The following is a 56,158-nucleotide window of genomic DNA, read 5'->3' as shown; positions in this document are numbered from 1 at the left end:
CAGTGCCCGGTCCACGATATCCGCCACCTGCGCGGTGGTGCGGGTCAGCCGGTCCAAAAGCGTCTCCAGCCCGCTTTCGCCGGTTTCACGCAGCAGGAAGGCGCGCGCGCCCTCGCCGATCGCCGCCATGTCCAGCGGGCGGTCGGTCAGCAGCCGCCCCCCCGCCTGCAACCGCCACAGCAGCCGGTAGGCCGCGGCCAGAACCTCGCCATCGGCCTTGCTGACCAGCCCGGCCCGGGGGCCGATGCGCAACTGCGCCTCGACCCGGCGGGCGGGTTCGCCACTGCGCAGGGCGAAGCTTTGCGCCAGCAGCTCGATATCCTGCAACCGCCCCGGGCCGATCTTGGCCTCCCAGTCGCCATCGGGGGCCTTGGCGGCAAAGATGCGCGCGCGCATCTCGGCCAGATCGGCCATCACCTGCGCGCCCGTGCCCTTGGCGCGCAACACCTCCAGGCGGGCGGCCTCGACATCGGCGGCCAGATCGGGCGGCCCGGCCACCACCCGCGCCCGCGTCAGCGCCAGATGTTCCCAGGTCCAGGCCTCATCCATCTGATAGCTGCGGAAGGATTGCAGCGCCGTCGCCACCGGCCCCTGCCGCCCCGAGGGGCGCAGCCGCATGTCGACCTCATAAAGCCGCCCCTCGGGCATCTGCGCGGTCAGCGCGGTGATCAGCGCCTGCGTCAGGCGCGCGTAATAGGGCCGCGTGGCCAGCGGTTTCGGCCCGTCCGAGGCTTCGGCCCCCTGCGGGTCATAGATCACGATCAGATCCAGATCCGAGGCCGCGTTCAGCCGCTCCGCCCCCAGCGAGCCCATCCCCACCACGACCGCGCCGCGCCCGGGCGGTGGCCCGTGGCGGGCGGCGAATTCGGCCTGCACCACGGGCCAGAGCGTGCCCACCACCGCACCGGCCAGATCGGCATATTGCCGGGCGGCCTCGGCCGCATCGGTCAGCCCGCGCAGGTGATGCACGCCGATGCGGAACTTCCACTCCTTCGTCCAACGCCTTGCAGTATCGAGCTTTTTTTCATAGTCCGCCGCCGCGGACAGGGCATCCCCCAGGCTGTCGGCCAGCCCCGGCACACCCGGCCAGGGGGCAAAGAACGTCCCCCCCAGAACCGCATCCAGCACCCCGGCATTGCGCGACAGATAGGCCGCAAGCCCCGGGGCCGTAGCGCAAATGTCAACAATCAGGTCGATCAGCTGGGGATTAGCCTCGAACAGCGAAAACAGCTGCACCCCCGCGGGCAGCCCTGCCAGAAAGCCGTCGAACTGGCGCAGCGCCTCCTCGGGGTTCGAGGCGCGCTGCATCCGGCGCAGGATCTCGGGCTCGACCCGGCGGAAGATACCCTGCGCGCGGGCCGATTTCAGCGCGGGATAGGCGCGCCAGCCGTCCACGATGGCGCGCGCGGCGGGCGACAGATCGGGGATATCGGCGACCTCGCCGGGGGCAAAGAAGGCGCCGGTCAGCGTCTCGACCCGTTCCAGCCGCGCCGTCAGCGCCGCGGCCCAGGCGTCGGTATCGCCCGCCCCCATCATCCGCGCGATCCGGTCCAGCCCCTCGGGCGTGGTGGGCAACAGATGGGTCTGGGCATCGTTGACCATCTGCACGCGATGTTCCACCTCGCGGTGAAAGCGGTAGTGATCGGCCAGTTCCGCCGCCTCATCCGTCCCGACCCAGCCCTTGGCGGCCAGCGCCGCCAGCCCGCCCAGCGTGGTGCGGTCGCGCAGATCGGGGTCGCGCCCGCCGGCGATCAGCTGGCGGGTCTGGGTAAAGAACTCGATCTCGCGGATGCCGCCCACCCCCAGCTTCATGTTGTGACCGGGCAGCGTGATCGGCCCGTGCAGGCCCTTGTGATCGCGGATGCGCAGCCGCATGTCATGGGCATCTTGGATCGCGGCGAAATCCAGATGGCGGCGCCAGACAAAGGGCGTCAGCGTCTGCAAGAACCGCTCACCAGCGGCAATATCGCCCGCGCAGGCGCGCGCCTTGATATAGGCGGCGCGTTCCCAGGTGCGGCCCTCGGCCTCATAATACAGCTCCGCTGCCCCCATCGAGATGCAGACCGGCGTGACACTGGCATCGGGCCGCAGCCGCAGGTCGGTGCGAAAGACATAGCCCTCGGCCGTCAGATCCGACAGCATCGCCGCCATCTTGCGGGTCGCGCGGATAAAGGCGGCGCGGGCCTCCATCTGGTCGGCGGGGTCAAAGCGGGTCTCGTCGAACAGACAGATCAGGTCGATATCCGAGGAATAGTTCAGCTCGCCCGCGCCCATCTTGCCCATCGCCAGCGCCACCATCCCGCCCGCGCGGGCGGCATCGTCCGGCGAAGCGCCGGGCAGCTTGCCGCGGCGGATTTCATCGCCCACCAACCGGCGCAGGGCCAGATCCACCGCCACATCGGCCAGCCGCGTCAGCGCGCCGGTCACCTGTTCCAGCGGCCAGACCCCGCCCAGATCGGCCAGCGCCGCCAAAAGCGCCACGCGCCGCTTGGCCACCCGCAGCGCCGCCCCCAGCGCATCGGGCGCCACATCGGGCGCGGCCAGCGCATCAAGCCCGGCAAAGGCCGCCTCCAGCGCCGCTTCGGGCGTGCCTGACAGGGCCTGCGCGATCCAGTCGCTCTCGCGGCGTATCAGGCCCGCCAGATAGGGGCTGCAGCCCGCCGTCCCCGCCACCAGCGCGCGCAATTCAGGCGCAAGATCGGCAAACAGCGCGGCACAATCGGCGCCGCGGTCGGGTTCATGGGCAATGGGGCAGCGGGTCAGGCGGGATGCAAAGCTCATGGCTGCACACTATCCCGCGCGGGCGCCGCGTCAACGGGCTTCGGGGCCGCGTCCTGCCCCTTCGGCTTTGCCCAAATATCCCCGCCGGAGGCTTCCCCGCCTGCCAAGGGCGACGCGGTCGCGCGAACGTGACCGGGCCGGGGCTCGTCACGCCGGGATCCGCGCACCACCTCAGGAAAGGCTTGGCGCGGGCACGACTTGTTGCTAGCCTCCGAAGGAAACCTGAACCCAATCCGACCAGATGCGCCATTCCCTTCCGCTTGCCCCGCAGTTCTATGTGACCGCGCCGCAGCCCTGTCCCTATCTGGACGGGCGGTCCGAACGTAAACTGTTCACCGCGCTGCAGGGCGAGGGCGCGGACCGGCTGAACAATGCGCTGTCACGCCAAGGCTTCCGGCGGTCGCAGAACGTGCTTTACCGGCCTTCTTGCGCGGATTGCACGGCCTGTCTGTCGGCGCGCATCCGGGTGGCGGATTTCACCCCCAGCCGCACCCAGCGCCGGGTGCTGAAACGCAATGCCGCCCTGCGCCGCACCGCGACCAGCCCCTGGGCGACCGAGGAACAGTTCGACCTGTTCCGCCGCTATCTTGACCACCGCCACGCCGATGGCGGCATGGCCGACATGGACATCTTTGAATTTGCCGCGATGATCGAGGAAACCCCGGTCAAGTCGCGCGTCATCGAATACCGCGACAGCGCGGCACCGCGCGCCGAAGGCAGCCGCGGGGCGCGGCCCCTGACCGCTGTCTGCCTGACCGATGTGCTCGATGACGGGGTCAGCATGGTCTACAGCTTTTACGACCCCGAACGGATCGACGCCTCATTGGGGACCTACCTGATCCTCGACCATGTCGAAATCGCGCGTCGCGCGGGGCTGCCTTACGTCTATCTGGGCTATTGGGTGCCGGGCAGCCGCAAGATGGGCTACAAGGCGAATTTCGCGGCGCTGGAAATCTTCAAGGGCGGCGCCTGGCAGCCGATCGGCGACCCTGCCGATCATTCGGGCGAAACCCATCCGCTGTCGGTCGATCCGATCGCCGAACAGGTCGCGCGCATCAGCCTGCCGGACATGCGCGACCGCTAGGCCGCGCGGACCATGCGCCACGGCGCGGGCGCGGCACCGGAAGGCGCAAGGTCGCCGCCACTTATCAAACTGAAAAGACAGGTGGCCCCGGCCCCGAAATCGGTTGACCTGCGGGGCAAGGCCCGGGCATACAACCCTGCATCCGGCGATCTGACCAAGGCGCGTGGCCCGGCCCGCACCGCATAGGGCCGCCCGGGATCACCGCAGGACGATATGAGGGGGGCCCATGATGGCTTTGCTTGGACTGCTGTTGCGGTTCATAAACGGTTTGAACGCAGGCGTCGGCAAGGTTTTTTCCTGGCTGGCGCTGGGGATCGTGGCGGTCTGTTTCTGGGTGGTTGTGGAACGCTATCTGTTCTCGACCACGCGGCTGTGGATGCAGGATCTGTATGTCTGGCTGAACGGGGCGATGTTCACCGCCGTGGCAGGCTTTGCCCTGCTGCGCGATGATCATGTGCGCGTCGACATCTTCTACCGGCCCGCCCGCATCCGCACCCGCGCGCTGGCCGATCTGGTCGGCACGGTGTTTTTCCTGCTGCCCTTCATCTGGGTGGTGCTGGTCTATTCCCTGCCCTTCGTGCAGCGATCCTGGCGGTTCATGGAAAATTCGGCCAATGTCGGCGGGATGCCGGGGCTTTACGTCCTGAAGACCTTCATCATCGCCTTCGCGGTCCTGGTCGGCCTTCAGGGCATCGCCATGCTGGCCCGGTCGATCCTGGTTCTGGCCGGGCGCGAGGATCTGGTGCCTGCCAACTATCGCTACAGCGCAAAGGAGTGATCCCTTGGACCCCGTACTTCTGGGCGAGGTTCTCGCCGGGCTGATGTTCTTTGGCGTGATCGGCATGCTGATGCTGGGCTTTCCGGTCGCCTTCACGCTGGCGGGCACATCGCTGATCTTTGGCACACTGGGCTTTTGGCTGGGCGTGTTCGACCTGTCGAATTTCGGCGCGCTGGCCAATCGTTACATCGGGTTCATGACCAATGAGGTGCTGGTGGCGGTGCCACTGTTCATCTTCATGGGGGTGATGCTGGAACGATCGCGCATTGCCGAACAGCTGCTGCTGACGATGGGCAAGCTGTTCGGGCGGATGCGCGGCGGGCTTGGCATTTCGGTCATCCTGGTGGGGGCACTGCTGGCGGCATCGACCGGGGTGGTGGGCGCGACCGTGGTGACGATGGGGCTGATCTCGCTGCCGGCGATGATGCGGGCGGGCTATGACCCCAAGCTGGCCTCGGGCGTGATCTGCGCCTCGGGGACGCTGGGGCAGATCATCCCGCCGTCCACCGTGCTGATCTTCATGGGCGACATGCTGGCGGGCATCAATGCGCAGGTGCAGATGGCCAAGGGCAATTTCGCCCCCTCGCCGGTGTCGGTGGGCGATCTGTTCGCGGGCGCCTTCCTGCCGGGGCTGCTGCTGGTCATGGTCTATATCGGCTTTGTGATCTTCAAGGCGGTGACGGACCCCGCATCCTGCCCCGCGACGCCGGTTCCGGCGGAGGAACGGCGCGATCTGGCGCGTGAGGTGGTGGTGGCGCTGGCCCCGCCGCTGGCGCTGATCATCGCGGTGCTGGGCTCGATCCTGGGCGGCATCGCCACCCCGACCGAGGCCGCATCGGTCGGCGCGGTGGGCGCCACGCTGCTGGCCGCGCTGCGCTGGCGGCTGTCCTTCGGCGTGCTTCGCGAGGTGGTCACCGCCACCGCCACGATCACCTCGATGGTCTTTGTCATCCTGTTCGGCGCCTCGGTCTTCTCGATCGTGTTCCGGCAGATGGGCGGGGACAATCTGGTGCATGAATTCCTGTCCGATCTGCCCGGCGGCATGACCGGGGCGATGATCGTGGTGATGGCGATCATGTTCGTGCTGGGCTTCATCCTGGACACGTTCGAGATCATCTTCATCATCATCCCGATCACCGCGCCGATCCTGCTGGACATGGGGATGGACCCGATCTGGCTGGGCGTGATGGTGGGGATGAACCTGCAGACCTCTTTCCTGACGCCGCCCTTCGGATTTGCGCTGTTCTACCTGCGCGGCGTGGCGCCGGGCACGGTCAGCACGGGCCAGATCTATCGCGGGGCGGTGCCTTTCGTGTTCCTGCAGATCGCGGCGATGGCCGCGCTGTTCCTGTTCCCCGAGGTGGTGACCTGGCTGCCCGCGGCGCTGCGCTGACCCCGGCGGGACATCGAAAACCCCATGAAAAAGGCCCGGCATCGCGCCGGGCCTTTGCCGTTTCGGGGCCTTTGTCGTTTCGGGCCTTTGCCGTTTCGGGCGGATCGGCCCGGGCGCGCCCGGGCCGGCCGGCGATCAGCTCAGCTGGAAGTGCTTGGCGCGCGCTTCCAGGAAGGACATGTCGGTGCCCTCGGTGCGGGTGCGCATCGTGTTCAGCGCCGACAGGAAGCTTTCGAAGGTCTTCTTGGTCAGGTCATCGCCGCTTTCGCGCAGGTCGGTCAGCACCTCGACCGAGGCCTTGGCGCCCGCTTCCAGAATATCGGCGGGGAAGGCGGAATGGGTGATCACGCCATGATCGTTGACCAGCGTGGCCAGCGCGCGCGGGTCGTTGGCATACATGTCCGACGCCACCTGATCGTATTCCGCCTGGCAGACATCGCGCACGATGGCCTGCAGGTTGGCGGGCAGCGCCTGATACTTGGCCTTGTCCACCACCAGTTCGGTCGCCAGGCCCGGCTCGATGAAGGACGAGGTGTAGTAGTGCTTGCGCACCTGATGGAAGCCAAGCGCCAGGTCATTGTAGGGGCCGACGAATTCGGCGGCATCCAGCGTGTTGTTCTGCAGCGCCTGGAAGATCTCGCCCGCGGCCATGTTGGTCACCGAGGCGCCGATCTTGCCCCAGACCTGCCCGCCCAGACCCGGCGTGCGGAAGCGCATGCCCTGGATGTCCTCAAGGCCCTTCAGCTCATTGGCGAACCAGCCGCCCGCCTGGGTGCCGGTGTCGCCCGACAGGAAGCCCTGCAGGCCGAACTGGTCATAGATCTCATCCCAGATTTCCTGCCCGCCCATGTAGCGCACCCAGGACGTCAGCTCGCGCGAGGTCATGCCAAAGGGCACGCCGGTAAAGAACGACAGCGCGGTGGACTTGTTCTGCCAGTAATAGGCGGCGCCGTGGCTCATCTCGGCGGAACCGTCGATGACCGCGTCCAGCGCCTGCAGCGGCGGCACCATTTCACCGGCGGCAAAGACCTGCACCGTCAGCTGGCCGTCGGATGCGGCGGTGATGCGGTCGCCCAGACGCTGGGCACCGACGCCAAGGCCCGGGAAGTTCTTCGGCCAGGTGGTGACCATGCGCCAGGTGATGCGGCCCTGCGCGATGGCGGGCGCGGCCAGGGCGGATGCGGCAGCAGCGGTTCCGCCAATGGCGGATGCCCGCAGGAATGAGCGACGATCCATGATTTCCTCCAGATTTGTTCTTGTGCGGCCGTTCTGGCGCAAAGTGGCGAGAGTTAAGCACATCACCTGCCAGCTGCAAAGCCCGAAGAACTTGGAAACGCATGACTTTTTGGACAGGCAAGGGCCCGGGGCACCGCACAGCGGCGCCCGACAGGGGGATGCGCAGAACATATCCGATTTTTGCGATTATTTCCCGGTTCAGGCATCGCCCCGCAACAAATGAAAAGAAAAATTCGCCTCTGCGTCATTTTGTTCGCGGTTTTGCCGTTGACGCCCCCGCCCGGGAAACATAATGTCCGGCCCAACGCAACGGAAAGGACAGTCGCAATGGATGCGATCCTTGTAGTCGGTGGGGCTTGGCGCATGGGCCGATGACGGCAGACCATGATGGTTCCCATGCGCCCCCGCCCGAAACGGGGGCTTTTTGTTGCGAAACGGGCTGATGGAGTATGATGATGTCACGGCAGATGACCGGCGCGAAAATGGTGGTGCAAGCCCTGAGGGATCAGGGCGTCGATACGATCTTCGGCTATCCCGGGGGCGCGGTGCTTCCGATCTATGACGAGATCTTTCAGCAAAATGAGATCCGCCATATCCTGGTGCGCCACGAACAGGCCGCCGTGCACATGGCCGAAGGCTATGCCCGGTCCACCGGCAAGCCGGGCTGTGTGCTGGTAACCTCTGGCCCCGGTGCGACCAATGCGGTGACGGGTCTGGTCGATGCGCTGATGGATTCGATCCCGCTGGTGGTGTTCTCGGGGCAGGTGCCGACCTTCATGATCGGCACCGATGGCTTCCAGGAGGCCGACACCGTCGGCATCACCCGCCCCTGCACGAAACACAACTGGCTGGTGAAGGATACCGACAAGCTGTCGGAAACCATCCATCAGGCCTTCCATGTCGCCACCTCGGGGCGGCCCGGGCCGGTCTTGATCGACATCCCCAAGGATGTGCAATTCGCCACCGGCACCTATACCGGCATGAAACAGGCGCGGGTCGATCACTATCAGCCCCGGAAGAAGGGCGATATCGAGGCGATCACCCGCCTGGTCGAGATGATCGAAACCGCCGAACGCCCGATCTTCTACACCGGCGGCGGCGTGATCAATTCGGGCCCCGCGGCCAGCCAGCTTTTGCGCGAACTGGTCGATGCGACGGGCTTTCCGATCACCTCGACGCTGATGGGCCTGGGCGCCTATCCGGCCAGTGGCAAATCCTGGCTGGGGATGCTGGGGATGCACGGCCTTTATGAGGCGAACCTGGCGATGCATGGCTGCGACCTGATGATCAACCTGGGCGCGCGCTTTGACGACCGCATCACCGGGCGGATCACCGATTTCAGCCCGAAGTCGAAAAAGGTTCATGTCGATATCGACGTCTCCTCGATCAACAAGGTGATCCCCGTCGATCTGCCGATCCTGGGGGATGTGGGCCATGTGCTGGAAGACGTGCTGAAGGTCTGGAAGGCGCGCGGGCGCAAGGTCAACAAGACCGGCCTGGAAAAATGGTGGAAGAAGATCGAGGAGTGGAAGGCCAAGAAATGCCTGACCTACAAACCCTCGACCAAGACGATCAAGCCGCAATACGCGCTGGAACGCCTTGAGGCGCTGACCAAAGGCCGCGACCGTTACGTCACCACCGAGGTCGGCCAGCACCAGATGTGGGCCGCCCAGTTCCTGGGCTTTGAGGCGCCGAACCGCTGGATGACATCCGGCGGCCTGGGCACGATGGGCTATGGCTTCCCGGCCTCGATCGGGGTGCAGATCGCGCACCCGGACGCGCTGGTGATCAACGTCGCGGGCGAGGCCAGCTGGCTGATGAACATGCAGGAAATGGGCACCGCGACCCAGTTCCGCGCGCCGGTCAAGCAGTTCATCCTGAACAACGAACGCCTGGGCATGGTGCGCCAGTGGCAGCAACTGCTGCACGGTGAACGCTACAGCCATTCCTGGTCGGAAAGCCTGCCCGATTTCGTGAAACTGGCCGAAAGCTTTGGCTGGAAGGGCATCCGCTGTGACGATCCGGCCAAGCTGGACGATGCGATCATGGAAATGCTGGAATACGACGGCCCGGTGCTGTTCGACTGTCTGGTGGAAAAGCACGAAAACTGCTTCCCGATGATCCCGTCCGGCAAGCCGCATAACGAAATGCTGCTGGGCGATGCCTCGACCGAGGGCGCGATTCAGGCGGGCGGCGCGGTGCTTGTGTGACAGGTGACCGGGGGCTTCGGTCCCCGGACCCTTAATGACTTTTGCATAAGGAGAGAGGCGATGGCCGCTCTGAACATCAAGAAAGGCTCGACCAGCCATTCTGCCTATGACCTGCGCGACAGCCACAGCCAGGTTGAAACCAGCCACACGCTGGCGGTGATCGTGGACAATGAATCGGGCGTTCTGGCCCGCGTGATCGGCCTGTTTTCCGGTCGCGGCTACAACATCGACAGCCTGACCGTGGCCGAGGTCGACCACAAGGGCCACCGTTCACGCATCACCATCGTCACGCGCGGCACGATGGCGGTGATCGACCAGATCAAGGCGCAGCTGGGCCGGATCGTCCCCGTCCATGAGGTGCATGACCTGACGGTCGAGGGGCCTTCGGTGGAACGCGAACTGGGCCTGTTCAAGGTGGCCGGCACTGGCGAAAAGCGCGTCGAGGCGCTGCGCCTGGCCGATATCTTCCGCGCCAATGTGGTCGATTCGACGCTGGAAAGCTTTGTCTTTGAAATCACCGGCACATCCGACAAGATCGATGCCTTTGCCGATCTGATGCGCCCGCTGGGTCTGGTGGATGTGGCGCGCACCGGCATTGCGGCGTTGGCGCGCGGGGTCTGACCGGGGCCAAGCCGAATTGCAGCGGGCCGGGGTTTCCCGGCCCGTTTGCCGTTCATTGTTCGCGAAAGGCCCGCTGCATCGAATCGGTTATGGGCTTGACCAGATATTGCGCAAAGCTGCGTTCGGCGGTCTGGATCATCACCTCGACCGGCATCCCCGGCAGCGGCGCAAAGCCCGGCACCCGGCGCAGTTCGGATGACGGCAGTTCGACCCGCGCCAGATAAACCTCGCGCTGGACGCCCTCGGTCCGGTCGGCGATCGCATCGGCCGAGACGTAGAAGACCCGTCCCTGCAACACCGGCGTCGTGCGCTGGTTCAGCGCGATCAGCCGGACCGAGGCCACCTGCCCCACCTTCACGCTGTCGATATCATTGCGCGCGATCATGGTTTCGATGATCAGCGGCGCCTCGGCGGGCAGGATTTCGGCGATGACCTTGCCCGCCTCGATCACGCCGCCTGCGCCGGAATAATTCAGCCGCACCACCGTGCCGGTAACCGGCGCCTCGATCACAACACGCTTTAGCACCGAGCTTGCCTTGCGTTCCTGTTCGCGCACGGTGTCCAGTTCGGCCTGCACCTGCTGCAGTTCATCCAGCGCCGCCTGGCGATAGGTGGAAATCGCCTGATCCATCTGCGCGCGGTAGCGGGCCTGCATCTCGGCGCTTTCGGTGACCTCGGCGCGCAGCCGGCCAACCTGGCCTTCGGTTTCGGCCAGCGCGCGGCGCAGGGCATTCATCTCGGTGCGCCGGATCAGCCCCTGTTCCAGCAGCTGCGCCTTGCTGGCATGATCCTCGCGCAGGATGTCCAGCTGTGCCTCGGTCGCGGTCAGCTGCGCGCTATAGCCCCCGGCGCGGCTTTCCAGCGCGGAAATGTTGCGCGTCAGCAGCGCCAGTTCATTGGTCAGCCGGGTGCGCGCAATCTCAAAGGACAGGCGCTGGCTGTCCAGCATGGCGGCGATTTCGGGATCGGCGCGGGCCGGCGTCAACCAGTCGGGAAAGACCAGCCGGTCGGCCTGTTCATATTCGGCCAGAAGCCGCGCCTCCATCGCGTCCAGGCGCGCGCGGCGCAGGAACAGCGCGCGTTCATTGGCCAGCGCGGCGGTTTCATCCAGCCGCAACAGGGCAGCGCCTTCGGTGACGAAATCCCCTTCGGACACCGAGATTTCCTTGATGATACCCCCTTCCAGATGCTGCACCATCTTGTTGCGCCCGGTGGCCACGAATGACCCCGGCGCCATGATCGCGGCCGCCAGCGGCGCGGTGAAGGCCCAGACGCCAAAGCCGCCAAATGCCATGGCCAGCACCAAAAGCCCGAAGATCACCTGATTGCGGATCGACCGGGGCACCTCATCATACCAGGGCGCGGAATAGGCCTGGGCCGGGGGGGTGACGGGGGCGGGCAAATGCGCTTGGGTCATGCCGGGGTTCCCTTCATCGGGGCGCCGCCGTTCAGGGCGGGATTGGCCTGCGGGGGGGCCTGCACGGGTGGGCGGGCGCGCTGGCGCTTTTCCAGTTCCTTCAGCACCTGATCGCGCCAGCCGAACAGCGCGATATTGCCATCCGCCAGCAGCATGATCTTGTCCACCGCGCTCAGGATCGACGGCTTTTGCGTGATCACCACCGTGGTGATGCCATGGGCACGCGCATGGCCCAGCGCCCGCACCAGCGCCTGATCGCCCGCCGTATCCAGGTTGGAATTGGGTTCATCCAGCACCACGAATTTCGGATCGCCAAAGAAGGCGCGCGCCAGCCCGATGCGCTGTTTCTGGCCGCCCGACAGGGGCGATCCATCCGCCGCGACCACCGTTTCATAGCCATGCGGCAGGCCTGCGATCATGTCATGCACATCCGCCAGCATCGCCGCGCGGTGGATCGCCTCATCGCTGGCATCATCGCGCATCCGCGCGATATTGGCCTTGATCGTGCCGGGGAACAGCTGCACGTCCTGCGGCAGATAGCCCACGATTTCACCCAGCTGGCGCGGATCCCAGTTGCGCAGATCCATCAGATCCAGCCGCACCGCCCCCGATGTGGGCAGGATTGAGCCCACCAGCATCTTGCCCAGCGTGGTCTTGCCCGCGCCCGAATTGCCGATGATGGCCAGCGCATCGCCCGGCGCCAGCGAAAAGGTCAGCGCATTCAACACCACCGTGCGCGTGCCTGCGGGCACATACAGCAGCCGTTCCACATCAAGCCGCCCCTCGGGGTGGGGCAGTCGCAGCCTGTCGAATTTCTGCGCGCTCGATTGCAGCAGCCCCGCCACCCGGTCATAGGCCGCGCGCGACAGAAGAAAGCTGTTCCAGCCCTCGATCGACCCCTCGATCGGCGCCAGCGCCCGCCCCGCGATGATCGAGGCCGCGATCACCATGCCCCCGGTGATCTGCCCGTCCAGCGCCAGCCACGCCCCCCAGCCCAGCATCGCCACCTGCGTCAAAAGCCGCACCATGCGCGAGGCCGAGGCGGTCAAGATGTTGCGGTCCTGCGCCTCGACCTGCGCCTTGAGCGAGGCGGCCGTATCGCGCCCCCAGATCGTCACCGCCTCGGGGATCATGGCCATGGCGTTGATGATCTGGCTGTTGCGCGCCATTGATTCCAGATGCAGGTTCGCCCGGCTTTGATGCGCCGTGGCGCGGCGGAACCCGTCCGAGGTCAGCCGCTGGTTGATATAGGCAAACACCGCCAGCGCCGCCGCCGTGGTCACCACGATCATGCCCAGATGCGGATGGATCAGAAAGATCGCCAGGATGAACAGCGGCGCGAAGGGCACATCCAGAAACGACAGAAGCGTGCCCGACACCAGGAAAGACCGCAGCTGGTTCAGATCGCCCAGCGTCTGATATTCGCGCCCGTTGGAATGAAGCGCCGCCTGCGCCGCCGCCGACAGGATCGGCGCGCCCAGCCGCGCGGCCACATCGGTCGCGGTGCGCATCAGCACGAAGCGGCGCACCGCATCCAGCACCGCCTGCACCACGATCGCGCCGGTGATCACCAGCGTCAGCATCACCAGCGTATCGGTCGACCGCGAGGTCAGCACCCGGTCCGAGATCTGGAACAGATAGATCGGGATCGACAGGATCAGCACGTTTGTGGCGCAGGTCATCAGCCCGACGAACAGCATATTGGCCCGGATGCGCCGCCGCGTGTCGCCCAGGGTGCGGGTGTAATCGACCGGGCCAAGCCGACGGTGAAAGCTGGCCCCGCCGCCTTGCTGTCCCGGGGCGGCCTGGTTCGCACCGCCACCATCCGCGCGGCCGCCCCCCGTGCCGGGGGCGTCGCCCGCCCCTGCCGCCCGGGCGGCGGGGGGATCGTCCGCGCGCGGGACGCGGGCTTCGGGGGACAGGATCAGCGGGTCGGTCACGGGTTTTCTCCCGGTGCGGAACAGGGGCGGGGCGGTGTCGGTCGCGGATCTGGTGGCCTGCATCGCAATCCTTTTCGTCATGTCAGAACGCTGTGCATCACGTCATGACCGGGCACCGTCATCCCGGTATCGGGCGCGATCGCCAGATCGACCTCGGACGGCAGGATCGGGTCGATCATCCCCTCGGCCAGAAAGGCCACCGCCTCGGTGGCCAGCGCGCCCAAGCCACCCTCCAGCGGCGCGGCATCGGTATCCAGCAGACCCGCCTGCCAGATGACCGCATCCGAATAGACCCCGCCCCCGGCCATGACGGTGCTGTCCACGCCCGCCTGCGTCAGCGTCGCGGCGTTGATCAGCACATTGTCCCCCGCCGCAAGGTCCAGCGGCAGCAGCCCTTCACCGGCGTAATGATCGGCCAGCACCGCGATCTGGTCGGCATCGCCCAGGATGTTGACCTGGGTGATCGCATCCAGCCGGATCAGGTCGCCCTCGATATACAGAACACGCAGCGCCTCAAAGCCTTCAAACAGCGGATCGGCGGCGATGGCGGACAGATCGTCCCTGCCTTCGGCCAGCGCCTGCAACACATCGGCAAAGCCTGCATCCAGATCGGTATGGTAATCGACCCCGACCCGGTTCAGCGCGGCTTCATTCCACAGGGTATTGCCGTGGCTTTCCACCGCGCCCAGGCCCTGCGGCCCCGCCCCGCCCATCAGCAGCACATGGTCATTGTCCAAAAGCACGTTGACCTGCTGGATCAGGGTCAGGTCGATCATCTGCCCGCCGATCATGATCAGGTCGTAATGCGCCCCCAGCGCCAGCAGGCTGTCCAGGTTCACCAGGGCGTTTTCGCCCATCGCCACTTGCAGCCCGTGATGCCCGGCCTCAAACCGGGCGACATCGTCATCGGACAACAGGTTGACCTTCAGAACCCAATTCTCGATCAGCACATCGCCTTCGATCCGCGTCACCGCCCAATGCGCGGGCAGGATCGGATCGGCCGGGCCATCGCCGGCGGCGGCCTGCGCGGCCTCGGTGCGGGCATTGGCCAGGGCCTGGGCCGCGGCAAGCTGGGACTGGCTGGACAGGCTGGCGATGTTGAACGCCGCCGAGGCCGTATTGGCACCACCCGCATTGGCCCCACCCGGACCTGCCAGATCGGCCGGGCCCTCAACCCGGTCGCGATCCGACAGCAGGTTGACCTGTGCGATCACGGAAAGCGCGGTCACGCTGCCCGCCACCGCGATCACCGGCGCATCCAGCCAATCGTGGCCCAACGCGGTTTCGTTGATCAGAAGGTTGCCCCCGGTCGTGACCTGCTGGGCCAGCGGCGCGGGATCGGTCTGCAGCGTTACCGCGTCGTCCGGGCCCTCCTCGGGCGCGGGAGTGCGGGCGTCCAGCACCAACTGCAGATGGTCAGGCACGGCGCTGGCCAGCACGCCATTGACCACGATACCCCCGGTGAAGGGCACGATCGCGTCGTCCGCATCGGGCAGCGCATCGCCCGCGCACAGCAGGGTGATCTGCGCCGCCACGAACGCCAGCGCCGGATCGGTCGTGGCCAGATCGTCGCGCAGCTGCGTCATCGCCGCCGCGCCGGTCAGGCTGGCCCCCAGCGGGGCCACCTGCATCAGCTGCCCCGCCAGCGCCACCAGCGCCTCAAGATCCGCGGCCAGCGCGGCAAAGGGGATCGGCGCGCCCAGCGGGCTTGCGGCGGTGGCAAAGATACCGTCCAGCCAGATGTCCTGATCCTGGGCAAGGTTGTATTGCAGCGTGATGACCGCGACCTGATCGGCGGGGGGGATCGTCCAGGTGATCTGGCCCGATGCGACGGGCAGCGCCACCGCGGGCAGTGCCGCGGGCGGCGCGGGCAAGCCAGGCACCGCCAGCGCCGGGCCCGGTGCCCCCGCGACCGGCGCCGCCCAGGCCGCGCCGGGCACCATCGCCCCGGCAGGCAGGCCCGCATCTGGCAGGCGGGGGGCCACAAAGGACAGATCGGCGGGGGCCAGCAGGCTTTCGACCTTGACCGTCACATGTGGCAAGGGCGGCGGGTCCGCGATCTGTTTGGCGGCATAAACCAGGCGATCATGGTCCAGCCGCAACATGGCCCGTTCGACAAGAAGCTGAAAATGACCGATAAAATGGGCAATCGTTTCGGAATGCAGATCAAACATCGCTCCCCTCCTTTCCTTGCGGATCGGCCCCGGGGGGCCAGTCTGCATCGGGGCCTGGCAGTCCTGCGGGATGCGGAACCAGAAGGCCTGAAACCCCGCGCCGTCTTGGGGGAAACGGCGCGGGGTCTTCCGGCGGGGCCGGTCCCGGATCAGCGGTCTTGGGGTTGACCGGCCAACCGGGGGCCGCCTGCCGGCAGTGTCACATCACAGCTCGTCATCGCCCACATAGCTTGAGCTGAGCGAGCCGCCGACGACCGTGGTATCGACGGAATTTCCAAGCACGTTGGCCCCCATCACGATCGACTGGTTGAAGGCCGTGGCGCTAAGCTGGGCCGCGGCGCTGGCATAGGATTCGCCGGTGACGATGCCGTCATCGCCATTGCCCGACCCCCAGGACCCAAGGCCGCCCGCATTACCACCGGCGCCGCCATAGGCATAGCCGCCCGCGCCGCCCATGCCGCCCTGCGCCATGCCGCCGCCGGCCTCGCCATAGCCGCCGGTCGCGGACCCGGACCCGCCGGCCCAGGCCATCGCCCCGCCGCCGTCACCGCCCGCGGCCGAGCCAAGACCGCCCAAGCCACCCATCGATGAGCCAAGGCCACCCAGGCCGCCCTCGGACGAGCCAAGGCCACCCGTGCCGCCCGCGGCCGAGCCAAGCCCGCCCGTGCCGCCCGCGGCCGAGCCGCCGCCGCTGCCGCTGCCGCCGCCGGTGCCGCCCGCCCAGGAGCCTGCGCCCCCCGCATCGCCGGCATCGCCGCCCGGGCCATTGCCCGCATCGGCATCACCGCCGATCCCGGCGCCACCGTCGGCCAGACCCAGCCCCAGCAGACCAAGGCCAAGGCCGACCGCGCCGCCGCCCGAGGCGTCACCGCCCGTAGCATCGCCGCCATCGCCATCGCCGCCATCGCTCGTGCCGCCCGTGGCATCGCCCGACACGCCGATCCCGGCACCCAGCCCCAGGCCAAGCCCGACGCCCAGGCCAAGGCCGCCATCGCCGCCGTCAGCCCCTGCGCCGCCACCGGCGCCGCCCGTGGCCCCGCTGGACCCGCCGTTGCCACCATCGGCATCGCTTTGGCCGCCGTCGCCGCCATCGGCCTCGCCGTCGCCGCCGCTGCCACCATCGGCCTCGGCCGCGCCACCGTCACCCGACTGTGCGCCGGTGCCGATCGCGATGCCGCCGCCCGCGAAGGCCGCGCCGCCGTCATCGCCCTGGGACCAGGCATCGCCGCCATGACCGCCTTCGCCGCCCGTGGCATCAATGCCATCGGCGGCATGGGCCTGCCCGCCCGCAGCGGTGCCGTTGAAGGTGAAGGGCGCATTGTTGGCCACGCTGGCCCCGCTAAGGTCGTCATTGTCGGTCAGAACGTTGCCTTGGGCGTTGACCAGACCCACGTCGTTGCCCCCGCCGGTCAGCGCGCCGTTCAGAATGTCGTTCAACGCGACATCATGGCCGTTCTCAAAGCTCATGCCGCCGTTCGACATGAAGATGTCGCCGGTGGACGAATGGCTCAGGTCAAGATCGGCGAAGTCATCATCCGAGGGCATCATCCCATCCAGCCCCAGATCAATGTCCACATCGACATCCACATCGACATCCGTATCCGAGGTGACGCCGACATCGGTCTGCGAGGTGTTGGTGTTGGCATTCGTGTTGCCATTGGCATTGGCGTTGCCATTCATGTTGCCATTGGCATTGCCGTTCATATTGCCATTGCCATTGGCGTTGCCGTTCATGTTGCCATTGGCGTTACCGTTGGCATTGCCATTCGCATTGCCGTTGTCATTGTCATTGGCATTGTCATTGGCATTGTCGCTGACGCTATATTGGCCCTGCATCTGGCCCTGGCCCTGCATCGCATGCTGGCCTTGGTGCTGACCCTGATCCTGGTCCTGATCCTGGTCCTGGCTCTGGTGCTGATTGTCCCAGTCGCCCCAGAAATAGTTGTTGCGTTTCATCGATCCTCACTCCTGTCGGGGACCGCAGCGACCGCCATTCATCTGACAGGCGGTATCGTGCCCGGTCCGGTTCGGCGCTGATGCGCCTGTTGGGCCGGCATGGGCGCGCAAAACCACCGTCCGACGCCGGGGCGTCGGGGCATTGCCTGTCCATGTCGGGTTTCAGGTGCTGGTGGACCGCGCCACCAACATGCGCGATCTTTCGGCAGACGGGGTTTTGAAACAATCACCCGTTCGGGCTAATTCCGGGGTCAGGCGGCCAACTGTGCCGCAGGACGGGGTTTTCTGGGCCGGGTCAGGAAATCCCGATCCGCCGGACGGTCTAGCCTGATCGGCGGGGTCAGGCGGGGCTGTGGCCCGGGGGGCGGCGTTCGGTGAGGCGATCGCCGCGCTGCACAACCGAATCGGCTAACCGGCGCCGGCCCGGACACACCCTAAACGTGTATCTTCCGTTGATATCCGGCCGCAGGTCTGGAATTCCCCACCCAAGATAGTCCCTTTGGGCGATGAAACTGTGGCAAAAATGTGTTACGGTCCAGCTTTGTCAAAGCTTACCCAGGGTCAGATTGTTTGTGCCCCTTGACAGCGGAGTAACGATCTTATGAATGCCGCCGCTTTTACGGATGATTTTCCGTCCCCGCTTTCCGAAAACTGTGCCGCCGGGGCCGCCACGCTGTGTTTCGTGGGTTCGGCCATCCAGTTTCCCGATACCGTCCTGCGCACTGTGCAAAGCGAACTGCGCCCGGTGCAGCCGATCCGCGCGCCCAGCCTTGCCGCGCTGCTGGACAACCCGCCGCCACAGCCCTTTTGCGCCCTTGTCGTCGAGGAATCCCAGGCCAACCCGCTGATCGTGGCCCGCACCGATCGCCACCCGATGCTGAATGATGCGGGCCTGATCATCGCCTATACCCACCGCGACGTCGCGCAGGACCTGATCCGGTCGCAGGGTCAGGCGGTCTTTGATCTGGCGATCAGCCTGCTGCCGATGAACCTCAATCTGGAAACCTGGCTGGCGGTGCTGCGCATGGCGCTGTCGGGCGGGCATTACATTCCGCCCGATCTGATGGGGCGGGCGGGCGCACAGGGCGGCCCCGCCACCGCGCCACCCGCGACCCAGGATAACCCCTGCACCCGCTATGGCCTGACCCCGCGCGAAACCGAGGTGCTGCAGATGCTGTCACTGGGGCAGGCAAACAAGGCAATCGCGCTGCAGATGAACCTGTCGGAACATACGGTCAAGCTGCATATCCACCGGATCATCGCAAAACTGGGCGTCCACAACCGGACCGAGGCCGCGCTGGTCTTTCACCGGGCGCATCATGGCTGATCCCGCGGCGGGCACCGCCCCACCCCCACCGGGGTTTGACGCCTTTTTGCTGCGCATCGGCCAGCTGAACTATGCCTGGACCAATACCGAAAGCCTGCTGATCCATCTGATCGCGGGGCTGGCGCGCACCGACAAGGACACCGCGGTCATCCTGTTTCTGACGCTGAACACCACGCGCGCGCGGCTGGATCTGGTCGAACGCCTGGCCAAGCGCGACCCCTGCCCGATCCCGCCCGCAGCACAGGCGCGCATCCTGTCGGTCAGCGCCCGGATGAAGACGCTGTCGGCGCTGCGCAACCGCTTCAACCACTGCATCTATGCCTTCGATGCCGAAGGCGGCCCGCCGCGCGCCATCTTGATGCGGATCGCCGACCGGCGCGAAAGCATCCGCATGGGCGCCGCCAGCACGCTGGACCGCGCCACGCTGGCCGAAATCGACGCGGCCCTGAGCGAATTGCAGCAGGTCAATGCGGAAATCTGGTCAATCGTGGGCGACTATGGCTTCCCGTTCTGAGATCTCGGCCATCCCGGCCCCGGCGCCCGCCAGCAGCGCCCCTTCGGCCAGACGCACGATCGACACGACATGGCAGGCCTGCACCACCGCACGGGCAATCTGCAGCTCGGCCCGGGCCAGGACCAGCGGGTCCGGCAGTGCCCGCGCGCGACGCCCCCCACGCGTCTGCGCAAAGATGCCAAGGGCGGAACTGCGCACAACCACCGTTTCACCCGGTCGATCCCGCCAAACGAGAACACATTGCATCATACCATTACCCCACATCGCGCCTTTCGCTGCGGATAAAAATTCCGCTGCGTCAACTTGATCTTTAGATAGGACGCCCGCGACGTTTTTTGAGTGTTTATTTATTGTCAACAACTTACGATTTCTTAACATCTAAACGACAGGATGTCGCCAAACAGCGACAGGCTTGACACAGTTTCGAAATGATCCAATTCCACCTTAGGACGTTTTGTAACAGCTTCATTAAACCCAAGGTAACCTAGCCCCGATGACAGCACCCAAAGCGCATTCGCCCCAGGACATCCGCGCCATCTTCGGGCGCAACCTGCAAAGTCTGGCGGCCCCGGCGGGATCGGTGTCGCAACTGTGCCGCGATCTGGGCATCAACCGCACCCAGTTCCTGCGCTATCTGAACGGCAGCGCCTTTCCCCGGCCCGATGTGTTGCAGCGCATCTGCACCCATTTCGGGGTCGATGCGCGCATCCTGCTGGAACCGATCGACGATATCCCGCCGCCGTCGGTTCATCAGCATCTGGCCAACGTGATGGACCGCAGCCGCCCCGAGGCGGGGGAATTGCAGATCCCCGAGACGATGTTCCCCAGCGGGCTGTTCAGGATCTGGCGACGGTCCTTTGCCCTGCCCGACCGGGCGGTGATGTCGCTGGCGCGGGTCTGGCGCGAAGGCCCGCTGACGCTGATCAAAAGCTATGAGCCGCAGCAGCTGACGCCCTATGCCTTCGACATGGCCCGCCCGCCCGTGGTGCCGGTGCAGGGCTTTGTCATGCGCGCCGAGGATGGGGTGGCGGCGCTGGCGATGCCGCGCGGGCAACGGCTGCACCGCTTCACCTATCTGCGCCAAGGCCATGCCGGCTTTGGCACGCTGCATGCGGGCTATGCCACGCTGGCGCGCGACCGTTCGGCCGGGCAGCTGCGCGCGGTGGGGGTGCTGGCCGAACATCTGCTGGCCCCGCATCCGCCGCTGATCCGGCTGGCGCGCGAAACCGGCTATCGCCCGATGGATCAGGTGCCCGCGCTGTTTGCCCGCCACCTGATGCAGGACCACCCGAACTGACGCCCAACCCCACAAACAAGAAGGCGGGGCGCGCCCAGGGGCCGCCCCGCCAGTTTCGTCGATCAGGCTCTTTGGTTCACCGCCCGAGGTGTTATGGTTTCGCCTGGGCCTTCTCGACGTCTGGGGCGAGCGCACCCGCCCCGGATCTCAGTTCATCCGCGCGGCCCCGCCCGCGCCAAGCAGCGTGACGGTGGTGCGCGCGCCCTGCATGCGGATATCGGCCACGCGCATCGGGCGGGGGCCGCTGCCCCGGTCCCACAGCTCGACCGAGGCCGGGCCCGCGAAGGTGGCATCCAGCAGCGACAACAGCGCCGGCCCGCTCAGGTCCACCTCGACACCGCCGGGGATGGCGCGCATCGCACCCGGCACCACCCGCTTGTCGCCCACGATCAGATCCATCATCCGCCCTTTCAAGCCAAGGCCCCGGACATCACTGCCCGGGGCCCTTTTCGGTCAGCTGCAGCCGCTGGTCGCGCCGCAGGTGTTGCACTTCATGCAGGTGCCGTTGCGCACCAGCGTATAGTTGCCGCATTCGCCGCAGGCCTCGCCCTCATAGCCCTGCATCTTGGCCTTGGTGCGCGCGTCCATCGCCACCACGCCCGAGGACAGCGCCGTCGTGGACCCCGCCCCCGCGGCCATGGCGGTTTCGGGCACCAGGGTCGCCAGCGCCACCGCCGGATCAGCCGCGCCCGCCAGCGCGGTCGCCCCGACCCCGCCCTGCAGCACCACCAGTTCCTGCGGCAGCCGCTTGCGCAGATAGCCGGTCGAGGAAATCTGGCGCAGCACTTCCAGCGACTTCGAGGCGGCGCTTTCGCTGACCGGCTCGACGTTGCGCTTGCCCTCATCGGCGCCGCCGCCCAGATCGTCGAAGCTGGCGCCCTGCGGCTTCACATGGGCCAGATCGGTGCGGTCCAGATAGGACACCGCCAGTTCGCGGAACACGTAGTCCAGGATCGAGGTCGCGTTCTTGATGCTGTCATTGCCCTGCACCATGCCCGCGGGTTCGAACTTGGTGAAGGTGAAGGCGTCGACGAATTCCTCCAGCGGCACGCCATATTGCAGGCCCACCGACACGGCGATGGCAAAGTTGTTCATCATCGCCCGGAAGCCAGCGCCTTCCTTGTGCATGTCGATGAAGATCTCGCCCAGCGTGCCGTCGCGGTATTCGCCGGTCCGCAGATAGACCTTGTGGCCGCCCACGACCGCCTTCTGGGTATAGCCCTTGCGACGTTCGGGCAGTTTTTCGCGGTGGCTGCGGACGATTTCCTTGACCACGATCTTTTCGACGATCTTTTCGGCCAGGACGGCGGCCTTTTCCTGCTGGCTGCCGGTGGCCAGGATTTCTTCGGCCTCCTCGTCATCCTCGACCAGGGCCGAGGCCAGCGGCTGCGACAGCTTGGACCCGTCACGATACAGCGCGTTGGCCTTGATCCCCAGGCTCCAGGACAGTTCATAGGCCGCCAGGGTTTCCTCGATCGTGGCCGAATTCGGCATGTTGATCGTCTTGGAAATCGCCCCCGAGATGAAGCTTTGCGCCGCCGCCATCATGTGGATGTGGCTTTCCACCGACAGGTAGCGCTTGCCCTTCTTGCCGCAGGCATTGGCGCAATCGAACACGCTGTAATGTTCGGGCTTCAGGAACGGCGCGCCTTCCAGCGTCATCGTGCCGCAAACGTGGTCATTGGCGGCGTCGATCTGGGCCTTGGTGAAGCCCAGGTGGCGCAGCATGTCGAAGGTGGGATCGTTCAGCTTTTCGGCCGGGATGCCTAGCGACTTGGTGCAGAAATCCTCGCCCAGCGTCCACTGGTTGAAGACAAAGCGAATGTCGAAGGCCGAAGGCAGCGCGGTTTCGATCTTTTCCAGCTCACGCGGGCCAAAGCCGTGGCCGATCAGCGCGGTGTGGTTGATGCCGGGGCAGTTGCCCAAGGACGCGTGACCCACCGCATAGGCGATGATTTCCTCGATCTGCGCCGAGCCATAGCCCAGCGATTCAAGCGCCGCGGGAACCGAGCGGTTGATGATCTTGAAATAGCCGCCACCGGCCAGCTTCTTGAACTTGACCAGGGCGAAATCGGGCTCGATCCCGGTGGTGTCGCAATCCATCACCAGGCCGATCGTGCCCGTGGGCGCGATCACCGACACCTGCGCGTTGCGGTAGCCGTGCTTTTCGCCCAGCACCAGCGCCTCATCCCAGGCGGTTTTGGCCAGCGCGACCAGCGTCGGATCGGGGCAGTTCACCTGATCCAGCGGCACCGGCAGAACCGAAAGCCCCTCATAGCCATCGGCGCGGCCATAGGCGGCGTTGCGGTGGTTGCGGATCACGCGCAGCATATGCGCCGCATTGCGGCCATAGCCCGGGAAGGCGCCCAGTTCGGCGGCCATTTCCGCCGAGGTGGCATAGCTGATCCCGGTCATCACCGCGGTCAGCGCGCCGCACAGTGCCCGGCCCTCATCGCTGTCATAGCCAAGGCCCATGGTCATCAGCAGGCCGCCGATATTGGCATAGCCCAGACCCAGCGTGCGGAAATCATAGGACCGCTGCGCGATTTCGGGGCTGGGGAACTGCGCCATCGTGACCGAGATTTCCAGCGTCACGGTCCACAGCCGGGTGGCGTGGACATAGGCTTCGGCGTCGAAATTGCCGTTCTTGTAGAAGGTCAGCAGGTTCATCGAGGCCAGGTTGCAGGCCGTGTCATCCAGGAACATGTATTCCGAGCACGGGTTCGAGCCGCGGATCTGCCCGTCCTCGGGGCAGGTGTGCCATTCGTTCACCGTGTCGTGGAACTGGATGCCCGGGTCGGCGCAGGCCCAGGCGGCATGGCCCACCTGATCCCACAGCTCGCGCGCCTTCACGGTCTTGGCAACCTTGCCATCGGTGCGCCGGATCAGCGCCCAGTCGGCATCGTCCTTGACCGCCTGCAGGAAGGCATTGGTGACGCGCACCGAATTGTTCGAATTCTGCCCCGAAACCGAGACATAGGCCTCGCTGTCCCAATCGGTGTCATAGGTGGGGAATTCGATGCTGGAATAGCCCTGGCGGGCGTATTGCAGCACACGGTTGACATAGGTTTCCGGGATCATCACGCGCTTGGCCGATTTGATCGCGGCCTTCAACGCCTCGTTCTTGGCGGGGTCGGTGGCATCGGCCACAGCGCCGTCCCAGGCCCGGATCGCGTCGAAGATCTTGTTCAGCTCACGCTCATGCATCTTGGACCCGGCCACCAGGCTGGCGACCTTCTGTTCCTCGATGACCTTCCAGTTGATGAAGGATTCGACATCGGGGTGATCCATGTCGCAGATCACCATCTTGGCCGCGCGACGCGTGGTGCCGCCCGACTTGATCGCGCCCGCGGCGCGGTCACCGATTTTCAGGAACCCCATCAGACCGCTGGACTTGCCGCCACCCGACAGCTTTTCCCCTTCCCCGCGCAGGCTGGAGAAGTTGGTGCCCGTGCCGGACCCGTATTTGAACAGACGCGCTTCACGGACCCACAGGTCCATGATGCCGCCGTCGCCCACCAGATCGTCCTTGACCGACTGGATGAAGCAGGCATGCGGCTGGGGGTGTTCATAGGCGCTGGCGGATTTCGTCAGCTTGCCGGTCTGGAAGTCGACGTAATAGTGGCCTTGGCTCGGCCCGTCGATGCCATAGGCCCAGTGCAGGCCGGTGTTGAACCACTGCGGCGAATTCGGCGCGGCCATCTGGTTGGCCAGCATGAAGCGCATTTCGTCGTAATAGGCGCGGGCATCGGCCTCGGTGGTGAAATAGCCGCCCTTCCAGCCCCAATAGGCCCAGGCGCCGGCCAGACGGTCGAACACCTGCTTGGCCGAGGTTTCGCCCACGAAGCGTTCATCCTCGGGCAGCTTGGCCAGCGCGGCCTCATCCGGGACGGACCGCCACAGGAATTCGGGCACACCCTTTTCCTTGACACGCTTCAGCGCCGCCGGAACCCCCGCCTTGCGGAAATATTTCTGCGCCAGAACGTCCGAGGCGACCTGGCTCCAGCCTTCGGGCACTTCGACGTTCTCATTGCGGAACACGATCTTGCCGTCGGGATTGCGGATCTCGGAGGCGGTGGTGGTAAAGGCCATCTCGCCGTAGGCGCCGGATGCGGCCTTGGTGAACTTGCGTTCGATCTTCATGTGCCCTGTCCCTTACGGTTCTGTTCCTTGCGCCGCGGTGACGTGGACAAAACAGACCCGGCCCCGCGGAAAACCGCGAAGGAAGGCCACCGTTGCAGCGGTGCGGCCATCTGGGGTGATCGGTCTTGTCCCGCCTGCGACCACTAAATCTGGTGGCGCCGCAGCTGACGGACACAAAGTGGCGTAGGACGCGCCATCGGTCAACAAAGTTTTCACCATTGCGAGGGCGATTTTTCTGTTGACGCGGGGCGGGCTGCGGGGGGTCGCGTTAACCTTTTGATTCATCCACAGCAGGGCATCGCACCGCCCCCCGCCCCGGCGGGGCCTTTTGCCTTGTCTGCTTGGGCCTTGCGACGCGAAGATGACAATCTGGATGAATTTCATCCACAGCCCACAATATCTTGTGGATATCCGGGACGCACAGACGCCAAACCCGGCGCAGGCGCGCCCGGGCATCCGGATTCAAGCGAAAAAGAGGGATTGGTCGGGGCGAGAAGATTCGAACTTCCGACCTACGGTACCCAAAACCGTCGCGCTACCAGGCTGCGCTACGCCCCGACGCCCCCTTCCTAGCGGGCCGGGACGCAAAGGAAAAGGGGTCAGTCGCAGGGAAAGGCCGCAATTGCGCGATCAAGGCGCGGATGGGCGATGACCGCCCCCGGCGCGATGCCGATCCGGCGCGCCAGCCCGCCATTGATTTCCAGCACCATCAGCACCGGCGCCCCCGACGGCAGCGGGGTTTCATCGAACGGCACGGCGTTTTCATGCAGATGCACGACCCGCCCCGTTTCATCGATGAACAAAAGATCCAGCGGCAGGGGCGTGTTCTTCATCCAGAAGGCGACAGGCTCGGGGCGGTCATAGATGAACAGCATCCCCGCCCCCGCAGGCATCCGTTCACGCCCCATCAATCCTTGCGCGCGTTCGGCCGGATCATCGGCGATTTCAACGGCAAAGCGCGCCTCGCCCCGGTCATGGCGGATCAGCACCAGATCGTCGCGACAGGCCGCAGCCGAAGCCGGGCCCGCAAGCCCCGCCAGCAGGCCCAGGACGATGCCGAACCGCCGCAGGCCCATGCCGATCAGCGGCCCGCGCGCAGCGCGGCTTCCCATGACAGCACCTGCGCCGCCATGCGCCCGCGCTTGCCGTCGATCACGCGCAGGCAGACCGCCTCGCCCGGGCCCAAGTCGGCAAAACCCGACCGGCGCAGCACCTCGATATGGATGAACACATCCTCGGGGCGGCCAAAGACATTGGCAAAGCCGAATCCCTTGGCCTTGTCGAACCATTTCACCCGCGCCGATTCCAGCGGCAGGGCCGCGATCATCTCGGGGTCGGTCTCGCCCAGATCCTCGATCTGCGACATGCGGTCGGATTCGGGCGGCTGGATATCCAGCACCTCGACCGCCTGCGCGCCGCGCGGGGTCTTTTGCACCGTGACCGTGATGCCAGCATTGTCGGCAACCGATCCCTGCCCGAAATTGCGCAACACATTGGCGTGCAGCAGGATGTCTGGCCCGCCCTCGGCGTCCAGAATAAAGCCGAAACCCTTCGCAGGGTCGAACCACTTCACACGCCCTTCAACCCGTCGCAAATCCGTCTGATCGTCCGTCATACCCACTCTTTCCTGCCCCCCTCTGGTCCGGGCCTTTCAACTCTCACAATGAGAAGGATAGTTTCAAGTCCAAAAGTATGGAATTCCATACCGCAGCCCACAAACCCTGCGGAACCTACGGATTCAGGCGGAAAATTTCCCACTCCGCACCGGGCGCCGGACGGCGCCAGCGGAAGCGGTCGTGCAGGCGAAAAGCGCCATCGGCCCAGAACTCGATTTCCAGGGGCGTGATGCGGATGCCGCCCCAATGGGGCGGACGCGTGGGCGCGGTGCCCTGCTGGGCGGTGACGCGGGCGACCTCGGCCATCAGCGCCATGCGCGAGGACAACGGCTCGCTTTGCCGCGAGGCCCAGGCCCCCAGCCGGCTTTTCAGGCTGCGCGAGGCGAAATAGTCATCCGCCTGCGGCCCCGCCTCGCGGCTGGTCAGACCGCGCACGCGGATCTGGCGACGCAGGCTTTTCCAGTGCAGCACGAAGGCGGCCTTGCCAGCGGCCTCGATCTCGCGCCCCTTGGCTGACCCGTAATTGGTATAAAAGACGAAGGCCCCGCCCGAGGGCGCATCCAGCGGCTCGATATCCTTCAGCAGCACCATGCGCACATTGGGCAGCCCGTCCCCATCCACCGTCGCCAGCGCGATGGCATTGGGATCGTTGATCTCTTCGCGCTCGGCCTCGGCCAGCCAGCTGGCCGCGATGGCAAACGGATCGTCGCCTGCGAAAATGCCGCCTCTGTCGCTCATGTCATTTCCCTGCCCGTTGACTGCGCCCGGGGTCCGGGCGCCGGGCAAGATCATGCCCGCGCGGACGCGGCGCCGCAAGCCACGGCGCGCATCTCTTCCGCGACTTGATGCGGCTTGCGCTTTCGCCTAATGCTGTCGCACTTACCAAAGGGAAGCGCGAGGGATCTGAATGTCTAGCAATCTGTTGGCGGGCAAGCGCGGGCTGATCATGGGACTTGCCAATGACAAGTCGATCGCCTGGGGCGTTGCCAAGGCCTGCGCCGATGCGGGCGCGGAACTGGCCTTTTCCTACGTTGGCGACGCGCTGAAAAAACGGGTCGAGCCGCTGGCGGCATCGCTGGGCACGCCGCTGCTGTTCGAATGCGATGTGGCCGACGACGCCAGCATCGACGCGCTGTTCGAGGGGCTGAAGGCCGAATGGGGCCAGATCGATTTCGTGGTCCATGCCATCGGCTTTGCCGACAAGAACGAATTGCGCGGCCGCTATGTCGACACCTCGCGCGCGGGGTTCACGATGGCGCTGGACATTTCGGCCTATTCCTTCACCGCGATCTGCCAGCGCGCCGCGGCCATGATGGGCCCGGGCGGCAGCCTGCTGACGCTGACCTATTACGGCGCCGAAAAGGTGATGCCGCATTACAACGTGATGGGCGTGGCCAAGGCCGCGCTGGAGGCATCGGTGAAATACCTGGCCGAGGATCTGGGCAAGGACGGCATCCGCGTCAATGCGATCAGCGCCGGTCCGATCAAGACCCTGGCCGCCAGCGGCATCGGCGATTTCCGCTACATCATGAAGTGGAACGAACTGAACAGCCCGCTGCGCCGCAACGTGACGCAGGAAGAGGTCGGCAAGGCCGCGCTTTATCTGCTGTCGGATCTGGGATCGGGCACCACGGGCGAAAACCTGCATGTGGATGCGGGCTATCACGTCGTCGGGATGAAGGCGGTGGATGCACCCGATATCGACGTGGTCACGGGCCGCGACAACGGCAAGGCGTAACGCTTGGACCTGTCGCCCTATCTGGTGATGGTTGCAACGCTGTCCCTGGCGATCCTGTCGCCGGGGCCCGCGATCATTGCCGCCACCCAGACCGCCTTTGCCCATGGGCGCGACCGCGCCCTGCCCTATGGCATCGGGCTGGCCACGGGCGCCTCGCTGTGGTGCCTGTTTGCGCTTTTGGGGCTGGCGGTGGTGTTCCGCCTGCACCCGGCACTGTTTTCCGGCATGAAGGTGCTGGGTGGGCTGTATCTGATCTGGATGTCCTGGGGCCTGTGGCGCGCGGCAACCCTGCCTCTGCCTGCAGCCGCCGACGGCCGCTTTGGCCGCAGCTTCTGGGGCGGGATCGTGCTGAACCTGTCCAACCCGAAACCCGCGCTGTTCTATTCCGCGCTGATCCTGTCGGTCTTTCCCGACCCGCTCAGCGTCGCGCGCCAGATCGGCATCTATGCCGCCTGCCTGTCGACGGAACTGTTCTGGTATGTCGTCGTCGTGCTGGTGATGTCCACCACCGCGATGCGCAGCCGCTATTTCGCGGCGCGCTTCTGGATCGACCGGGCCGCCGCGGTCGCACTGTTCGGCCTGGGGCTTGTGCTGATCTTCCAGCGCTGAGACGGGGGCTGATGCGGGGGCTGGCGGATCACGCCCGGTGCGCGGTAATCTGGCGCGACAGACGGGCCCCGCGCCCCAGCAAGGAGTTGATGCATGACCGACCGGCTTCCCCATGAAAAAGGTTTCCACGTCAGCTGGGACCAGCTGCACCGCGACGCGCGCGCGCTGGCCTGGCGGCTGGATGGCAAGGGCCCCGATGCCGGCAACTGGCGCGCAGTCGTGGGCATCACCCGCGGCGGCCTGGTGCCCGCGATGATCGTCAGCCGCGAGCTGGACATCCGCGTGGTCGACACGATCTCGGTCAAATCCTACAGCCACCAGGACCAACGCGCGGCGCAGGTGACGAAATCGCCGCAGGCCGATCTGATGGGCGATGGCGAGGGCATCCTGATCGTCGACGATCTGGTCGATACCGGCAAGACGCTGGAACTGGTCCGCCAGCTGTTCCCCAAGGCCCATTTCGCCACCGTCTACGCCAAGCCCAAGGGCAAGCCGCTGGTCGACACCTATGTGACCGAGGTCAGCCAGGACACCTGGATCTTCTTCCCCTGGGACATGGCCCTGCAATACGTTCAACCCTATCGCGGCACCGACTGATCGCCGCCCGCCCTGCACGCCGCCCCTGCCCGGCCGGTCGATGCGACCACGCGGCCGATGCCTCCGGCGGAGGTATTTGGGGCAAGATGAAAGCGCTTTCACCTTGCCTGAAATACCTCCCGCGGAGCGTTCCCCAACCAGCCAGGGGCGCCACGCGCCAAGCCCCTGATGCGCCCCCAGCCAAAGGACCCAGATGCCGCTTTCGCCGCTGAACCCCGCTCTGGCCCGCACATCCGCCCCCCCGGTGATGGAGGCGCGGCGCTGGCTGGAGGGGGTGACATTCCCGCCCGAGCGCCCGCTGATCAACGTCAGCCAGGCCGCGCCCGTCGCGCCCCCGCCCGAGGCGCTGCGCCGCGCCATTGCCGATGCCGCGCTGGAAAACCCAGCCGCGCATCTTTACGGCCCCGTCCTTGGCCTGCCCGAGCTGCGCGCCGAAGTCGCCGCGCAGTGGTCGGCGGGCTATGGCGGTCAGGTCCGGGCCGATCAGGTGGCGATCACGCAAGGATGCAATCAGGCTTTTTGTGCGGTCATGGCCACACTGGCCGGGCCGGGCGATGCGGTGATCCTGCCGGTGCCGTGGTATTTCAACCACAAGATGTGGCTGGACATGCAGGGTGTGGCCGCCGTGCCGTTGCACACCGGGCCTGACCTTTTGCCCGACCCGGACGCGGCGGCGGCGCTGATCGGGCCTGCCACCCGCGCCATCGTTCTGGTCAGTCCGAACAACCCCGGCGGCGTCGATTATCCCCCCGCGCTGATCCGCGCCTTTCTGGATCTGGCGCGGCGCCATTCCATCGCGCTGGTGCTGGATGAGACCTATCGCGATTTCCTGTCCGGCCCCGGGCCTGCGCATGATCTGTTCGCCGATCCGGACTGGGACGATAGCCTGATCCAGCTGTATTCCTTTTCCAAGGCCTATCGGCTGACGGGCCATCGCGTGGGGGCCATCGTCGCCAGCCCCGCCCGGCTGGCGCAGGTCGAGAAATTCCAGGACACGGTGGCGATCTGCCCCAACCAGCTGGGCCAGATCGGCGCGCTGTGGGGGATGCGCAACCTGTCGGATTGGCTTGCGGGCGAGCGCGCGGAAATCTTGGCCCGGCGCGCGGCGATGGCGGCGGGGCTGGCGGGGCTGCCGGGTTGGAAGACGCTGGGCTGCGGCGCCTATTTCGCCTATGTCGAACACCCCTTCGCCCTGCCCGCCCCCGATCTGGCCCGCCGTCTGGTGCGCGAGGCGGGCGTGTTGCTGTTGCCCGGCACCATGTTCATGCCCGCGGCCGACCCCGCCGCGGCGCGCCAGCTGCGCATCGCCTTTGCCAATGTCGACACCGCAGGCATCGCGCAATTGATGGAGCGTCTGCGCGGCCTGGCGTTCTGAGCCTTGCGGGGGCCCGACCAAAGCCCTAAACACCCTGAAACGGCAGAAAATCCGGGAGGGCGAGGATGTCGAGCACGCTGCGCAGCCATGGCAAGAACACCGTGGTATGGATCCTCATGGCGCTTCTGATCCTGGGGCTGGGCGGCTTCGGGATGACCAGCTTTTCCGGATCGGTCCGCGCGATCGGCGCGGTGGGCGAAACCGAGATCGACATCAACGATTATGCCCGCGCGCTGCGCGGTGAAATCGACGCCGCCTCGGCGCAGCTGGGTCGGCGGCTGACCACGCCCGAGGCGCTGGCCGCGCAGCTGGACAAGAGGGTGCAGGGCCAGTTGCTGGGCCGCGCCGCGCTGGAGGAACAGGCCCGAATTTTCGGCATTTCGGTGGGCGATGCACAGTTGCAGCGCGAAATCACCGGCGCACGCGCCTTTCAGGGGCTGGATGGCAATTTCGACCGCGAGGCCTATCGCCTGGCGCTGCGCCAGCTGGGCCTGAATGAGGGGGAATACGAAGACAAGCTGCGCGCCGAAATGGCGCTGACGCTGGTGCAGGGGGCGGTGGCCGGGGGGCTGGCCGCGCCGGGCGTTCAGGCCGATCTTTACACCGCCTACATCACCGAAACCCGCGCGATTTCCTATGCCGAGGTGACCGAGGCCGATCTGGCCGACACCGCAGCCGCCCCCGATGAGGCGGCCTTGCGCGCCTTTCACGGCGAAAACCCCGGTCGTTTCACCCGCCCCGAGACGCGCCGGATCAGCTATGTCTGGCTGACCCCCGACATGATGCTGGCCGAAGTGCCGGTGGATGAGGATGCGCTGCGCCGGATCTATCAGGACCGGATCGCGGAATTCGTTCAGCCCGAGCGGCGCCTGGTGGAACGGCTGGTCTATCCCAGCGCCGAAGAGGCCGCCGATGCCCGCGCGCGGCTGGATGCGGGCACCGCAAGCTTTGCCGATCTGGCCGCCGAACGGGGGCTGACGCTGGCCGATGCCGATCTGGGCGAGGTCGCCGCCGCCGATCTGGGCGCGGCGGGTCAAGCCGTCTTTGCGCTGGATGCGCCCGGCGTCGTGGGCCCGGTGGACACCGACCTGGGGCCTGCGCTGTTTTCGATGAACGCGATCCTTGCGCCGCAGGAAATCACCTTTGACGAGGTGCGTGACGAACTGGCCGCCGAAGCGGCGCTGGATCGCGCGCGGCGCATGATCCTGGACCAGTCCGCGGATCTGGAGGATCTGCTGGCCGGCGGCGCCACGCTGGAAGATGTCGCCGCCGAGACGCGGATGGAATTGGGCACCATCGCCTTCAACGACACGACCGAAGACGGGATCGCAGGCTACAGCGCCTTCCGCGATGCGGCGGGTCAGGTCACCCAGAGCGATTTCCCCGAACTGGCCGATCTGGAAGATGGCGGCGTCTTTGCGCTGCGTCTGGATGGGATCGACCCGCCCGCGCTGATCCCCTTTGACGAAATCCGCGATCAGGTCGAGGCGGCCTGGCGGGCCGAGGATCTGCTGACCCGCAAGCGCGCCCGCGCCCAAGAGGTGCTGGCCGCCGTCAGCGCAGGTGCGACGCTGGGGTCCAGCGGGCTTCTGGTCACAACGCTGGGCACCCTGCCCCGCGGCGGCTTTGTCGAGGGCATGCCCGCAGCGCTGGCGCAGACCGCCTTCACGCTGGCCGAAGGTGGCGCCGATATTGCCGAGGCCGAGGGCCGGGTGATCCTGGTGCAGCTGGATGCGATCCAGCCCGGCGATCCGGCTGACAATGACGTGCAGGCCGTGCGCGCGGTGATGGACCGGTCGATCGCCCAATCGCTGGCCGGCGATCTGGTCGACCTTTTCGCCCGCGCCGCCCAGGCCGAGGCAGGCTTGACACTTGACAGCACGGCGATCAACGCCGTGCATGCCCAGATGCAGTAACAGGAGGCCCCGGTGGTCGCGCTTTCCCCTTCCTTCGAGGAATTCGAGGCCGCCTGGGCCCAGGGCCGCAATCAGCTGGTCTACGCCCGGCTGGCCGCCGATCTGGACACGCCGGTTTCGCTGATGCTGAAACTGGCCGATGCCGCGCCCAATTCCTTCATGCTGGAAAGCGTGACCGGGGGCGAGGTGCGCGGCCGCTATTCGATCATCGGCATGAAGCCCGATGTGATCTGGCAATGCCGGGGCACGCAGGCGCGCATCAACCGGCAGGCCCGTTTCGAAGACCGGTTCGAAGATCTGCCCGGCCATCCGCTGGACAGCCTGCGCGCCCTGATCGCCGAAAGCCGGATCGAGATGCCCGACGGGCTTCCGGCGGCGGCGGCGGGGCTGTTTGGCTATCTGGGCTATGATATGATCCGGCTGGTGGAACGGCTGCCCCATGTCAACCCCGACCCGATCGGCGTGCCCGATGCGGTGCTGTTGCGGCCCTCGGTCGTGGCGGTGCTGGACGGGGTCAAGGGCGATGTGACGCTGTGCGCCCCGGCCTGGGCCGCATCGGGCATGACCGCGCGCGCCGCCTATGCGCAGGCCGCCGAACGGGTGATGGATGCGCTGCGCGATCTGGACCGCCAGCCCAGCCAGCCCCGCGATCTGGGCGAGGTGGCGCAGGTCGGCCCGCTGGTGTCGAATTTCACCCCCGATGGCTATCGCGCGGCGGTGGAAAAGGCCAAGGATTACATCCGCGCGGGCGACATCTTTCAGGTCGTGCCCGCGCAGCGCTGGACAGCGGATTTCCCGCTGCCGCCCTTCGCGCTTTACCGCAGCCTGCGGCGCACCAACCCGTCGCCCTTCATGTTCTTCCTGAATTTCGGGGGCTTCCAGATCGTCGGCGCCAGCCCGGAAATCCTGGTGCGCCTGCGTGAAGGCGAGGTGACGATCCGCCCCATCGCCGGCACCCGCCCGCGCGGCCAGACGCCCGAGGAAGACCGCGCGCTGGAGGCCGATCTGCTGGCCGACAAGAAGGAACTGGCCGAACATCTGATGCTGCTGGATCTGGGCCGCAACGATGTGGGCCGGGTGGCCAAGATCGGCACCGTGCGCCCGACCGAGAAATTCATCATCGAGCGCTATTCCCACGTCATGCATATCGTGTCGAACGTGGTGGGCGAACTGGCCGAGGGCGAAGATGCCCTGTCGGCGCTGCTGGCGGGCCTGCCCGCGGGCACCGTATCGGGCGCACCCAAGGTCCGCGCGATGGAAATCATCGACGAGCTGGAACCCGAAAAGCGCGGCATCTATGGCGGCGGCGTCGGCTATTTCGCCGCCAATGGCGAAATGGACATGTGCATCGCGCTGCGCACCGCGCTGGTCAAGGACAGCAAGCTGTTCATCCAGGCCGGCGGCGGCGTGGTCTTTGACAGCGATCCCGAGGCGGAATTCCAGGAAAGCGTGAACAAATCCAAGGCCCTGCGCAAGGCGGCCGAGGATGCGGGCATGTTCGTCCGGCGCGGGAACTGATCGACGGGTCCGCGACGGGGCGGCGGCTGGCCCGCCCGGCCCTGTCGCCCCTGCGTTTCGCGGGATTGGCCCCTGTGATTACTGGCCTGCGTCGTTATTGACCTGCGCCGGATCGCTCGCCTCTGCACCAAGCACCACGGCGGAAACCGGGGCCATGCGCACCGACCGGCCCGCCTTGGAATGCCAGGCCAGCAGCCCCGCCACCGATTGCGGCCAACCGCTAAGCATGATGGTCACCGTGCCGCTGCGCTGCGCCTCGAACTTGCCGCGATCCAGCATCCGCTCGATTGCGGCGGCGGTGTCACGGTCGGTGTCCAGCACCCGCCAGATGCTTGCCTGCGGCAGGTTCTGGCCGCGCGCGATCTGCGCGGCGGCGTTCAGCCCCTGTGCCTGGGTGACAAGGCCCAGCCCCTCACGCGACAGGATGCGCACCAGCTGTTGGGACAGGTTGCGATTGTTCTGCAGGTGCGGCTGGGCGGGTTCGACCACGGCAACCGCCTGCGGGATCGCGGCGCGCCAGGCCTCCAGCGCGGTTTCAATATCGGTCGCGGTCGCGCCCGGCGGCAGGCCTGCGGCCAGGATCGCCACCTCAAGGCCCGCAGCGCGAAAATCGGCGGCGGCTTGGGCCGCATCGGGGCGCGTGGGGTCAATGGCGATCGTCAGCGGAAAGCTGATGGTCTTGAGCGTGTCACGATCCAGCCCGCCTGCCTCGGGGCCGGGGTCGATCAGCACGACGGAATAGATCGGCCCCTCGCCCGCCAACGGCGCGGGCCCGGCATGGGCGCGCAGCGGCGGCAGATCGGCGCCGCCTTCGGGATCAAGCACCAAGGCACTGTCGGGGCCATCGTCGGGGGTGGGCGCATCCTGCATCGCCGCTTCCGGCGCGGTTGACGCCGCAGGCGCGGGGCTGGCGATTGCAGGCAGACGGCCCACACGCACCCCCGGCGCATTGGCAAAGCCCGTGCCGCCCGGCGCGATCACACGCGGCAGTGCCGGGGCCACGGGCGCGGGGTCCGGGGCCCCCGGATCGCTGGCCAGGGGCCGCGCGATGTCCTGCCCATCGGGGGAAACCAGACGCGCTGCGCGCCCGGCGCCGGCCACGGTGCTTAGCATCGGTTCGCCATCCATCGGCGCCGTTTCGTCGGGGTCGCCATCGTCGGCGCGCTCATCCCCGGGCACGGGCATCAACAGCGGCGCCGCCGCCTCGCCGGGCGGGGGCACGGGGATCGGCGTCTCGGCCCCCGGCGTGCGGGCCAGCGCAAGTTCGGCGCTTTCGGGCGCAGGCGCCAGGTCGGGCGCGGCGGGCACCGGCGCGGGGCGCGCGGCGGGCGCGGTTTCGGCCAGGGCGGGCGGGGCGGCGGCCGGATCATCAGCGCGCGGCGCATCGGGGCCTGCGGCCTGGCCACGGGCGGGGGCTGCCACAGGCGCGGGGGCGGCGGGGGGCGCATCGGCGGGACCACGGGCGAATTCCGACCCGGCGGGCACGGTGATCGCTGCTTCGGGGGCCGCGACCACCGGCGCCGCTTCGGGCCCCGCGGCAGGCGGGTTATCCGCGACTTCGGGCGCAGTGCCGTCAGGATCGGCGCCGTCGGGCATCGCGATTTCAGGTGCCGCAACCTTGGGCGCAAGGGCTTGGGGGGCCGGAGCTTCGGGCGCGGCGATCTGCGGGGCCGCAGCCTCGGTGACCACGGGTTCGGGCGCAAGCGGGCCGGGCGTGGGCAGCTGCGGCGGCGCGGGCCGGGCCGGGCCATCGGACTGCGCAGCCTGCGGCGCAGGCTGCTGCGGCGGCGGCAGCATCAGCGACACCCCACCCAGCCCAAGCACCGAAACGACCGCCCCAAACCCAAGCCCTGAAAGAACGCCCCGTGTCATGCAGCCCCACCCAAGTTAGTGCCGGCACGCGCGCGCCCGCGTCCGGTCGAAAAAGCCCCTGCCGGCGGCGTCGGATCGCAGGAAAGACCCGCTGGCCCTTGACCCCGCCGCGCCGCTCTGGGCATCTATAGCGCGACGAAATCCCCGGTTCACCCCCTGAATCCGGGCGGCGAAGGGGAAAAGCGGCATCATGCTCCTGCTCATCGACAACTATGACAGCTTTACCTACAACCTTGTGCATTATTTCGGCGAGCTGGGCGCCGAGGTGGTCGTGCGGCGCAACGATGCGCTGAACGTGCAAGAGGCGATGGGCATGGGCGCCGAGGCGATCGTGCTGTCACCCGGGCCCTGCGATCCGGAACAGGCGGGGATCTGCCTGCCACTGACCCTTGCCGCGGCCGAGGCGGGGATGCCGCTTCTGGGCGTGTGCCTGGGCCATCAGACCATCGGCCAGGCCTTTGGCGGGCGTGTCGTGCGCGCGGGCGAAATCGTGCATGGCAAGATGGGCGCGATCCACCACGCCGGAAAAGGCGTGTTCCGCGGCCTGCCCTCGCCCTTCCTGGCGACGCGCTATCACTCGTTGGTGGTGGACCGCGACAGCCTGCCCGATTGCCTGGAAATCACCGCCTGGCTGGAAGATGGCACGATCATGGGCCTGCGCCACCGCGACAAGCTGATTGAAGGGGTGCAGTTCCACCCCGAATCGATCGCGTCAGAACATGGCCACCAGCTGATCCGCAACTTTCTGCAAGAGGCAGGCGTCAGCCTGAAGGAACCCGCATGACAGGCGATATCCGCCCGCTGATCGGCCACGCCGCCGACCGCCCGCTGACCCGGGCCGAGGCCGAGGCCGCCTTTGAGGTGCTGTTCGACGGCGCCGCGACCCCGTCCCAGATGGGCGGGCTGCTGATGGCGCTGCGCACGCGGGGCGAAACGGTCGAGGAAATCACCGCCGCCGCCAGCGTGATGCGCGCCAAGATGAACCGTGTGCGCGCCCCCGAAGGCGCGATGGACATCGTCGGCACCGGGGGCGATGGCAAGGGCACGCTGAACATTTCCACCGCGACGGCCTTTGTGGTGGCGGGCGCGGGTGTGCCGGTGGCCAAGCATGGCAACCGCAACCTGTCGTCGAAATCGGGGGCGGCGGATGCGTTGAGCGCGCTGGGGCTGGATGTGATGAAGGGCCCCGAGGTGGCCGAACGCGCGCTGGACCAGGCGGGCATCGCCTTCATGATGGCGCCGATGCATCACCCGGCGATGAAGCATATCGGGCCGACGCGGGTGGAACTGGGCACGCGCACGATCTTCAACCTGCTGGGGCCGCTGACCAACCCGGCAGGCGTGAAACGGCAGCTGACCGGCGCCTTTTCGCGCCGCTGGATCCGCCCCATGGCCGAGGTGCTGCAGGCGCTTGGGTCCGAGGCGGCCTGGCTGGTGCATGGCGGCGACGGCACGGATGAGCTGTCGATCGCCGGGATCAGCTGGGTGGCCGCGCTGCAAGGCGGCACGGTGCGCGAATTCGAAATCCACCCCGAGGATGCGGGCCTGCCCGTCCATCCGTTCGAGGCGATCATCGGCGGCGAACCGGCGGAAAACGCCCGTGCCTTCGCGGGCCTGCTGGTCGGCGCGCGGGGGGCCTATCGCGATGCGGTGCTGCTGAACGCGGCCGCCGCGCTGGTGGTGGCGGGGCGCGCCGCCGATCTGAAAGAGGGCGTGGCGCTGGCATCCGAAAGCATCGACAGCGGCGCGGCACAGGCGAAACTGGATGCGCTGAAGGCGGTGACGGCATGAACATTCTGGACAGGATCAAGGCCTACAAGCTGGACGAAATCGCCGCCGCCAAGGCCGCCCGCCCGCTGGCCGAGGTTGAGGCCGCAGCGCGCGACGCGGGCCCGGTGCGTGGCTTTGCCGCGGCGCTGAGCCGCAAGGTCGCGGCCACCGGCTATGGGCTGATCGCGGAAATCAAGAAGGCCAGCCCCTCGAAAGGGCTGATCCGCCCGGATTTCGATCCCCCCGCCCTGGCCCGCGCCTATGAGGCCGGGGGCGCCGCCTGCCTGTCGGTGCTGACCGATGCGCCCAGCTTTCAGGGCGCGCCCGAATTCCTGACCGCGGCGCGCGCGGCCTGCGACCTGCCCGCGCTGCGCAAGGATTTCCTCTATGACACCTACCAGGTGGCCGAGGCCCGCGCCTGGGGCGCCGATTGCATCCTGATCATCATGGCCTCGGTCGAGGATGCGTTAGCGCGCGATCTGGAAGACGCCGCGATCCATTGGGGCATGGATGTGCTGATCGAGGTGCATGACCGCGCCGAACTGGATCGGGCGCTGGCGTTGAAATCGTCGCTGATCGGGGTAAACAACCGCAATCTCAAGACCTTCGAGGTCACACTTGATGTAACGCGTGACCTTGCGCCGCATATCCCGGCGGGCCGCGATCTGGTCTGTGAAAGCGGGCTGTTCACCCCCGCCGATCTGGCCGCGATGGCGCAGGTCGGCGCGCGGCGCTTCCTGATCGGGGAAAGCCTGATGCGGCAGGCCGATGTCGCCGCCGCCACCCGCCAGCTGCTGGAGGTCGCATGAGCCTGACACATTTCGACGATCAGGGTCAGGCGCATATGGTCGATGTTTCGGCCAAGGCGGTGACCAAACGCAGCGCCACCGCCGAAGGCGCGGTGGTGATGCAGCCCGAGACGCTGGCCCATGTGCTGGCGGGCAGTGCAAAAAAGGGTGATGTGCTGGGCATCGCGCGGGTTGCGGGGATCATGGCGGCGAAACGCACCGCTGACCTGATCCCGCTGTGCCATCCGCTGCCGATCACCAAGGTCAGCCTGGATCTGGTGCCCGATACGGCGCTGCCGGGCGTGCGGATTACCGCCACGGTCAAGACCACCGGCCAGACCGGCGTGGAGATGGAGGCGCTGACCGCGGTCAGCGTGGCGGCGCTGACGGTCTATGACATGCTGAAGGCCGTGGAAAAATCCATGCGCATCGAGGGCATTCGCGTAACCTTGAAAGAAGGCGGCAAATCAGGCCGTTACGAGGCAGAGTGATGATAACGGTCGAAGAGGCGCTGGATCGGGTTCTGGCCTTGGCGGGCCCGCCTGCAACCGAAACCGTGCCGCTGCGCGCGGCCCTTGGCCGGGTGCTGGCGGCGCCAGCGGTGGCGGGGCTGGATCAGCCGCCCTTCGCCGCCTCGGCGATGGATGGCTATGCGATCCGGGCCGAGGATCACCGCCCCGGCGCGGTGCTGACCGTGCGGGGCGAGGCCGCCGCGGGACGCGCCCACAGCGCACCGGTGGCCCCCGGTCAGGCGGTGCGCATCTTCACCGGCGCGCCGGTGCCGCCCGGTGCAGGCGCCGTCGTGCTGCAGGAAGACGTCACGCGGGCGGGCGACACGATCACCCTGCCCGACCGGCTGTCGGATCACGACAATATCCGCCCGCTGGGCCAGGATTTCCGCAAAGGTCAGGAACTGTCCGCCCCGCGTCGGCTGGGCGCCCGCGATCTGGCGCTGCTGGCGGCGATGAATGTGGCCGAGGTGGTCGTGGCGCGCCGCCCGGTCGTGGCGATCATGGCCACCGGCGATGAGCTGGTGATGCCCGGCGAGACCCCCGGCCCCGACCAGATCCTGTGTTCGAATTCCTTTGTGCTGGCGGCGCTGGCCGAAGCAGCGGGCGCCGAGGTGCGGATGCTGCCGATCGCGCGCGACACCGAAGACAGCCTGCGCTTCACCTTTGGCCTGGCGCAGGGCGCCGATCTGATCGTCACCTCAGGCGGGGCCTCGGTCGGGGAACATGATCTGGTGGGCAAGGTCGCGGCCGATCTGGGGCTGGAACGGTCCTTCTGGAAGATTGCGATGCGCCCCGGCAAGCCCCTGATGGCGGGGCGCATAGGCGCGGCGGCGATGCTGGGGCTGCCGGGCAATCCGGTTTCGGCCGTGGTTTGCGCGCATCTGTTCCTGCTGCCGCTGCTGGGCGCGATGCAGGGGCTGGACGACCGCCCCCGCCCGCTGCGCGCGGTGCTGGACGCCGATCAGGGCCCGACCGGCCCGCGTACGCATTACATGCGCGCGCGGCTGAGTCCGGGCGATGGCCTGCCCCGGATCACGCCCTTCACCAATCAGGATTCCGCCCTGCTTGGCCTTTTGGCCCAGGCCGATGCGCTGCTGATCCGGCCGATGGGCGACGGGCCACGGCGCGCGCGCGAGATCGTGGAGTATCTGCCGATCTAGGGGCTTGCACGGGGCTTGCACGCGGACGTTGACACGAAACGGGAACGCCCTTAGAACTTTGGGTGAACACCCGTGACCCCGTGATCCAGGAAGGTGCCCGATGCTGACGCGCAAACAGTTGGAACTGCTTGACTTCATCCAGAAACGGGTGGCGCGCGACGGGGTGCCCCCGTCTTTCGACGAAATGAAAGAGGCGCTGGACCTGCGGTCGAAATCCGGCATTCACCGGCTGATCACCGCGCTGGAAGAACGCGGCTTCATCCGCCGGCTGGCCCACCGCGCCCGCGCGATCGAGATCGTGAAACTGCCCGAAGCCATGGAAAAGCGCGGCTTTGCCCCGCGCGTGATTGCGGGGGAAAGGGCAGATCCGCCCAAGGACGCGCTGCCGGTGGCGGCGACCCAGGCGCTGGAACTGCCGGTGATGGGGCGCATCGCGGCGGGTGTGCCGATCGAGGCGATTTCCGAAGTGTCGCACCATGTGGCGGTGCCGGGCGCGATGCTGTCGGGCCGGGGCCAGCATTACGCGCTGGAGGTCAAGGGCGATTCGATGATCGAGGCGGGGATCAACGATGGCGACATCGTGGTGATCCGCGAACAGGGCACGGCGGACAACGGCGACATCGTCGTGGCGCTGGTCGAGGGACATGAGGCGACGTTGAAACGCTATCGCCGCCGCGGCGGGATGATCGCGCTGGAAGCGGCGAACCCGGCCTATGAAACGCGCGTTCTGCGCGAAGATCAGGTGCGCGTGCAGGGCCGCCTGGTGGGGCTGATCCGCAGCTATTGACCAGTCGCGGGTAGCCGGGGGCGGAAGCCTCCGGCGGGGATATTTGGGCAAAGCCGAAGCGGCATCGTAAGCGCCGGGGTTGCTTGATAGCGACGGGATCGGTGGGCCGGGCCTAACGGGTCCAGGGCCTGGTTCCGGCGCGGGCGGCGGTGGTTTCGATACCCCCGTCGGCCCAGATCGCCACGGCGCCGGTTGCGCGCAGGCGGGTCTGGTCCCACAGATCGCAGGCCACAGGCCCCGCGGGCGCGCGATCGGCCAGGATCACCCGCGCGCCGGGCCGGCACGCAGACGCTAGCCGCTCGACGGCCCCCTTGCCGGTCAGGTGGATCAGCGGCTGGCCCGCGAAATCCGCTTGGCGCGCGCCGTTGGGACCGGAAAATCCGGGTCGCGCAGCGGCCTGCGGGGTGCGGGCGGGATCGCCGTCGGCCTCAAGCCAGCTGTCGCCGATAAAATCCGCGCCGTTGCGGGAAAAGATCCGGCCCTCGGGGCCCATCAGACCGACAAGTTCGCCCTCGGGCGCGATCAGCAGGTCCGGGCGCTGTCCCTGCGCCCAAAGCCCGCCTGCCAACAGCACCGCCGCGACGCCGAGGCTGCGCCCCACCCCCCGCGCCAGCACCGCGACCAGCGCCCCGACCGCCATCAAGGGCAGGACGATCGGCCCGGGCGCGGGCACGGCAATGATTGCGCCATCCAGCCCGGCCACGAATTCGGCAACAAGGATCATCCAGGCGGTGCCCTGTTCCATCACCCACAGCGCCGGGCCCGCCAGACCCAGCGGTGCAAGGCAGGCCGCGATCACACCCGCGGGCATCACCAGCGTGCCCATGACCGGCACGGCCAGCAGGTTCGCCAGCAGCCCGTATTCCGACATCCGGCTGAAATGCGCGGCGGCAATCGGCGCCGTGGCCAGCCCCGCCGCCAGCGAGGAGATCACCAGCATCGCCACCGGGCGCAGTAGCGCGGGCACGCGCGGCGCCAGCCGGGCCCAGGGCTGATAGCACAGGATCAGCGCGACGGTCGCGCCGAAGGACATCTGAAACCCCGGCTCGGTCAGGCTTTCGGGTTCCCAAATCAGCAGGATCAACGCCGCCAGCGCCACCGTACGCAGCGAAAAGGCGCGCCGGTCCACCAGCACCGCCAGCAGCATCACCGCCGCCATCAGATAGGCGCGCTGCGTGGCCACCTGCGGCCCCGCAAGCCACAGATAGACCGTCGCCGCCAGAAGCGCCACCAGCGCCGCGATCTTCTTGGCAGGCCAGCGCAGCGCGGGCCTGCCCGCCGCCGCCAGCCCATAGCGCAGGGCGGCAAAGACAAAGCCCGCCAGCATGCCCATGTGCAGCCCGGAAATCGAAATGATGTGATACAGGTTCGACACCCGCATCACCTCATTCGTGGCCTCGGAAATGGCGGATCGGTCGCCGGTCATCAGCGCCGCCGCCACCGCGCCCGGCTGGCCGGGGATGCGGGCCTGAATGGCGGCTGACAGGCGCATCCGGGCGCGGTGACCGGCCAGCGCCCAGCTGTCCGGGTCGGGCGGGGCCGCAACCAGCACCGGCGCGCGCGCATAGCCCACCGCCCCCAGCCCCGCGAACCAGGCGTGACGGCGAAAGTCGTAGGCCCCCGGCGCGGCCGGGCCCGAAGGCGGCGCCAGATGGGCGGTCGTCATGACCCGCAGCCCGGGCACGGGGTTCAGATGGCCCTGATCGCCGTGCAGCGCGATGCGGATGCGCGCGGGCGTGGCGGCGGGGGCCATGCGGTCCAGCACCACCTGATCCAGCGTCAGGCGGATGCGGTCGCTGCCGGATCGGTCGATCTCGACGATGCGGCCCTCAACCGGGCCGTAATAGCGCCAGGGCAGGACGGGCGCCGCAACGGATTGCGCTCGCAGCCCCGCCAGCATCAGCCCGCAGGCCGCCAGCACCAGAAGGGCCGCGGGAAAGCGCGCAGGCTCGGGTCCGCGTGCCCAGGCCGCGGCGCCCAGCAATGCCACCGCGACGGCGCTTGCCCAGACCGCGGGCCCCGGCTCGGCGCCCGCTGCGAAATAGCCGCCGATGCCAGCCGACAGGCCAAGCGGCGCCCAAAGGAACAGCTGCGCCCGCGCCGCCGAAAGGGCCGCAAGCGGCCGGTTCGCGCCGCCCAGGGCCGCACGCCACAGGGCCGCAAGCCGCCACGCCGCCGCGCCCCTGCCCGCCATCCAAGCTGCCCCAGCCGTGGTTGCCACGCTTGTTTCTCCGCCCGTCCCTGCTTATGACCTTGCTCAAAGCCTATGGCTTCATGGTTTCCGAAAGGTTAACGCGCTTATGACCCAACAGATCGTCACCCGCTTCGCCCCCTCGCCCACGGGGTATCTGCATATCGGGGGCGCGCGCACGGCGCTGTTCAACTGGCTTTACGCGCGCGGCCGTGGCGGCAGGTTCCTGCTGCGCATCGAGGATACCGACCGCGAACGGTCCACCCCAGAGGCGACAGCAGCGATTCTTAAGGGCCTGACCTGGCTGGGCCTGGATTGGGACGGCGAGGCGGTCAGCCAGTTCGAAGGCCGCGACCGCCATGCCGAGGTGGCGCGCGAAATGCTGGCCCGTGGCGGGGCCTACAAATGCTTTTCCACGCAAGAGGAAATCGAGGCCTTTCGCGAATCTGCCCGGGCCGAGGGGAAATCGACCCTGTTCCAAAGCCCGTGGCGTGATGCCGACCCCGCGACCCACCCCGATGCGCCCTATGTGATCCGCCTGAAGGCCCCGCGCGAAGGCGTCACGGTGATCCACGATCAGGTGCAGGGCGATGTGACCTTCCGCAATGACCAGCTGGACGACATGGTTTGTTTACGGTCTGATGGTACGCCGACCTACATGTTGGCTGTTGTAGTGGATGACCATGACATGGGCGTGACCCATGTGATCCGGGGGGATGACCACCTGACCAATGCCGCACGGCAGGTGCAGATCTATCACGCGATGGGCTGGGATGTGCCGGTTTTCGCGCATATTCCGCTGATCCACGGGCCCGATGGCAAGAAACTGTCCAAGCGCCACGGCGCCGTGGGGCTCGAAGAATATCAGGCGATGGGCTACCCCGCCGCGGGCATGCGCAACTATCTGTGCCGCCTGGGCTGGAGCCACGGGGACGACGAATTCTTTACCGATGCCCAGGCCCGTGACTGGTTCGACCTGTCGGGAATCGGGCGCGCGCCGGCGCGGCTGGACTTCAAGAAGCTGGAAAACATCTGCGGCCAGCATATCGCGGTTATGGACGATGCCGCCCTGGTGACCGAGATTGAGGGCTATCTGGCCGCCGCCGGCCAGCCCGCGTTGCGCGCGGCGCAGCGCGACGGTCTGGCGCGGGCGATGTACTGCCTGAAGGATCGCGCCAAGACCTTCCCGGAACTTCTTGAAAAGGCTTATTTTGTTCTGGCAGACCGGCCGCTGGACCTGGATGATCGGGCGGCCAAGGCACTGGACCCGGTATCCCGTGGTATACTGGCAGAATTGACGCCGCATCTGCAAGATGCTAGCTGGTCACGCGAAGAGCTGGAGGCTGCCGTGCAGCGGGTTGCAGAGGCGCATGGGACGGGTCTGGGCAAGCTTGCCGCCCCCCTGCGCGCCGCCCTTGCCGGGCGCGCAGTCACCCCCAGCGTGTTCGACATGATGCTTGTGCTTGGCCGCGCCGAAACGCTGGCCAGATTGAACGACCAGGCGGCCTGAGGCCCGACCGCCTTATCCGGTCACCCGGAAACGACCCCCCGGCGCGGCCCAGCCGGACGACAGGAAAGGGATTTACATGGCAGACAAGAACAGATCCGCCACGCTGATGCTGGACAACAAAAGCTACGACCTGCCTATCATGTCGCCGACCGTCGGGCCGGATGTGCTGGATATCCGCAAGCTTTATGGTCAGGCCGATGTTTTCACCTTCGACCCCGGGTTCACCTCAACCGCGTCCTGCGAATCCGCGATCACCTATATCGACGGTGACAAGGGTGAACTGCTGCACCGCGGCTATCCGATCGAACAGCTGGCGCATCATTCGCACTATCTGGAAGTCTGCTACCTGCTGCTGAACGGCGAACTGCCGAACCGCCAGAAGATGGAGGATTTCGAAAACCGCATCACCCGCCACACGATGCTGCACGAACAGATCCACTATTTCTTCCGCGGGTTCCGGCGTGACAGCCACCCGATGGCGACGATGGTGGGCGTGGTCGGCGCGCTGTCGGCCTTCTATCACGACAGCCTTGACATCAACGATCCCTGGCACCGTGAGGTCGCCGCGATCCGCATGATCGCCAAGCTGCCCACGATCGCGGCAATGGCCTATAAATATTCGATCGGCCAGCCCTTCGTCTATCCGCGCAATGATCTGGATTACGCGTCGAACTTCCTGCACATGTGCTTCTCGGTCCCGGCCGAGGAATACAAGGTTCAGCCCGCGCTTGCCAAGGCGATGGACCGGATCATGATGCTGCATGCCGACCACGAACAGAACGCGTCGACCTCGACCGTGCGTCTGGCGGGGTCGTCGGGGGCCAACCCGTTTGCCTGCATCGCGGCCGGTATCGCCTGTCTCTGGGGGCCGGCGCATGGCGGCGCCAACCAGGCCTGCCTGGAAATGCTGCGCGAAATCGGCACCGTGGACCGCATCCCCGAATTCGTGGCCCGCGCCAAGGACAAGAACGATCCCTTCCGCCTGATGGGCTTTGGCCACCGCGTCTACAAGAACTTCGACCCGCGCGCCAAGGTGATGAAGGAATCCGCCGATGAGGTGCTGGGCCTTCTGGGGGTGGACAACAACCCGATCCTGCAGGTCGCCAAGGAACTGGAACGGATCGCGCTGGAAGATGAATATTTCGTCTCGAAGAAGCTCTATCCGAACGTCGATTTCTATTCGGGCATCATCCTTGAGGCGATGGGCTTCCCCACCTCGATGTTCACGCCGATCTTCGCGCTGTCGCGCACGGTGGGCTGGATTTCGCAGTGGAAAGAGATGATCGACGATCCGCAACTGAAGATCGGCCGCCCGCGCCAGCTTTATACCGGCCCGGCCAAGCGCGACTATCAGGACGTGGACAAGCGCTAAGGATTGCGCCCATTCTGAAAGGGGCCGGGGGAAACCCTGGCCCCTTTTCGCATGCCCCGATGATCACCGGCAGGACCGCCCCGATGACCGATGCCCCGATCCGCTTTCGCCCGCATCACTTCCTCTGTGCCCTGGGTTTTGAGGGCAAGGGCTATTCCGAAGACTTCACCGCGAACATGGTCGCGATCGTTGACGCCCGGCTGCGCGCGCCCGGCGGGGGCGATGTCCAGATCGAGGTGACGGCCACGGCCGATGCGATCTGCACCCCCTGCCCCTCCCGCCGGGGCGCGGGCTGCGTAAGCGCGGACCGGATTGCGCGGCTGGATGCGGCCCATGCCCGCGCCTTGGGGCTGGCGGCCGGCGACCGGATCAGCTGGGCCGCGGCGCAGGCGCGGATGCGCGCCCTGCCGCCGGGCATCTTGCAAGACATCTGCGCGCCCTGTCAGTGGCTGGCGCTTGGCATGTGCGAAGCGGCGCTGGCGCGGCTACAGGCGCAAAACTGAAAACGCCGCCCCGGGGGGCGGCGCCTGTTTGATTTCTAGGGCCGATGGCGCGGCGGTTCAGCCGCGGCGCGCCTTCAGCACGTTCCAGCCGCCGGCCACGATCAGCGCGGCCAGAACCGCCTTGACCACATCGCCCGCCAGGAAGGGCAGCATCCAGCCTGCCATCAGATCGGGCACCGACTTGCCCATCACCAGCGCGGGCCAGGCCAGACCCGGCAGATACAGCACCGCCGAGGCAACCAGCGCCGCCACCGACAGGCCCAGCACCGATTTCACACCGCGATCCGAGGCAAAGCCCACCACCGCGACCATCGCGAGAAAGCCGAACAGGAAACCGGCCGTCGGCCCGACCAGCGCCGCCGCCGAAGCACCGCCCGCAAAGACCGGCAGCCCCGAGGCGCCCTGCATCAGCCAGGCGGCAACGGTTGCCAGCCCCATCCGCGCGCCCATCGTCATGCCGACGGTCAGAATCGCCAGCGTCTGCAGCGTCATCGGCACCGGGAACATCGGAACCGACACCTGCGAGGCCGCCGCGATCAGGAAGGAACCGCCCAGCACCATCGCGGCGCGGGTGGCAAGCGTCTGAGAGGGCACAAGGGCCTTCGAAAGCGTCATGGATCGGACCTTTCCACTGAAATCCATCTTGCGCGCACTTTTGCCGCATGGCGGTCGCTTGTCAACGTCGCAGCGCGGCGGATGCGCGATGTTGCAAAGGCTTTGCCCATGCCTTGCGCAAATTTGCAAATTCAGCGGCACCCCTGCCCCCGCGCGCTCTGGCCGCAGGCGGGGGCAGGGGCAGCCCCTTGCGCGCAAGGCAAAGCTGTGCAAATTCCAACACCATGAGCACGCCCCAGACCCCCCCGCCTGTCACCCCCTCGATCACCGCCCCGATTGCGCTTGTTACCGGCGCCTCGCGCGGGCTTGGCGCGGCGTTATGCGAGGCACTGGCCCGTGCCGGCTGGCATGTGATGGCCGTGGCCCGCACCACTGGCGCGCTGGAAGAACTGGACGACAGGATCCAGGCCGCAGGCGGGCGTGCCAGCCTGGCGCCGATGGATGTGACCGATCCCGAGGCGATGAAACATCTGGCGCAATCGGTCGCCGCGCGCTGGGGCGGGGTCCAGCTGTGGGCGCATTGCGCGATCCACGCCGCGCCGCTGGCGCCCGCGGCCCATATCGATGCCAAGGACATGGCGAAATCCATCGCCACCAATGTCGCCGCCACCGCGACCCTGATCCCGCTGGTCGAGCCGCTGCTGCGCGCGGGCAACGGCACCGCCATGTTCTTTGATGATGACCACGCGGGCGAAAAATTCTTTGGCGCCTATGGGGCCACCAAGGCCGCGCAGATCGCGCTGGCGCGCAGCTGGCAGGCCGAGACGGCCAAGATCGGCCCGCGCGTGCTGATCGACCGGCCCGCGCCCATGCCCACCGCGACGCGGGCGCGTTTCTTCCCCGGCGAAGACCGCGCGCCGCTGGCCGATCCGCATGCCGAGGCCCGCCGCATCCTGACACTGCTGTGATCCCCGCGGGCGGCCAGATTTCGGCCCGCCCCCCGCCCGGATCGCTTTACGCCCCCCGGCCCGCGCGCTAAGCAGGACCAAACGGTCTGTGACAAGTCGGGGGACGCATGCGGATACTCATCACCAATGACGACGGGATCAATGCACCGGGCCTTGAGGTTCTGACACAGATCGCCGCCGAAATCGCCGGCCCCGAGGGCGAGGTCTGGACCGTGGCGCCCGCCTTTGAACAATCGGGCGTGGCCCATGCCATCAGCTACACCCATCCGATGATGATCGCCAAGCTGGGCGAGCGGCGCTATGCCGCCGAGGGCAGCCCCGCCGATTGCGTTCTGGCCGGCCTCTATGAGGTGTTGCAGGGCGCGCGCCCCGATCTGGTTCTGTCGGGCGTCAACCGGGGCAACAATTCGGGCGAAAACGCCATGTATTCCGGCACGCTGGGCGGCGCGATGGAGGCGGCGCTGCAGGGCGTTCCGGCGATTGCGCTGTCGCAATTCCTGGGGCCGCGGACGCAGGAACTGGCCGATCCGTTCGAGGCCGCGCGGGTGCATGGCGCGGGCGTCGTGCGCGCGCTTCTGGATCGCGGCATCTGGGATGAGGGCGATTACCGCTGTTTCTACAACGTCAATTTCCCGCCCGTTCCGGCCGCCGAGGTCAAGGGCCACCGGGTCGCGGCCCAGGGCTTCCGGCGCGAGACCTTCTTTGGCGTCGAGCCGCATATCTCGCCCTCGGGGCGCAAGTTCCTGTGGATCAAGGGCGGGCCGCAACACCTGCCAAGCGCGCCGGGCACGGATGTGGCGGTGAACCTGGACGGCTATGTCGCGATCACGCCGATGCGCGCGGATCTGACCGCGCATGACCTGCTGGCCGATCTGACGGCGCGGCTGGCATGACCGAGGGCGCGCCAGAGAAGGCCAGCATCGCCGAACGCAAGATGCGCTTTCTCTTCGCGCTGCGTTCCAAGGGCGTGACGGATGCGCGCGTGCTCTCGGCGATGGAACGGGTCGACCGGGGGCTGTTCGTCAAGGGCATCTTCGCCGAACGCGCCTATGAGGACATGCCCCTGCCGATCGCCTGCGGGCAGACGATTTCCCAGCCCTCGGTCGTGGGGCTGATGACCCAGGCGCTCCAGGTGGGGCCGCGCGACACGGTGTTGGAAATCGGCACCGGATCCGGCTATCAGGCGGCGATCCTGGCGGGGCTGGCGCGGCGCGTCTATACCGTCGACCGTCACCGCCGCCTGGTGCGCGAGGCCGAGGCGCTGTTTCGGCAGCTGCACCTGAGCAACATCACCGCGCTGGCCATCGACGGGTCGCGCGGCCTGCCCGAACAGGCGCCCTTTGATCGTATCATCGTGACCGCCGCCGCCGAGGACCCGCCCGGCCCGCTCTTGGCGCAGTTGAAGATCGGGGGTATCATGGTGCTTCCCGTTGGCCAGTCCGACACGGTGCAAAGCCTGATCCGCGTGCGGCGCCTGGAAACGGGGTATGACTATGAAGAATTGCGCCCGGTGCGCTTTGTCCCGCTTGTCGAAGGCATGGCGAACGACTGACCCCCGGACGCGATCCGAAAAAAGGCCCGGCCACAGGGCCAGACGGAACAAGGAATGAGGAACGAGCCGATGATCCACACCCTGCCCGCCCGCCTGCGCCACGGCCTGATCCTTGGGGCAAGCGCGCTTGCGCTGGCCGCCTGCGAACCCGATGGCAGCTTCGATGGCGATCTGCGGCATTTCGGGCGCACCGGCTTTGACACATCGGCCGCGGCGCGGCAGGCTACCGCGGCCCGGCCCGCCCCCGATGCGCGCGGCGTGATTTCCTACCCGACCTATCAGGTGGCCGTGGCCAATCAGGGCGACAGCGTCACCGCGATTGCCGCGCGGGTGGGGCTGAATGCCGAAGAGCTGGCCCGCTACAATGCGCTGCGCCCCGAAACGACGCTGAACCGCGGCGAGATCCTGGCCCTGCCGCGCCGCGTCACCGAACCCGCCGCCGGCAGCACCACGCCCGGGGCGATCGGGGGGGAACGCATCGACATCACCTCGATCGCATCGACGGCGATCGACCGCGCCACCGGCACGCAAAGCCCGGCCCCCGCGCCCACCGCCACCGCCCCGGCCGGGCCCGAGCCCACGCGCCACAAGGTCGCCCGCGGCGAAACCGCCTATTCCATCGCGCGCTATTACAATGTCAGCGTCCGCGCGCTGGCCGACTGGAACGGCCTGCCCGCCGACATGAGCGTGCGTGAAGGCCAGTATCTGATGATCCCCGTTGCCGCCGCGACCCCGCCCGCGGCCGCGATTGCCAGCGCGCCGGGCGCAGGATCGGCCACGCCAACGCCGCCCTCGGCCGCCCAGCCCCTGCCCGCCGAAACGCCGCCCGCCGCCGCCGCCCCGACCGCGACACCCCCGGCCCCCGATCTGGGCGCAACGCGCACCCAGGCTTCGGCCGCGGGCAAGATGCAGATGCCGGTTCAGGGCGCGATCATCCGGCCCTATGTCAAAAAGAAAAACGACGGGGTCGATATTGCCGCCGCCCCCGGCACGCCCGTGAAGGCCGCCGAGGCCGGCACCGTCGCCGCCATCACCAAGGACACCGGGCAGGTGCCGATCCTGGTGCTGCGCCATGACAACGGGCTTTTGACGGTCTACGCCAATATTGACGCCCCCACCGTCGCCAAGGGCGCCCGCGTCAGCCGCGGCCAGACCATCGCCAAGGTCCGCGCCAGCGACCCCGGCTTCCTTCATTTTGAGGTCCGCGACGGGTTCGAAAGCGTCGATCCGATGAAATACCTGCAATAAGACCAGCGCGCATCGCTGGCTGCCCAATGAAAAACGGCCCCCGCAGGGGCCGTTTTTCATTGTCCGGGGTCGGTTACAGCGCGATGCCGCGCCGTCCGGCCAGATCGGTAAAATACTGCCACGCGACCCGGCCCGACCGCGCCCCGCGCGTCGCCTGCCATTCGATCGACTCGGCGCGCAGATCCTCGGGGGCGATGTCCACGCCATAGGCCGCGCAATAGCCCTCGATCATCGCCAGGAATTCATCCTGCCCGCAGGGGTGGAAGCCCAGCCACAGGCCGAACCGGTCCGACAGTGACACCTTTTCCTCAACCGCCTCGGACGGGTTGATCGCGCTGGAGCGTTCATTCTCAATCATGTCGCGCGGCATCAGATGGCGGCGGTTCGAGGTGGCATAAAAGATCACGTTCGACGGCCGGCCTTCGATCCCGCCGTCCAGAACGGCCTTCAGCGATTTGTAATGCTGATCATCGTGGCTGAAGGACAGGTCGTCGCAAAACAGCACAAAGCGCTTGTCGGTCGCCGCGCGCAAATGGCCCAGCAACCGCCCGACCGAGGGCAGATCCTCGCGCGCCAGTTCGACCAGCTTCAGCGCCAGCCCCTGGGCCAGAACCTCGGCATGGACCGCCTTGACCAGGGACGACTTGCCCATCCCCCGCGCGCCCCACAGCAACGCATTGTTGGCCGCCGCGCCGCGCGCGAATTGCAGCGTATTGGCCAGCAACGTGTCACGCGCCCGGTCAATGCCGCGCAACAGCCGCAGATCGACGCGGTTGACCTGCGCCACCGGGGCCAGCTGTTCGGGCGCGCTGTGCCAGACAAAGGCCTGCGCCGCCGAAAAATCCGGTGCCGCCAGTGGCGCGGGCGCAAGCCGTTCCAGCGCGGCGGCGATCCGGTCTAGCGGGTCGGTCATTTCGCGGCCTCTTCGTCCTCATCCTCTTCGACCCAAAGGCCTTCGGCGCGCAGACGCGCCTCGCGCGCCTTTTCGATACGGCGGACCAGGAAGATCGAGATTTCATATAGCGGATAGACCACGCCAAACAGGATCAGCTGGGTGACGACGTCGGGCGGAGTGACCAGTGCGGCCACGCCCAGGATCAGCACGATGGCATATTTGCGCACCCGCCCCAGCCCCTTGGCCGACACCAGCCCCGCCTTGCCCATCAGCGTCAGCAGAACCGGAAGCTGGAAGCACAGCCCGAAGGCGATAATCATCTTGAGAGAGATATCCAGCGTTTCATTGACCTTGCCCTGGAACACGATCGAGATGCCTTCGCTGGGCGTGGGCGGTTCGGTCACGGGGGCGTCGGACAGGGTCGGCAGGATCGCGCTGACGATGGACGAGGCATCGGCAAAGCCCAGGAAAAAGCCCATGGCCAGCGGCGTCACAACGTAATGCGCAAAGATCGCCCCCACCAGGAACAGCAGCGGAGAGGAAATCAGGAAGGGCAGAAAGGCCGATTTTTCGCTGCGATACAGGCCCGGCGCGATGAAACGCCACAGCTGATAGCCGATCACCGGGAAGGACAGCACAAGCCCCCCCACCATGGAAATGCGGATCAGCGTGAAGAAATATTCCTGCGGCGCGGTATATTGCATCACCGGGTTGGGGTCGCCCAGATCGCGCATGGTCTGTTCGATCGGCCCCAGCAAAAAGCCCAGAATCGGTTCCGCCGCGGCAAAGCACAGCACCATGGCACCGATGAAGGCGCTGACCGACCAGATCAGCCGCTTTCTCAATTCGGCAAGATGCTCGATCAGCGGGGCGGCGGTGTCGTCGATGTCTTCCTTCGCGCTCATGCGTCACCCTTCTTGGCGGGGCTTTTCCGGGGCGCCGCCTTGGTCGCCGGCTTGGCCGCCTCTTTCCCAGGGGCCTTCGCCGCGGATTTGGTGGCGGCCTTGGCGGGGGCGGCCTCGGATTTCGGGGCCTTGGGCTTGGCGGTCCGGGGGGCTTTGGGCTTCGCTTCGGCGGATTTTGGCGCCGCCTCCACCGCCGTAGCGGCAGCCGGTGCAGCGGCGGCCGGATCGGGGCTGGCGCCCGCGGTATCGGCCTTGCCCGGCAGCTTCGGTTCCCATTTCTCGAACTTGGACGCGGCTTCTTCCAGCGCATCCAGGCCCAGCGACTTCTTGGACGCCAGACCTTTCAGATCCTTGAGATCGCTGGCCGCCTCTTTCAGGCCGCTGTCGCTGGCCGCATCTTCCATCGCCCGCGAAAATTCACGCGCCATCCCGCGCGCACGCGCGGTAAACCGGCCCAGCGTGTGGAACATGCCAGGCAGATCCTTTGGCCCCACCACGATCAGCGCAACGACGCCGATCACGAGAAGCTCGCTCCAACCGATATCGAACATGGGTTCCCTGGCCTCCGGCCCGGATCAAGGCCCCGGCGGGGCCGGCAGGTTCAGACCTTGTCTTTGTCTTTTTCGGGGGTCACGTCGCGGGCTGCCTGCGCCGAGGCATCCTCGATTTCCTGACCGCCATCCTTGACGCCCTTCTTGAAGGCGGTGATGCCCTTGCCGACTTCGCCCATCAGGGACGAAATCTTGCCGCGGCCGAAAAGCACCAGCACCACGATCGCGATGAGCAGAAGGCCGGGAAGGCCGATGTTGTTGAGCATGTCATTCTCCTCCGACGGCGGGATCAGGCCCGCGTCAAACATAACCTCTCATTTATGACCTCTCGCGCGCCGATCAAAGCCCCTTCGACCGCATCGGGCGATATTTTTCCACCCCACCGCTGGCAGGCGCGGCCCGGCGGGGCTAGGCTGCGCCCATCGCACCCGGAGGGATCATGGCCGACGCCGACTATCTGACCGCCTTTGTCACGCTGTTCGTGGTCGTGGACCCGATCGGACTTGCGCCGCTGTTCATCGCGTTGACGCAAGGCATTGACGCGCGCGCGCGGCTGCGCATGGGGCTGCGCGCGGTGCTGATCGCGGCGGTGCTGCTGACGCTGTTCGGGCTTTTGGGCGACAAGCTGCTGGGGGCGATCGGCATTTCCATGCCGGCCTTCCGCATCGCGGGCGGGGTTCTGTTGTTCCTGACCGCGATGGACATGCTGTTCGAACGCCGCACCCAGCGCCGCGAGGGGCAGCACCCCGAACCGACCCATGATCCGTCGGTCTTTCCGCTGGCCACGCCGCTGATCGCGGGACCCGGGGCGATGGCCACGATGATCCTGCTGGCCGGGGCGCCGGGGGCGGATCTGACCCATGTGGTGCTGGTGCATGGGGTGATGTTTGCGGTGCTGGCCTGCGTGCTGGCGATGTTCTTGCTGGCCCCCCCGGTCGAGCGCGCGCTGGGGCGGACCGGCACGATGGTTGTGACGCGGCTGCTGGGGATGCTGCTGGCGGCGCTGTCGATCCAGTTCATTCTGGATGGCCTGCGCGGCGCAGGCGTCTTCACGGGCGCCGGGGCGTGACATCGGCGCCCGCTATACCTACATCGCAGACAGCCAAACCGCAGCCAGGGGGATGATGATCCGATGTCCGATGATGACTTTGCCCGGCTGATCTATCTTTCGCTGCTGTTTCTGGCGGTGGGGGGCTATCTTCTGGTTGAGTTGCGCCGAAAGCCCGGCCGGGCGATGCAGCAGATGGCGATCTGGGGGCTGATCTTTCTGGGCGTGATCGGGGCCGCGGGCCTGTGGCAGGATCTGCGCCACGACCTGATGCCGCGCCAATCCGCGATCGGCGACAACCGGATCGAGGCGCCGCTGGCCGCCGATGGCCATTACTATCTGACCGCCGAGGTGAACGGCGTGCCGGTGCGCTTTGTCGTCGATACCGGCGCCAGCGACATCGTGCTGACGCGGCGCGATGCCGAACGCGCGGGCATTGCCACGGCGGGGCTGGCCTTCATCGGGCAGGCGCAGACCGCCAATGGCCTGGTCGCCACCGCGCCGGTGCGGCTGGACAGCCTAGCCCTGGGCCCGATCCATGACCGGAACCTGCGCGCGGTGGTCAATGGCGGGCAGATGGATACCTCGCTTCTGGGCATGGCCTATCTGACGCGCTTTGCCCGGGTGGAATTCAGCCGCGACCGGCTGGTGCTGGAACGCTGATCAGATCCAGTCCTTCCACTTGAAAAACGCCCAAGTGCCCACCGCCGATGCCAGCATCAGCACCAGCGTCACCGGATAACCCCAAGGATGGGCCAGTTCGGGCATGCGTGCGAAATTCATCCCATAGATCGAGGCGATCAGCGTGGGCGGCACGAAGGGCGCGGCCACCACCGTCACCAGCCGCACCGTATTGTTCTGCGCCAGATTGATCATCCCCAGCGTCGCATCGACATTCAGCGACAGCCGCGCCGACAGGAAATCACCATGCTCGTTCAGCGACCGGATATCGCGCATCTGGCCTTCGACAATGGCGCGCAGCTCTTTGCCCTGCGCGCGCGGCGCCAGCGTCTGGGCAAAGAACGACAGGGCGCGTTCCAGCGTCAGCAACGCCAGCCGCACCCGGCCCAGCACCTCGCCCTGCTGGCCGATCTTTTCCAGCGCCCCCTGCAACTGCCCCGAGGTCTGCCCCCGCCCGCCCAGAACCGCGCTGGACACCGCATCAAGCGCCCGGCCCACCCCTTCCAGGATATCGGCCAGACGGGCGACGATTTCCTCGATCAACCCCATGAATATCTGCTCGGCCCCCGCGATGCCCGCGGCCGATCGGTCCGCGCGCAACGGAAAGGTGTCAAAGGACCGCGGCGCATGGTGGCGCACGGTGACAAGCCGCCCTTCGGTCAGGATGAAACTGACCGGGCCCGCGATCTGCCGGTCATCAGGGGCCCGGCCCGGCAGGACCACCGTCATCACATCGGCCCCCGATTCGCGGTAAAGCCGGTTCGATATCTCGATCTCTTCCATGTCGGCCAGGCTTGGCACCTCAACGCCCAGCCGCGCCAGGGCGGCCACCTCCTCGGGGGCAGGCGCCTGCAGGTCGATCCAGACCGCGGCGGCCGGATCGGCATCGGGGTCCAGACGGATCAGGCCGCCGGGGCCGGAACTGTAGCAGTGCATCATCGCATTTCCCCTGCAGGGACGGGTTTCGCCCCTTAGAGGCTGATCCGAAACTGGTGGAGTGAATTCAGCAGGTTGTGATTCTGTTCGGTTGTAAAGCTGAACGGAGATCAC

Annotated in this window: 49 protein-coding genes and 1 tRNA gene (1 of these 50 cut by a window edge); 29 read left to right on the top strand and 21 right to left on the bottom strand. The window is 67.0% G+C overall.

The annotated features are described in order from the left end of the window. A protein-coding gene (locus MXB90_RS11840; RefSeq protein WP_250045005.1) for a [protein-PII] uridylyltransferase family protein crosses the window boundary here: on the bottom strand, positions 1-2,781 show its 5' portion. The gene continues 30 nt to the left of window position 1, outside the view; only the first 2,781 of its 2,811 coding nucleotides appear in the window; its start codon is at positions 2,779-2,781; the stop codon falls past the left edge of the window. A 241-nt stretch (positions 2,782-3,022) separates the two neighbouring features. Between MXB90_RS11840 and MXB90_RS11835 the strand changes: the two genes are divergently transcribed. The 3 genes from MXB90_RS11835 to MXB90_RS11825 all read left to right on the top strand — a co-directional run bounded on the left by MXB90_RS11835 (position 3,023) and on the right by MXB90_RS11825 (position 6,036). After that, positions 3,023-3,865 (top strand): arginyltransferase, encoded by an 843-nt coding sequence (locus MXB90_RS11835; RefSeq protein ID WP_250045003.1) that lies wholly within the window; start codon positions 3,023-3,025, stop codon positions 3,863-3,865. A gap of 229 nt (positions 3,866-4,094) precedes the next feature. Then, positions 4,095-4,643, top strand: a complete 549-nt coding sequence (locus MXB90_RS11830; RefSeq protein WP_250045001.1) for a TRAP transporter small permease subunit — start codon at positions 4,095-4,097, stop codon at positions 4,641-4,643. Positions 4,644-4,647: 4 nt separating this feature from the next. Then, positions 4,648-6,036: a TRAP transporter large permease gene (locus tag MXB90_RS11825; RefSeq protein WP_250044998.1), complete on the top strand. Its 1,389-nt coding sequence runs from the start codon at positions 4,648-4,650 to the stop codon at positions 6,034-6,036. 135 nt (positions 6,037-6,171) lie between these two features. On the opposite strand, the gene MXB90_RS11820 is transcribed toward MXB90_RS11825, so the two are convergent. Next, a complete protein-coding gene (locus tag MXB90_RS11820; RefSeq protein WP_250044996.1) occupies positions 6,172-7,272 on the bottom strand; it encodes a TRAP transporter substrate-binding protein in 1,101 nt (366 codons plus the stop codon). Positions 7,273-7,727: 455 nt separating this feature from the next. Here MXB90_RS11820 and MXB90_RS11815 point away from each other — a divergent pair, with 455 nt between their 5' ends. Next, the gene (locus MXB90_RS11815; RefSeq protein WP_250044994.1) at positions 7,728-9,482 is read left to right on the top strand and encodes an acetolactate synthase 3 large subunit; all 1,755 of its coding nucleotides are present in this window, start codon (positions 7,728-7,730) and stop codon (positions 9,480-9,482) included. A 60-nt stretch (positions 9,483-9,542) separates the two neighbouring features. Next, entirely contained in the window at positions 9,543-10,103 is a 561-nt protein-coding gene (gene ilvN / locus MXB90_RS11810) for an acetolactate synthase small subunit (protein ID WP_250044992.1), read from the top strand. 52 nt (positions 10,104-10,155) lie between these two features. Here ilvN and MXB90_RS11805 read toward each other — a convergent pair whose 3' ends face one another. The 4 genes from MXB90_RS11805 to MXB90_RS11790 all read right to left on the bottom strand — a co-directional run bounded on the left by MXB90_RS11805 (position 10,156) and on the right by MXB90_RS11790 (position 17,590). Then, a complete protein-coding gene (locus MXB90_RS11805; protein WP_250044984.1) occupies positions 10,156-11,520 on the bottom strand; it encodes an HlyD family type I secretion periplasmic adaptor subunit in 1,365 nt (454 codons plus the stop codon). Next, complete coding sequence (locus tag MXB90_RS11800) at positions 11,517-13,523, bottom strand: type I secretion system permease/ATPase (RefSeq protein WP_250044983.1); 2,007 nt, start codon at positions 13,521-13,523, stop codon at positions 11,517-11,519. Before MXB90_RS11800 ends, MXB90_RS11805 begins: the two co-directional genes overlap by 4 nt. Before the next feature lie 14 nt (positions 13,524-13,537). After that, positions 13,538-15,634, bottom strand: a complete 2,097-nt coding sequence (locus MXB90_RS11795; RefSeq protein ID WP_250044982.1) for a hypothetical protein — start codon at positions 15,632-15,634, stop codon at positions 13,538-13,540. 204 nt (positions 15,635-15,838) lie between these two features. Continuing rightward, positions 15,839-17,590 (bottom strand): hypothetical protein, encoded by a 1,752-nt coding sequence (locus MXB90_RS11790; protein ID WP_250044981.1) that lies wholly within the window; start codon positions 17,588-17,590, stop codon positions 15,839-15,841. Between the two features lie 601 nt (positions 17,591-18,191). Between MXB90_RS11790 and MXB90_RS11785 the strand changes: the two genes are divergently transcribed. Then, positions 18,192-18,917, top strand: coding sequence for a helix-turn-helix transcriptional regulator (locus tag MXB90_RS11785; protein WP_250044980.1), 726 nt, complete (start codon positions 18,192-18,194; stop codon positions 18,915-18,917). Next, positions 18,910-19,431 carry a hypothetical protein gene (locus tag MXB90_RS11780; RefSeq protein ID WP_250044979.1) on the top strand — a complete coding sequence of 174 codons (522 nt, stop codon included), beginning with the start codon at positions 18,910-18,912 and terminating at the stop codon, positions 19,429-19,431. Before MXB90_RS11785 ends, MXB90_RS11780 begins: the two co-directional genes overlap by 8 nt. On the opposite strand, the gene MXB90_RS11775 is transcribed toward MXB90_RS11780, so the two are convergent. Next, the gene (locus tag MXB90_RS11775) at positions 19,399-19,635 is read right to left on the bottom strand and encodes a hypothetical protein (protein WP_250044978.1); all 237 of its coding nucleotides are present in this window, start codon (positions 19,633-19,635) and stop codon (positions 19,399-19,401) included. The two genes, MXB90_RS11780 and MXB90_RS11775, sit on opposite strands and share 33 nt — an antisense overlap. A gap of 289 nt (positions 19,636-19,924) precedes the next feature. Between MXB90_RS11775 and MXB90_RS11770 the strand changes: the two genes are divergently transcribed. Further along, positions 19,925-20,728: a helix-turn-helix domain-containing protein gene (locus tag MXB90_RS11770; RefSeq protein WP_250044976.1), complete on the top strand. Its 804-nt coding sequence runs from the start codon at positions 19,925-19,927 to the stop codon at positions 20,726-20,728. A gap of 147 nt (positions 20,729-20,875) precedes the next feature. Here the strand turns inward: MXB90_RS11770 and MXB90_RS11765 are convergent, their stop codons facing one another. The 6 genes from MXB90_RS11765 to pdxH all read right to left on the bottom strand — a co-directional run bounded on the left by MXB90_RS11765 (position 20,876) and on the right by pdxH (position 27,225). Further along, a complete protein-coding gene (locus MXB90_RS11765) occupies positions 20,876-21,127 on the bottom strand; it encodes a hypothetical protein (RefSeq protein WP_250044974.1) in 252 nt (83 codons plus the stop codon). 54 nt (positions 21,128-21,181) lie between these two features. Then, positions 21,182-24,871 carry a vitamin B12-dependent ribonucleotide reductase gene (locus MXB90_RS11760; RefSeq protein WP_250044972.1) on the bottom strand — a complete coding sequence of 1,230 codons (3,690 nt, stop codon included), beginning with the start codon at positions 24,869-24,871 and terminating at the stop codon, positions 21,182-21,184. Between the two features lie 481 nt (positions 24,872-25,352). After that, positions 25,353-25,429, bottom strand: a tRNA-Pro gene (locus MXB90_RS11755). Between the two features lie 41 nt (positions 25,430-25,470). Continuing rightward, complete coding sequence (locus tag MXB90_RS11750; RefSeq protein WP_250044970.1) at positions 25,471-25,983, bottom strand: DUF192 domain-containing protein; 513 nt, start codon at positions 25,981-25,983, stop codon at positions 25,471-25,473. Continuing rightward, positions 25,953-26,486: a cold-shock protein gene (locus MXB90_RS11745; protein ID WP_250044968.1), complete on the bottom strand. Its 534-nt coding sequence runs from the start codon at positions 26,484-26,486 to the stop codon at positions 25,953-25,955. The genes MXB90_RS11750 and MXB90_RS11745 overlap by 31 nt, the downstream gene beginning before the upstream one ends. 115 nt (positions 26,487-26,601) lie before the next feature. Further along, positions 26,602-27,225 (bottom strand): pyridoxamine 5'-phosphate oxidase, encoded by a 624-nt coding sequence (gene pdxH, locus MXB90_RS11740; RefSeq protein ID WP_250044966.1) that lies wholly within the window; start codon positions 27,223-27,225, stop codon positions 26,602-26,604. Between the two features lie 169 nt (positions 27,226-27,394). Between pdxH and fabI the strand changes: the two genes are divergently transcribed. The 6 genes from fabI to trpE all read left to right on the top strand — a co-directional run bounded on the left by fabI (position 27,395) and on the right by trpE (position 34,240). Then, positions 27,395-28,225 carry an enoyl-ACP reductase FabI gene (gene fabI / locus MXB90_RS11735; RefSeq protein WP_250044964.1) on the top strand — a complete coding sequence of 277 codons (831 nt, stop codon included), beginning with the start codon at positions 27,395-27,397 and terminating at the stop codon, positions 28,223-28,225. Positions 28,226-28,228: 3 nt separating this feature from the next. Next, a complete protein-coding gene (locus MXB90_RS11730; RefSeq protein WP_250044962.1) occupies positions 28,229-28,834 on the top strand; it encodes a LysE family translocator in 606 nt (201 codons plus the stop codon). A 93-nt stretch (positions 28,835-28,927) separates the two neighbouring features. Then, positions 28,928-29,431, top strand: coding sequence for a xanthine phosphoribosyltransferase (gene gpt / locus MXB90_RS11725; RefSeq protein ID WP_250044960.1), 504 nt, complete (start codon positions 28,928-28,930; stop codon positions 29,429-29,431). 193 nt (positions 29,432-29,624) lie between these two features. After that, the gene (locus MXB90_RS11720; RefSeq protein WP_250044958.1) at positions 29,625-30,806 is read left to right on the top strand and encodes an aminotransferase; all 1,182 of its coding nucleotides are present in this window, start codon (positions 29,625-29,627) and stop codon (positions 30,804-30,806) included. Between the two features lie 65 nt (positions 30,807-30,871). Then, positions 30,872-32,722 carry a SurA N-terminal domain-containing protein gene (locus MXB90_RS11715; RefSeq protein ID WP_250044956.1) on the top strand — a complete coding sequence of 617 codons (1,851 nt, stop codon included), beginning with the start codon at positions 30,872-30,874 and terminating at the stop codon, positions 32,720-32,722. A 12-nt stretch (positions 32,723-32,734) separates the two neighbouring features. Next, on the top strand, positions 32,735-34,240 hold the full coding sequence (gene trpE, locus MXB90_RS11710; RefSeq protein ID WP_250044954.1) for an anthranilate synthase component I: 1,506 nt from the start codon (positions 32,735-32,737) through the stop codon (positions 34,238-34,240). Between the two features lie 78 nt (positions 34,241-34,318). On the opposite strand, the gene MXB90_RS11705 is transcribed toward trpE, so the two are convergent. Next, positions 34,319-36,112 carry a divergent polysaccharide deacetylase family protein gene (locus MXB90_RS11705; protein WP_250044952.1) on the bottom strand — a complete coding sequence of 598 codons (1,794 nt, stop codon included), beginning with the start codon at positions 36,110-36,112 and terminating at the stop codon, positions 34,319-34,321. 190 nt (positions 36,113-36,302) lie between these two features. Between MXB90_RS11705 and MXB90_RS11700 the strand changes: the two genes are divergently transcribed. The 6 genes from MXB90_RS11700 to lexA all read left to right on the top strand — a co-directional run bounded on the left by MXB90_RS11700 (position 36,303) and on the right by lexA (position 41,129). Beyond that, the gene (locus tag MXB90_RS11700) at positions 36,303-36,896 is read left to right on the top strand and encodes an anthranilate synthase component II (RefSeq protein ID WP_250044950.1); all 594 of its coding nucleotides are present in this window, start codon (positions 36,303-36,305) and stop codon (positions 36,894-36,896) included. Beyond that, positions 36,893-37,903, top strand: a complete 1,011-nt coding sequence (trpD, locus tag MXB90_RS11695) for an anthranilate phosphoribosyltransferase (protein WP_250044947.1) — start codon at positions 36,893-36,895, stop codon at positions 37,901-37,903. The genes MXB90_RS11700 and trpD overlap by 4 nt, the downstream gene beginning before the upstream one ends. Further along, entirely contained in the window at positions 37,900-38,691 is a 792-nt protein-coding gene (gene trpC, locus MXB90_RS11690; protein ID WP_250044944.1) for an indole-3-glycerol phosphate synthase TrpC, read from the top strand. Before trpD ends, trpC begins: the two co-directional genes overlap by 4 nt. After that, entirely contained in the window at positions 38,688-39,161 is a 474-nt protein-coding gene (gene moaC / locus MXB90_RS11685) for a cyclic pyranopterin monophosphate synthase MoaC (protein WP_250044942.1), read from the top strand. The genes trpC and moaC overlap by 4 nt, the downstream gene beginning before the upstream one ends. Beyond that, on the top strand, positions 39,161-40,342 hold the full coding sequence (locus MXB90_RS11680; protein WP_250044940.1) for a molybdopterin molybdotransferase MoeA: 1,182 nt from the start codon (positions 39,161-39,163) through the stop codon (positions 40,340-40,342). Before moaC ends, MXB90_RS11680 begins: the two co-directional genes overlap by 1 nt. Positions 40,343-40,442: 100 nt before the next feature. Continuing rightward, a complete protein-coding gene (lexA, locus tag MXB90_RS11675; protein WP_250044932.1) occupies positions 40,443-41,129 on the top strand; it encodes a transcriptional repressor LexA in 687 nt (228 codons plus the stop codon). Between the two features lie 112 nt (positions 41,130-41,241). On the opposite strand, the gene MXB90_RS11670 is transcribed toward lexA, so the two are convergent. Continuing rightward, complete coding sequence (locus MXB90_RS11670; RefSeq protein WP_250044924.1) at positions 41,242-43,323, bottom strand: ComEC/Rec2 family competence protein; 2,082 nt, start codon at positions 43,321-43,323, stop codon at positions 41,242-41,244. A gap of 106 nt (positions 43,324-43,429) precedes the next feature. On the opposite strand from MXB90_RS11670, the gene gltX reads away from it, so the two are divergent. From gltX to MXB90_RS11655, 3 genes are all read left to right on the top strand, one after another. Continuing rightward, on the top strand, positions 43,430-44,830 hold the full coding sequence (gltX, locus tag MXB90_RS11665; protein ID WP_250044922.1) for a glutamate--tRNA ligase: 1,401 nt from the start codon (positions 43,430-43,432) through the stop codon (positions 44,828-44,830). 76 nt (positions 44,831-44,906) lie between these two features. Next, a complete protein-coding gene (locus tag MXB90_RS11660; protein ID WP_250044920.1) occupies positions 44,907-46,202 on the top strand; it encodes a citrate synthase in 1,296 nt (431 codons plus the stop codon). Positions 46,203-46,285: 83 nt separating this feature from the next. Then, on the top strand, positions 46,286-46,705 hold the full coding sequence (locus MXB90_RS11655) for a DUF1284 domain-containing protein (protein WP_250044914.1): 420 nt from the start codon (positions 46,286-46,288) through the stop codon (positions 46,703-46,705). Between the two features lie 57 nt (positions 46,706-46,762). Here the strand turns inward: MXB90_RS11655 and MXB90_RS11650 are convergent, their stop codons facing one another. Next, a complete protein-coding gene (locus MXB90_RS11650) occupies positions 46,763-47,320 on the bottom strand; it encodes a biotin transporter BioY (protein WP_250044913.1) in 558 nt (185 codons plus the stop codon). Positions 47,321-47,544: 224 nt separating this feature from the next. Between MXB90_RS11650 and MXB90_RS11645 the strand changes: the two genes are divergently transcribed. From MXB90_RS11645 to MXB90_RS11630, 4 genes are all read left to right on the top strand, one after another. Then, a complete protein-coding gene (locus MXB90_RS11645; RefSeq protein ID WP_250044911.1) occupies positions 47,545-48,228 on the top strand; it encodes an SDR family NAD(P)-dependent oxidoreductase in 684 nt (227 codons plus the stop codon). A 107-nt stretch (positions 48,229-48,335) separates the two neighbouring features. Beyond that, on the top strand, positions 48,336-49,121 hold the full coding sequence (surE, locus tag MXB90_RS11640) for a 5'/3'-nucleotidase SurE (protein ID WP_250044909.1): 786 nt from the start codon (positions 48,336-48,338) through the stop codon (positions 49,119-49,121). Further along, on the top strand, positions 49,118-49,780 hold the full coding sequence (locus MXB90_RS11635) for a protein-L-isoaspartate(D-aspartate) O-methyltransferase (protein ID WP_250044906.1): 663 nt from the start codon (positions 49,118-49,120) through the stop codon (positions 49,778-49,780). The genes surE and MXB90_RS11635 overlap by 4 nt, the downstream gene beginning before the upstream one ends. A 54-nt stretch (positions 49,781-49,834) precedes the next feature. Beyond that, positions 49,835-51,028: a peptidoglycan DD-metalloendopeptidase family protein gene (locus MXB90_RS11630; protein ID WP_250044904.1), complete on the top strand. Its 1,194-nt coding sequence runs from the start codon at positions 49,835-49,837 to the stop codon at positions 51,026-51,028. A gap of 73 nt (positions 51,029-51,101) precedes the next feature. On the opposite strand, the gene MXB90_RS11625 is transcribed toward MXB90_RS11630, so the two are convergent. The 4 genes from MXB90_RS11625 to MXB90_RS11610 are packed head-to-tail and all read right to left on the bottom strand — an operon-like array spanning position 51,102 to position 53,645. Beyond that, positions 51,102-51,941 carry an ATP-binding protein gene (locus MXB90_RS11625; RefSeq protein ID WP_250044902.1) on the bottom strand — a complete coding sequence of 280 codons (840 nt, stop codon included), beginning with the start codon at positions 51,939-51,941 and terminating at the stop codon, positions 51,102-51,104. Beyond that, the gene (gene tatC, locus MXB90_RS11620; protein ID WP_250044900.1) at positions 51,938-52,828 is read right to left on the bottom strand and encodes a twin-arginine translocase subunit TatC; all 891 of its coding nucleotides are present in this window, start codon (positions 52,826-52,828) and stop codon (positions 51,938-51,940) included. Before tatC ends, MXB90_RS11625 begins: the two co-directional genes overlap by 4 nt. Continuing rightward, a complete protein-coding gene (gene tatB, locus MXB90_RS11615) occupies positions 52,825-53,379 on the bottom strand; it encodes a Sec-independent protein translocase protein TatB (protein ID WP_250044898.1) in 555 nt (184 codons plus the stop codon). The genes tatC and tatB overlap by 4 nt, the downstream gene beginning before the upstream one ends. A gap of 50 nt (positions 53,380-53,429) precedes the next feature. Next, the gene (locus MXB90_RS11610; RefSeq protein WP_250045114.1) at positions 53,430-53,645 is read right to left on the bottom strand and encodes a twin-arginine translocase TatA/TatE family subunit; all 216 of its coding nucleotides are present in this window, start codon (positions 53,643-53,645) and stop codon (positions 53,430-53,432) included. Between the two features lie 173 nt (positions 53,646-53,818). Here MXB90_RS11610 and MXB90_RS11605 point away from each other — a divergent pair, with 173 nt between their 5' ends. Together MXB90_RS11605 and MXB90_RS11600 are read left to right on the top strand one after the other, a co-directional pair. Next, positions 53,819-54,448, top strand: a complete 630-nt coding sequence (locus MXB90_RS11605) for a MarC family protein (RefSeq protein ID WP_250044891.1) — start codon at positions 53,819-53,821, stop codon at positions 54,446-54,448. A 63-nt stretch (positions 54,449-54,511) separates the two neighbouring features. After that, positions 54,512-55,090 (top strand): retropepsin-like aspartic protease family protein, encoded by a 579-nt coding sequence (locus MXB90_RS11600; protein WP_250044889.1) that lies wholly within the window; start codon positions 54,512-54,514, stop codon positions 55,088-55,090. Here the strand turns inward: MXB90_RS11600 and MXB90_RS11595 are convergent, their stop codons facing one another. After that, on the bottom strand, positions 55,091-56,047 hold the full coding sequence (locus MXB90_RS11595) for a magnesium transporter CorA family protein (protein ID WP_250044886.1): 957 nt from the start codon (positions 56,045-56,047) through the stop codon (positions 55,091-55,093). Between the last annotated feature and the right edge of the window lie 111 nt (positions 56,048-56,158).

The organism is Phaeovulum molybdatiresistens, assembly GCF_023544865.1.
Classification (GTDB): Bacteria; Pseudomonadota; Alphaproteobacteria; order Rhodobacterales; family Rhodobacteraceae; genus Pontitalea.
The sequence above is the reverse complement of the archived record's forward strand: the minus strand, read 5'-3'. Positions and strand labels throughout refer to the sequence as shown.

What these genes read in the sequence shown, in the direction of transcription:
- MXB90_RS11750 (WP_250044970.1), bottom strand. Translation starts at nt 25,983, where the DNA reads ATGGGAAGCCGCGCTGCGCGCGGGCCGCTGATCGGCATGGGCCTGCGG.
- tatB (WP_250044898.1), bottom strand. Translation starts at nt 53,379, where the DNA reads ATGTTCGATATCGGTTGGAGCGAGCTTCTCGTGATCGGCGTCGTTGCG.
- MXB90_RS11815 (WP_250044994.1), top strand. Translation starts at nt 7,728, where the DNA reads ATGTCACGGCAGATGACCGGCGCGAAAATGGTGGTGCAAGCCCTGAGG.
- MXB90_RS11670 (WP_250044924.1), bottom strand. Translation starts at nt 43,323, where the DNA reads ATGGCGGGCAGGGGCGCGGCGGCGTGGCGGCTTGCGGCCCTGTGGCGT.
- MXB90_RS11605 (WP_250044891.1), top strand. Translation starts at nt 53,819, where the DNA reads ATGGCCGACGCCGACTATCTGACCGCCTTTGTCACGCTGTTCGTGGTC.
- tatC (WP_250044900.1), bottom strand. Translation starts at nt 52,828, where the DNA reads ATGAGCGCGAAGGAAGACATCGACGACACCGCCGCCCCGCTGATCGAG.
- MXB90_RS11785 (WP_250044980.1), top strand. Translation starts at nt 18,192, where the DNA reads ATGAATGCCGCCGCTTTTACGGATGATTTTCCGTCCCCGCTTTCCGAA.
- MXB90_RS11705 (WP_250044952.1), bottom strand. Translation starts at nt 36,112, where the DNA reads ATGACACGGGGCGTTCTTTCAGGGCTTGGGTTTGGGGCGGTCGTTTCG.
- MXB90_RS11660 (WP_250044920.1), top strand. Translation starts at nt 44,907, where the DNA reads ATGGCAGACAAGAACAGATCCGCCACGCTGATGCTGGACAACAAAAGC.
- MXB90_RS11700 (WP_250044950.1), top strand. Translation starts at nt 36,303, where the DNA reads ATGCTCCTGCTCATCGACAACTATGACAGCTTTACCTACAACCTTGTG.
- MXB90_RS11790 (WP_250044981.1), bottom strand. Translation starts at nt 17,590, where the DNA reads ATGAAACGCAACAACTATTTCTGGGGCGACTGGGACAATCAGCACCAG.
- MXB90_RS11805 (WP_250044984.1), bottom strand. Translation starts at nt 11,520, where the DNA reads ATGACCCAAGCGCATTTGCCCGCCCCCGTCACCCCCCCGGCCCAGGCC.
- MXB90_RS11770 (WP_250044976.1), top strand. Translation starts at nt 19,925, where the DNA reads ATGACAGCACCCAAAGCGCATTCGCCCCAGGACATCCGCGCCATCTTC.
- MXB90_RS11610 (WP_250045114.1), bottom strand. Translation starts at nt 53,645, where the DNA reads ATGCTCAACAACATCGGCCTTCCCGGCCTTCTGCTCATCGCGATCGTG.
- MXB90_RS11680 (WP_250044940.1), top strand. Translation starts at nt 39,161, where the DNA reads ATGATAACGGTCGAAGAGGCGCTGGATCGGGTTCTGGCCTTGGCGGGC.
- trpC (WP_250044944.1), top strand. Translation starts at nt 37,900, where the DNA reads ATGAACATTCTGGACAGGATCAAGGCCTACAAGCTGGACGAAATCGCC.
- MXB90_RS11760 (WP_250044972.1), bottom strand. Translation starts at nt 24,871, where the DNA reads ATGAAGATCGAACGCAAGTTCACCAAGGCCGCATCCGGCGCCTACGGC.
- MXB90_RS11715 (WP_250044956.1), top strand. Translation starts at nt 30,872, where the DNA reads ATGTCGAGCACGCTGCGCAGCCATGGCAAGAACACCGTGGTATGGATC.
- MXB90_RS11645 (WP_250044911.1), top strand. Translation starts at nt 47,545, where the DNA reads ATGAGCACGCCCCAGACCCCCCCGCCTGTCACCCCCTCGATCACCGCC.
- MXB90_RS11830 (WP_250045001.1), top strand. Translation starts at nt 4,095, where the DNA reads ATGGCTTTGCTTGGACTGCTGTTGCGGTTCATAAACGGTTTGAACGCA.
- MXB90_RS11655 (WP_250044914.1), top strand. Translation starts at nt 46,286, where the DNA reads ATGACCGATGCCCCGATCCGCTTTCGCCCGCATCACTTCCTCTGTGCC.
- lexA (WP_250044932.1), top strand. Translation starts at nt 40,443, where the DNA reads ATGCTGACGCGCAAACAGTTGGAACTGCTTGACTTCATCCAGAAACGG.
- MXB90_RS11765 (WP_250044974.1), bottom strand. Translation starts at nt 21,127, where the DNA reads ATGGATCTGATCGTGGGCGACAAGCGGGTGGTGCCGGGTGCGATGCGC.
- gpt (WP_250044960.1), top strand. Translation starts at nt 28,928, where the DNA reads ATGACCGACCGGCTTCCCCATGAAAAAGGTTTCCACGTCAGCTGGGAC.
- MXB90_RS11800 (WP_250044983.1), bottom strand. Translation starts at nt 13,523, where the DNA reads ATGCAGGCCACCAGATCCGCGACCGACACCGCCCCGCCCCTGTTCCGC.
- MXB90_RS11635 (WP_250044906.1), top strand. Translation starts at nt 49,118, where the DNA reads ATGACCGAGGGCGCGCCAGAGAAGGCCAGCATCGCCGAACGCAAGATG.
- MXB90_RS11720 (WP_250044958.1), top strand. Translation starts at nt 29,625, where the DNA reads ATGCCGCTTTCGCCGCTGAACCCCGCTCTGGCCCGCACATCCGCCCCC.
- MXB90_RS11595 (WP_250044886.1), bottom strand. Translation starts at nt 56,047, where the DNA reads ATGATGCACTGCTACAGTTCCGGCCCCGGCGGCCTGATCCGTCTGGAC.
- trpD (WP_250044947.1), top strand. Translation starts at nt 36,893, where the DNA reads ATGACAGGCGATATCCGCCCGCTGATCGGCCACGCCGCCGACCGCCCG.
- surE (WP_250044909.1), top strand. Translation starts at nt 48,336, where the DNA reads ATGCGGATACTCATCACCAATGACGACGGGATCAATGCACCGGGCCTT.
- gltX (WP_250044922.1), top strand. Translation starts at nt 43,430, where the DNA reads ATGACCCAACAGATCGTCACCCGCTTCGCCCCCTCGCCCACGGGGTAT.
- MXB90_RS11820 (WP_250044996.1), bottom strand. Translation starts at nt 7,272, where the DNA reads ATGGATCGTCGCTCATTCCTGCGGGCATCCGCCATTGGCGGAACCGCT.
- MXB90_RS11630 (WP_250044904.1), top strand. Translation starts at nt 49,835, where the DNA reads ATGAGGAACGAGCCGATGATCCACACCCTGCCCGCCCGCCTGCGCCAC.
- MXB90_RS11600 (WP_250044889.1), top strand. Translation starts at nt 54,512, where the DNA reads ATGTCCGATGATGACTTTGCCCGGCTGATCTATCTTTCGCTGCTGTTT.
- MXB90_RS11835 (WP_250045003.1), top strand. Translation starts at nt 3,023, where the DNA reads ATGCGCCATTCCCTTCCGCTTGCCCCGCAGTTCTATGTGACCGCGCCG.
- pdxH (WP_250044966.1), bottom strand. Translation starts at nt 27,225, where the DNA reads ATGAGCGACAGAGGCGGCATTTTCGCAGGCGACGATCCGTTTGCCATC.
- MXB90_RS11745 (WP_250044968.1), bottom strand. Translation starts at nt 26,486, where the DNA reads ATGACGGACGATCAGACGGATTTGCGACGGGTTGAAGGGCGTGTGAAG.
- MXB90_RS11780 (WP_250044979.1), top strand. Translation starts at nt 18,910, where the DNA reads ATGGCTGATCCCGCGGCGGGCACCGCCCCACCCCCACCGGGGTTTGAC.
- fabI (WP_250044964.1), top strand. Translation starts at nt 27,395, where the DNA reads ATGTCTAGCAATCTGTTGGCGGGCAAGCGCGGGCTGATCATGGGACTT.
- MXB90_RS11625 (WP_250044902.1), bottom strand. Translation starts at nt 51,941, where the DNA reads ATGACCGACCCGCTAGACCGGATCGCCGCCGCGCTGGAACGGCTTGCG.
- moaC (WP_250044942.1), top strand. Translation starts at nt 38,688, where the DNA reads ATGAGCCTGACACATTTCGACGATCAGGGTCAGGCGCATATGGTCGAT.
- ilvN (WP_250044992.1), top strand. Translation starts at nt 9,543, where the DNA reads ATGGCCGCTCTGAACATCAAGAAAGGCTCGACCAGCCATTCTGCCTAT.
- MXB90_RS11795 (WP_250044982.1), bottom strand. Translation starts at nt 15,634, where the DNA reads ATGTTTGATCTGCATTCCGAAACGATTGCCCATTTTATCGGTCATTTT.
- MXB90_RS11650 (WP_250044913.1), bottom strand. Translation starts at nt 47,320, where the DNA reads ATGACGCTTTCGAAGGCCCTTGTGCCCTCTCAGACGCTTGCCACCCGC.